The 42,703-nt window shown below is 50.1% G+C and carries 38 protein-coding genes, 2 pseudogenes and 1 riboswitch (1 of these 41 cut by a window edge); of the genes and pseudogenes, 31 read left to right on the top strand and 9 right to left on the bottom strand.

What is annotated here, in order from left to right:
• The 21 genes and pseudogenes from BLT15_RS00980 to BLT15_RS00880 form a co-directional block, all read left to right on the top strand.
• On the top strand, positions 1-364 hold a 364-nt coding region (locus BLT15_RS00980), incomplete at its 5' end, for a TRAP transporter substrate-binding protein (protein WP_200769657.1).
• A 99-nt stretch (positions 365-463) separates the two neighbouring features.
• Positions 464-985, top strand: a complete 522-nt coding sequence (locus BLT15_RS00975) for a TRAP transporter small permease (protein ID WP_089757770.1) — start codon at positions 464-466, stop codon at positions 983-985.
• Positions 982-2,268, top strand: coding sequence for a TRAP transporter large permease (locus BLT15_RS00970; protein ID WP_089757768.1), 1,287 nt, complete (start codon positions 982-984; stop codon positions 2,266-2,268). Before BLT15_RS00975 ends, BLT15_RS00970 begins: the two co-directional genes overlap by 4 nt.
• A 318-nt stretch (positions 2,269-2,586) precedes the next feature.
• Positions 2,587-3,939 carry a sodium/proline symporter PutP gene (gene putP / locus BLT15_RS00965; RefSeq protein WP_200769656.1) on the top strand — a complete coding sequence of 451 codons (1,353 nt, stop codon included), beginning with the start codon at positions 2,587-2,589 and terminating at the stop codon, positions 3,937-3,939.
• Positions 3,940-4,387: 448 nt separating this feature from the next.
• Positions 4,388-5,554 (top strand): carbohydrate kinase family protein, encoded by a 1,167-nt coding sequence (locus BLT15_RS00960; RefSeq protein ID WP_089757767.1) that lies wholly within the window; start codon positions 4,388-4,390, stop codon positions 5,552-5,554.
• Between the two features lie 61 nt (positions 5,555-5,615).
• Entirely contained in the window at positions 5,616-6,821 is a 1,206-nt protein-coding gene (locus tag BLT15_RS00955) for a M20 metallopeptidase family protein (protein ID WP_089757765.1), read from the top strand.
• 107 nt (positions 6,822-6,928) lie between these two features.
• Positions 6,929-8,242: an ABC transporter substrate-binding protein gene (locus BLT15_RS00950; RefSeq protein ID WP_089757763.1), complete on the top strand. Its 1,314-nt coding sequence runs from the start codon at positions 6,929-6,931 to the stop codon at positions 8,240-8,242.
• A 60-nt stretch (positions 8,243-8,302) separates the two neighbouring features.
• A complete protein-coding gene (locus BLT15_RS00945; protein ID WP_089757761.1) occupies positions 8,303-9,355 on the top strand; it encodes a sugar ABC transporter substrate-binding protein in 1,053 nt (350 codons plus the stop codon).
• Positions 9,336-10,919 carry a sensor histidine kinase gene (locus BLT15_RS00940; protein WP_089757759.1) on the top strand — a complete coding sequence of 528 codons (1,584 nt, stop codon included), beginning with the start codon at positions 9,336-9,338 and terminating at the stop codon, positions 10,917-10,919. Before BLT15_RS00945 ends, BLT15_RS00940 begins: the two co-directional genes overlap by 20 nt.
• Before the next feature lie 75 nt (positions 10,920-10,994).
• A complete protein-coding gene (locus BLT15_RS00935) occupies positions 10,995-12,095 on the top strand; it encodes a helix-turn-helix domain-containing protein (RefSeq protein ID WP_089757757.1) in 1,101 nt (366 codons plus the stop codon).
• A gap of 233 nt (positions 12,096-12,328) precedes the next feature.
• Positions 12,329-13,585: an ABC transporter substrate-binding protein gene (locus BLT15_RS00930; RefSeq protein ID WP_089757755.1), complete on the top strand. Its 1,257-nt coding sequence runs from the start codon at positions 12,329-12,331 to the stop codon at positions 13,583-13,585.
• 155 nt (positions 13,586-13,740) lie between these two features.
• Entirely contained in the window at positions 13,741-14,658 is a 918-nt protein-coding gene (locus BLT15_RS00925) for a carbohydrate ABC transporter permease (protein WP_234985448.1), read from the top strand.
• A 2-nt stretch (positions 14,659-14,660) separates the two neighbouring features.
• The gene (locus tag BLT15_RS00920; RefSeq protein ID WP_089757753.1) at positions 14,661-15,485 is read left to right on the top strand and encodes a carbohydrate ABC transporter permease; all 825 of its coding nucleotides are present in this window, start codon (positions 14,661-14,663) and stop codon (positions 15,483-15,485) included.
• Positions 15,486-15,749: 264 nt separating this feature from the next.
• A riboswitch (purine riboswitch) is annotated at positions 15,750-15,851 on the top strand.
• A 227-nt stretch (positions 15,852-16,078) separates the two neighbouring features.
• Positions 16,079-16,336: a phosphoribosylformylglycinamidine synthase subunit PurS gene (gene purS, locus BLT15_RS00915; RefSeq protein ID WP_089757752.1), complete on the top strand. Its 258-nt coding sequence runs from the start codon at positions 16,079-16,081 to the stop codon at positions 16,334-16,336.
• 1 nt (position 16,337) lies between these two features.
• Positions 16,338-17,024 (top strand): phosphoribosylformylglycinamidine synthase subunit PurQ, encoded by a 687-nt coding sequence (purQ, locus tag BLT15_RS00910; protein ID WP_089757751.1) that lies wholly within the window; start codon positions 16,338-16,340, stop codon positions 17,022-17,024.
• Position 17,025: 1 nt separating this feature from the next.
• Entirely contained in the window at positions 17,026-19,230 is a 2,205-nt protein-coding gene (gene purL, locus BLT15_RS00905) for a phosphoribosylformylglycinamidine synthase subunit PurL (RefSeq protein ID WP_089757749.1), read from the top strand.
• Entirely contained in the window at positions 19,200-20,603 is a 1,404-nt protein-coding gene (purF, locus tag BLT15_RS00900) for an amidophosphoribosyltransferase (protein ID WP_089757748.1), read from the top strand. The genes purL and purF overlap by 31 nt, the downstream gene beginning before the upstream one ends.
• 256 nt (positions 20,604-20,859) lie before the next feature.
• Positions 20,860-21,138 (top strand): hypothetical protein, encoded by a 279-nt coding sequence (locus tag BLT15_RS00895; protein ID WP_089757746.1) that lies wholly within the window; start codon positions 20,860-20,862, stop codon positions 21,136-21,138.
• Positions 21,139-21,169: 31 nt separating this feature from the next.
• Positions 21,170-21,244: pseudogene (locus tag BLT15_RS13740) on the top strand (polysaccharide biosynthesis protein); the annotation flags it as partial.
• Between the two features lie 113 nt (positions 21,245-21,357).
• A complete protein-coding gene (locus BLT15_RS00885) occupies positions 21,358-22,320 on the top strand; it encodes a ParB/RepB/Spo0J family partition protein (RefSeq protein WP_089757742.1) in 963 nt (320 codons plus the stop codon).
• 48 nt (positions 22,321-22,368) lie between these two features.
• A complete protein-coding gene (locus tag BLT15_RS00880; RefSeq protein WP_089757740.1) occupies positions 22,369-22,560 on the top strand; it encodes a CooT family nickel-binding protein in 192 nt (63 codons plus the stop codon).
• Positions 22,561-22,609: 49 nt separating this feature from the next.
• Here BLT15_RS00880 and BLT15_RS00875 read toward each other — a convergent pair whose 3' ends face one another.
• Complete coding sequence (locus tag BLT15_RS00875; protein WP_159429749.1) at positions 22,610-23,491, bottom strand: HAD-IIA family hydrolase; 882 nt, start codon at positions 23,489-23,491, stop codon at positions 22,610-22,612.
• 265 nt (positions 23,492-23,756) lie between these two features.
• Between BLT15_RS00875 and BLT15_RS00870 the strand changes: the two genes are divergently transcribed.
• From BLT15_RS00870 to BLT15_RS00860, 3 genes are all read left to right on the top strand, one after another.
• Positions 23,757-24,143 carry a hypothetical protein gene (locus BLT15_RS00870; protein WP_089757737.1) on the top strand — a complete coding sequence of 129 codons (387 nt, stop codon included), beginning with the start codon at positions 23,757-23,759 and terminating at the stop codon, positions 24,141-24,143.
• Between the two features lie 322 nt (positions 24,144-24,465).
• The gene (locus BLT15_RS00865) at positions 24,466-25,485 is read left to right on the top strand and encodes an Rpn family recombination-promoting nuclease/putative transposase (protein WP_159429748.1); all 1,020 of its coding nucleotides are present in this window, start codon (positions 24,466-24,468) and stop codon (positions 25,483-25,485) included.
• Positions 25,486-25,518: 33 nt separating this feature from the next.
• Complete coding sequence (locus BLT15_RS00860) at positions 25,519-25,755, top strand: RpnC/YadD family protein (RefSeq protein WP_089757733.1); 237 nt, start codon at positions 25,519-25,521, stop codon at positions 25,753-25,755.
• A gap of 208 nt (positions 25,756-25,963) precedes the next feature.
• Here BLT15_RS00860 and BLT15_RS13055 read toward each other — a convergent pair whose 3' ends face one another.
• Positions 25,964-26,215, bottom strand: coding sequence for a hypothetical protein (locus tag BLT15_RS13055; protein WP_143422984.1), 252 nt, complete (start codon positions 26,213-26,215; stop codon positions 25,964-25,966).
• Between the two features lie 238 nt (positions 26,216-26,453).
• Here BLT15_RS13055 and BLT15_RS00845 point away from each other — a divergent pair, with 238 nt between their 5' ends.
• The 5 genes from BLT15_RS00845 to BLT15_RS00825 all read left to right on the top strand — a co-directional run bounded on the left by BLT15_RS00845 (position 26,454) and on the right by BLT15_RS00825 (position 33,041).
• Positions 26,454-29,276, top strand: a complete 2,823-nt coding sequence (locus tag BLT15_RS00845) for a hypothetical protein (protein WP_089757727.1) — start codon at positions 26,454-26,456, stop codon at positions 29,274-29,276.
• A gap of 177 nt (positions 29,277-29,453) precedes the next feature.
• Complete coding sequence (locus BLT15_RS00840) at positions 29,454-29,666, top strand: hypothetical protein (RefSeq protein ID WP_089757725.1); 213 nt, start codon at positions 29,454-29,456, stop codon at positions 29,664-29,666.
• A gap of 61 nt (positions 29,667-29,727) precedes the next feature.
• On the top strand, positions 29,728-31,224 hold the full coding sequence (locus BLT15_RS00835; RefSeq protein WP_200769655.1) for a sodium:solute symporter family protein: 1,497 nt from the start codon (positions 29,728-29,730) through the stop codon (positions 31,222-31,224).
• Positions 31,225-31,279: 55 nt separating this feature from the next.
• Positions 31,280-32,188, top strand: a complete 909-nt coding sequence (locus BLT15_RS00830) for an isocitrate lyase/phosphoenolpyruvate mutase family protein (protein ID WP_089757722.1) — start codon at positions 31,280-31,282, stop codon at positions 32,186-32,188.
• Positions 32,181-33,041: an isocitrate lyase/PEP mutase family protein gene (locus tag BLT15_RS00825; RefSeq protein ID WP_089757720.1), complete on the top strand. Its 861-nt coding sequence runs from the start codon at positions 32,181-32,183 to the stop codon at positions 33,039-33,041. Before BLT15_RS00830 ends, BLT15_RS00825 begins: the two co-directional genes overlap by 8 nt.
• 198 nt (positions 33,042-33,239) lie before the next feature.
• On the opposite strand, the gene BLT15_RS00820 is transcribed toward BLT15_RS00825, so the two are convergent.
• On the bottom strand, positions 33,240-33,836 hold the full coding sequence (locus BLT15_RS00820) for an outer membrane beta-barrel protein (RefSeq protein ID WP_089757718.1): 597 nt from the start codon (positions 33,834-33,836) through the stop codon (positions 33,240-33,242).
• Positions 33,837-34,044: 208 nt separating this feature from the next.
• On the opposite strand from BLT15_RS00820, the gene BLT15_RS00815 reads away from it, so the two are divergent.
• Entirely contained in the window at positions 34,045-34,605 is a 561-nt protein-coding gene (locus BLT15_RS00815; RefSeq protein ID WP_089757716.1) for a peptide deformylase, read from the top strand.
• 45 nt (positions 34,606-34,650) lie between these two features.
• A complete protein-coding gene (locus BLT15_RS00810) occupies positions 34,651-36,960 on the top strand; it encodes a Wzz/FepE/Etk N-terminal domain-containing protein (protein ID WP_089757715.1) in 2,310 nt (769 codons plus the stop codon).
• Here the strand turns inward: BLT15_RS00810 and pylD are convergent.
• From pylD to mttB, 6 genes and pseudogenes are all read right to left on the bottom strand, one after another.
• Positions 36,935-37,810, bottom strand: coding sequence for a 3-methylornithyl-N6-L-lysine dehydrogenase PylD (gene pylD, locus BLT15_RS00805; protein ID WP_089757713.1), 876 nt, complete (start codon positions 37,808-37,810; stop codon positions 36,935-36,937). The two genes, BLT15_RS00810 and pylD, sit on opposite strands and share 26 nt — an antisense overlap.
• Complete coding sequence (gene pylC, locus BLT15_RS00800; protein ID WP_089757711.1) at positions 37,797-39,083, bottom strand: 3-methylornithine--L-lysine ligase PylC; 1,287 nt, start codon at positions 39,081-39,083, stop codon at positions 37,797-37,799. The genes pylD and pylC overlap by 14 nt, the downstream gene beginning before the upstream one ends.
• Positions 39,032-40,171 (bottom strand): methylornithine synthase PylB, encoded by a 1,140-nt coding sequence (gene pylB / locus BLT15_RS00795; protein WP_089757709.1) that lies wholly within the window; start codon positions 40,169-40,171, stop codon positions 39,032-39,034. The genes pylC and pylB overlap by 52 nt, the downstream gene beginning before the upstream one ends.
• A gap of 84 nt (positions 40,172-40,255) precedes the next feature.
• Positions 40,256-41,188, bottom strand: a complete 933-nt coding sequence (gene pylSc, locus BLT15_RS00790; RefSeq protein WP_089757707.1) for a pyrrolysine--tRNA(Pyl) ligase large subunit — start codon at positions 41,186-41,188, stop codon at positions 40,256-40,258.
• Positions 41,181-41,468, bottom strand: a complete 288-nt coding sequence (gene pylSn / locus BLT15_RS00785; protein ID WP_089757705.1) for a pyrrolysine--tRNA(Pyl) ligase small subunit — start codon at positions 41,466-41,468, stop codon at positions 41,181-41,183. Before pylSn ends, pylSc begins: the two co-directional genes overlap by 8 nt.
• A 264-nt stretch (positions 41,469-41,732) precedes the next feature.
• Positions 41,733-42,703, bottom strand: a pseudogene (mttB, locus tag BLT15_RS13475) ([trimethylamine--corrinoid protein] Co-methyltransferase); it runs 502 nt beyond the window's last position.

Genomic DNA, 42,703 nt, shown 5'->3' with positions numbered 1-42,703 from the left:
GGATTACATGACCCTCGACAGGCACTTTTTCAGCCTGACCCAGATTCTGGCCAACGACGACTGGTTTCAGGATCTGCCCGAGGAATATCAGGCCATAGTGCTGGAAGGCGGCCGCAGGATGTCCGAAGCAGCCCGCCGTCAGACCCGGATAGTCAGAGAGGAAGGCCAGAATTACCTGGAAGAGCAGGGTATGGAGATATATGACCCCACGCCGGAGGAGATAGATAAATTTCGGGAAGCCACCCAGGAGCCGGTCACAGATTACGTCAAAGATGCGGTGGATGATGAAAGCTGGGTTGATAGAATATTTGAGGAAGCAGACCAGGCGCTGGAGGAGCTCGGTTATGAGGAGATAGGGGAATAAGAGCCTGAAAATCGAGAAGGCCCGGGGGCCCGATTTTAGCTGCGGAATGCAGTTGAGAGCAGAAAAAGGGCTCCCGTGGTTTTCTTCAGGAGGATTTTGATGATACCAAAACTCAGCCGAAGATTAAACTCGCTGATCGAAAAAGCCATCACAGGCATGATAGGTCTGATGCTTGCTCTGGTGTTGATTCAGGTTGTTGCCAGATATTTTCTGGGAGCCAGCACACCCTGGACCTCGGAGCTTTCACGCTATCTTATGGTCTGGATTGCCCTGGTAGGGGCCAGTGTGTTGAGCAAGGAGGAAAAACATGCCGCAGTTAATCTTTTTAAAAACAGGCTGCCGCCGCGCCTCCGAATTATTATAGAAGTATTCATAAATATTTTGATCTTGCTTTTGCTTTTTATTCTCGTGCTCAGAGGTTTTAGATATTCCTTCGATTACTGGAACTCTATCTCACCTGCCACCGGTATAAGGAGGACCTGGGCCTACCTATCCCTGCCTGTCGGCGCTCTTCTGATGTTTTTGCAGACTTTGAGCAATACCATTATAAAAATTGATTATCTGTTCAATAGGAGATTCTCTGATGGAGAAGAAGAGAAAAAGGAGAACTATAGGATATGAATATAATTCATTTATCTCTTATGGCAGTTTTGTTTCTGCTCTTTTTAGGTCTGCCGATAGCATTTGTGCTGGGGCTGGCCAGTCTGGCCTGGCTATTTTTTGCAGGGCTATCACTTCAGGCCATACCGATGAGGATTTTCAGCGGTATCGACCGTTTTGTGCTGCTGGCCATTCCCTTTTTTATGCTGGCGGGGGAGATAATGAACGAATCGGGTATTACCACAAGGCTGGTCAGGTTTGTAGAATTGCTTATAGGAAAAATCAGGGGCGGTCTGGCCCATGTAAATATCTATGCCAGCATTCTCTTTGCCGGCATATCAGGCTCGGCCATCGCCGATGTCTCCGCGCTGGGCTCGATCTTAATCCCCTCGATGGAAAAGCAGGGTTATACGAAAGAGTTTTCCGCGATGATCACCGCCTCCTCCTCGATAGTCGGTCCGATCATTCCCCCCAGCATCACCATTGTGCTTTACGGAGGTGTGGCGGGTGAGTCAATAGCCGGACTTTTCGCCGCTGCCATAGTTCCCGGCCTGATGATAGGCGTCGGGCAGAGCGTGCTGGTGGCAGCATTCGCCAAAAAGAAAGATTTTCCCGTTCAGAAGGTTAGTTTCAGCAGAAAGGAAGCTCTTTTGATCACCAAAGATGCTCTGGCCGCGCTGATCATGCCTCTTATAATTCTGGGGGGAATTCTGGGAGGAGTTTTCACCCCGACCGAGGCGGGCGCTATAGCCTGCGCTTACGCCATGCTGGTCGGATTTTTTCTCTTCGGCGAATTGAAGCCGGGAGATATACCTCACCTTTTGAAAAATGCAGCCCGGACTTCGGCCCTGCTCTTTATCATCATCGGCATGGCGGACATTCTAGGCTGGATACTGGCCATGGAGGGAATTCCCTCTGCCCTGGCAGAGCATTTGATGGCTCTGACAGATAACAGGTATCTGCTTCTTTTAATTATTGTGGGATTTCTGCTCTTTTTGGGGACCTGGCTGGAAGCAGGAGCCAGCATTGTCATGCTCGCCCCCATCGTGCCTCCCATGATGATAGAGATCGGTTTTCATCCTCTCCAGGCCGGCGTAATAGTGGTCATGGGCATGCTGATAGGTCTGATCACCCCGCCGCTCGGCCTCTGTCTTTTCACGGCGTCTTCGGTGAGCGGAGCGGAAGTCGAGGATATTTTCCGCGAAATTTTGCCTTTCATCACCGTCCATATAGTGGTGCTGATCCTGGTGGGAATAATTCCACAAATAACACTGTTATTGCCGGGACTTCTGGGGCTGGGATGATTACATAGGCAGGTTTTGAAACTGATTTGTGGTTTAAGGGTTTATTACGGTTGATTTCGGTCGGGGGGTTGTTTTAAAGCGGTATATGGCCTAAATTTGAGAGATTGCAGGAATTTTATGTAACATACCGAAATAAATTAATTAAGATGTTAAAGCGCGAATAAAAGATCTGCAGGGATCAAAAAACTAAAGAAGGGGGAATTTAATAAGAATGGAAAGCCTGCCGACTTCTACGTGGTTCTGGATGCTCACTCCAAGTCTGCTCATCGTGCTGCTGTCCCTGATACGATTGATCTACAGTGGAAGGGGGAATAGCTGATGGATCCTGTATTAACAACATTTGCCCTCTACATAGTGGGCATGATGGTAATTGGATATTATTTTTACAAAAGAAATCAGGACACCGAGGATTATTTTCTGGGCGACCGTGGCCTCAACGCTCCTGTAACCGCCCTTAGCGCTCAGGCCAGCGATATGAGCGGCTGGCTTTTGATGGGATTTCCTGGAGCAGTTTATGCCGGAGGTTTCAGCGCCATGTGGATAGGTATAGGACTTGCTATCGGAACCTATCTTAACTGGCAGTTTACCGCCAGCCGGCTGCGCTATTACACTGAAATTGTAGACTCGATCACGCTGACTGATTTCTTCGAGAGCAGGTATAAAGATGATTCGCGAGCTCTCAGAATCGTCACCGGCCTGGTGATACTGGTATTCTTTACGATATATGTTTCTTCGGGCCTGGTAGCAGGAGGCACCCTGTTTGAAACTATTCTGGGAGTGGATTATAATATTGCAGTTTACATCTCCGTTATAATAATAGCTTTATATACTTATCTGGGCGGATATCTGGCCGTCAGCTGGTCGGACTTCGTTCAGGGCTCGCTGATGTTTATAGCTCTTGTCATCGTTCCCGTGGCCGTGATCCTAAACATGGGAGGCTTGAGCGAGCTCTGGGCTCAGGTTTCCGAAGTTAACCGTGATCTGCTCTATGCTTTTCGCCAGGTTGATTTCGATCCCGGCAACGGCGCTTCCTGGCTCAGTACCGGGGAAGGAGTTTCTTTTGTCGACTGGATATCGAATATAGGCTGGGGCCTGGGTTATTTCGGTATGCCTCATATTATAATTAGATTCATGAGCATAGATAAGGGAGAAGACCTGCCTACTTCTCAGTTTATAGGGGTGACCTGGGTGGTAGTTACCCTGATAGGTGCAGTTTTTGTTGGTATTATCGGTATCGTCACCTTTGCCGAACCGCTGGGCAATCCCGAGACGGTGTTTCTCGATCTGCTGCAGTACGTCATGAATCCCTGGATAGGCGGTATCTTTCTGGCTGCCGTGCTGGCTGCCATTATGAGCACCGTCGACTCTCAGCTTTTAGTTTCTTCCAGTGCGCTGACTGAGGACTTTTACAAAGCCTTCTTCAGCCGTGATGCTTCCGATCGCGAGCTTCTGATAGTAAGCCGTGTTTCGGTTGTATTGATTACGCTGGTGGCGCTTTATTTCGCCATGGCTGGCGGCAGAATTCTCGATATCGTCGGTTACGCCTGGGCGGGACTCGGCTCGGCCTTCGGTCCGGCTGTACTCTTTTCGCTCTACTGGAAGAAGACCAACAAATACGGTGTTCTGGCCGGAATTCTGATCGGCGGAGTCAACAGTTATAGTCTGGAATAATTTCTTCGCCTACACCGGTCTTTATGAAATTATTCCGGGCTTTTTCTTGAGCAGTCTGGTGATTTTTCTGGTCAGCCTTCTCGGTCCGGAAACCGATCCCGAGATTGAAAAAGAATTTGAAAAAGTGAAAGAGATGGCCCGCGATTGATTCCGGGAGTAAAAGATAGAGGGATTCGACTTTTTAATCAATAAATTTTGCCCCACGGCGGCAGAAACTCCTGCCTTCTGGTGGGGCTTTAATTTTTTCTGCTGTTTTCCTCCGCCTCTCTTCATATGATAAATTTTCCGCGAGAATATTTTCATTATTTTTTTTCTTGCCCGGTGAAGACAAAAAGATCCACAAATCAAATTATTTTGGGTTGAGTTTTAAATATTTTTAAGCTATCATCGAGTTATGGTATAATGCTTACAAGTATTTACAGCATTTACACGGGAGGTTAATAAATTTATGAGCATAATAGTTGCCGGGCATCTTTGTCTGGATATGATTCCCGGCTGGGAAAAAGATAATTTTGACAATCTCAAACCGGGCAGCACTCTGGAGGTAGAGGGGTTAAACATGGCCACCGGAGGAGCAGTTGCCAATACGGGTCTGGCTCTTCATCGTCTGGGTTTGCCGGTGAGAATGATCGGCAAAATCGGCGACGACCATACCGGGAAGTTGATAGAAAAAATAATTGCTGAAAAGGGTAGAGAAGAGCTGACAGGAGATCTGCTGGTAGAGCCAGATGAGGAATCCTCTTATACTGTGGTTTTGAGCCCTCCCGATACAGACCGCATATTTTTGCATTATTCCGGTCCGAACGAGAACTTTGTTCCCGAAGATATAGATTATGAATTGATCGAGCCGGACGATATTTTTCATTTTGGCTACCCCCCTCTGATGACTGAAATGATCAAAAGTAACGGAAAAAAGCTGCATCAGATGTATTCCCGGGCTAAAAAGAGAGGCGCTATCACCTCGCTGGACATGGCGATGCCAGATCCCCGGGCCGAACCCTCCGGTCTGGACTGGAACAGTCTGCTGAAGCGCGTGCTTCCCGAGGTCGATATTTTTCTGCCCGGATTGGATGAAATACTTTACATGCTCGATGAAAGTGAGTACCGCGAGGTGTTCGAAAAAGAAACAAAGGATATTTCGCTGGATATAGTCTCTGAAATTGCCAGAAAATTGCAGGAGTTGGGCTGCCCTATTGTTGCTCTCAAGCTGGGCGAGCTGGGGATTTATTTGAAAACTGCTCCCCGGCTGGAGGAAAGGTTGACTCTCTCGCCGAATCAGAAAGAGGGAGAACAGATTCATATAGACATTTCAGAATGGAGCGATAGAGAACTTTATATTCCTCCTTTTTCCGTTGATATGGCAGGAACGACGGGGGCTGGTGATGCCGCTGTCGCGGGTTTTTTGGCCCGGTTTCATCAGGGCAGCAGCCCCCAAAAAGCGTTGATTACCGCGGCCGCAGTCGGCGCCTGCAGCGTGGAAGCTCTTGATGCTACCGGCGGCGTCCCTTCGCTGGAAAAACTGGAGGAGCGGCTGGCAGGTGGTTGGCCGCTTGAGGATATGGGATTGGCAGAAAAGGGCTGGTACGAGCATAGAAACTGGTACAGTCGTGTTTGAGGGCAGATCATAAAATTTAGAGTTTCATCAGATAGAAATTGTCAGGAGGTAATAATAAATCATGCTTGCTTTTAAAGAAGAGGCTAAAAAAATAGAAGACCGGATTATCGAGTGGCGGCGGGAGCTGCATAAGATACCCGAGGTGGGTCTCGACACGCCCAAAACCCGGAAATTCATCGAATCGGAGCTGGAGAAGATGGAGATCGATTATGAGACAGGTTACGCTCAGAACGGACTGGTTGCCCTGATCAAAAAGGGGGAGGATTATGAGAATTACCGGACTTTTGCTATCAGGACGGATATAGACGGGCTGAAGGTAGAGGAGAAGACAGGGCTTGATTTTGCCTCCCGGCACGAGGGTAAAATGCATGCCTGCGGTCACGATGCTCACGCAGCCATGGCGCTCGGCGCCGCCAGAATCATATCGCAAAATATTGGGGAGTTTGACGGCAATGTTAAACTCATCTTCCAGCCAGGAGAGGAGGGCGCCGGCGGCGGCGAGAAAATGATCGAGGATGGAGCTCTCAAGGACCCTGAAGTCGATGCCGTGATCGGCCTGCATACAGGCGGGGTGATCGGCTGCATGGAAAATGGACAGATAGGCTTTAAAGCCGGCCCGATGATGGCCTGCACCGATAGAATTAAGATGACGGTGATCGGCAGAGGCGGTCACGGAGCCATGCCCAATACCGTCGTCGATCCGATAGCTATAAGCGCCTCGATTATAGAGAATATCCAGACGCTTATCAGTCGGGAGATTTCGCCGGTGCATCCGGGTGTTATCAGCATCTGTCAAATAAACGGCGGAAGTGCCTTCAATGTCGTTCCTGACGAGGTTTCAATGGAAGGGACCGCCCGCTTTATTCATGAAAAAGAGCGGAATAAAATAGCTCGCAGGATGGAAAACCTCTGCACCAAACTGGCCGAAAGCCGCGGGGCTGAGGTCGATTTCGAATATGAAAGAGGATATCCCCCGCTGGTCAATCCCGAAGAATTCACAGAGTTTTTCCGGCGGGAATGCGCGGCCGAAATTTTGGACGAAGAGGAAATAGTAAAGCTGGAAGAACCGGTCATGGGCGGCGAGGATATGGCCTATTATCTCGAGAAGGTTCCCGGAATCTTCATTTTTCTGGGAGGTAAAGGGGAGATAGACGGGAAATTTCATGGTCATCACAACTCCAAATTTGACATAGACGAAAAGGTTCTCTGGAAAGGCACAGCCCTTCTGGTCAAAACCGCCCGGCGCTGGCTGGAAAAGAACGGATAAAGACAGACGATCACAGCTTAATTTACAGCCGCTGAAATTTACTTCTGTCTGCACCGATCTTCTATCTGTGATATAATTATCAGCAAAGCTGGAAGAGGTGTAAATTAATGGTTGGTGATCTGCGCAGTAAAATTTTGATCTCGATCGCGGCGTTGCTGCTGGCACTGATGATATTTTCACCGCCGCTTTTTGGCAGTGAGACCGCCTTCATGCAGGAGTCCAGCATCGGGCAGCCGACAGGCGAAACCGATAAGCTGGAAATTTTCAGCTGGTGGACCGCCCCCGGTGAAAAAGAGGGGCTGGAGTTTTTGCAGGAATATTTTCAGGATGAATATAGAGAAATAGAAGTGGTCAATGCAGCCGTGGAGGGGGGAGCGGGAGTAAACGCCAAGGACGTGCTCAAAATGAGGCTTCTGCGTGAAGATCCGCCCGATGCTTTTCAGGTCCACGGCGGGGCCGAATTGAGCGATACTTTCGTGGCCGGCGATTACATAAAGCCGCTTACCGACCTCTGGCAGGACAAAAATTGGGAGGCTGTCTATACCGACAGTCTGCGTGAACTGGTCAGAGTTGACGGCGAATACTTTTCGCTGCCCGTGGCCGTTCACCGTTCCAATAGAATCTGGTATAATCGAGATATGCTGGCTGAGCACGGACTGAAACCTCCCCAGACCCCGACTGAGCTTATCGAGACGGCGGAGGTTATATCCGAAGCAGGTGAAAAACCGCTGGCCCTGGGATCGCGCAACCTCTGGCCGATAACTCATCTCTTCGAAAATCTGCTGGTGGCTGAAGCTGAACCAGCTGAATATCGGGATTTGATATCCGGCCGCCGTTCCTGGCAGAATCAGGAAGTTTTCCTTGCTCTGGAAAAACTGGCCGAGCTCTTTGAATACGCGGATGACGACCATGCCGGATTGACCTGGCATGAAGCATGCGAGCGGGTAGCCCGGGGTGAGGCGGCCATGACTGTGATGGGCACCTGGAGCCGCGGCTATTTTTCTGCCCGGGGCTATGAGCCGGGAAAAGATTATGGATCTGTGCCGCTGCAGGGCGAGGAGGAAATTTTCCTCAAGATCGTTGACACCTTTGCCGTGCCAGCGGCTGCAGACCACAATTACTATAACATGCGCTGGCTGGAGTTCGCAGCCCGCCCAGAAATTCAGCGCCGGTTTACAGCCATACTGGGAGCAGTCCCGCCCCGCAGCGATATAGACCCCTCCAGTCTTGAGCCGGGAATAGCCGCCGACCGCCGTCAGCTGGAAAAACAGGAACTTCTGCCCAGCCTGGCCCACGGCGCCGCAGCCCGGGAGGTCTTTGTCAGCGCTTTAAACGAAAAGCTCAACGAATTTTTATACCAGGGAGATATCGAAAATACCGCCGCTGAAATCGACGATATCGTCACCACCTATTTGCCCTGATGATTTGAGCTGGCAGTTTAGTTCCGGTTTTCAGGCTTTCAAATTCGGGAGGTTTCCTCCATGAAAACCGATCTGATCTCGACTAAAACTCTGCTGTTGATCGTGCTCTGTCTGGCAGTCGTCATAACTTTCAACTATATGATGTGGCAAAATTACGCCGAAATTCAGCGCCTTGTAGCCAGGTTTGGCGATGAAGATTTTTTTGTGCCGGGGGCGGGAACTGCCGCAGCTGATGATGAGGAAAACCTCCAGGTGGCCCTGATAACCTCCGGCGGCCAGCAGAGGGTTGAGCTCATCCGCGAGGGGGCCAGTCAGGCCGCCTCCAGCCGGGGATTGGAGTTGAAATTTTATGAGGCCGATCCAGCCGGACAGCTTTCGGCCTCCGAATATCTCGAACTGGTCGATATAGCTGATTTTGATGGGGTTTTGCTCGAGGGTGCTTCCGATGATCTGACCGAGGAGATAAATGCTCTGGATGATGGGCTGCCTGTGGTCACAATCAATGCTGATTACCCTGATTCCAGCCGCCTTTCCTACGTCGGACTCGATCATCATCAGGCCGGTTTTCAGATCGGCCGTTATCTGTTGAACAAATCCGAAGGGGGCGATATATATGCGCTGGTCGATAGTTCTCGCGCGGGCAGGGCGGTTTCGACCTCAGAACAGCTCAAAATTTTTGGTCTGCAGGAGGCCTTCGCGGCCGCCGGCAGCCAGGACAGGCTGAGAATAAGAGAAGTCGAACCCGATCTGCTCGAGCTGAGCGACGAGATGCGGGGAATTCTCTCAGAGGACGACTCTGAAGTTATCTTCAGTCCCGGCGAGGAGATAACTTTAATGCTTGCAGAAGCTGCGCTCCCGAAAAGAGCGGGAGAGGATATCTTCACGGCTGGTTACGGCAGCCGGTCCGGTCTGGCCGGAGAGGTGAGCGGCGAAGAATTCGACGCCCTCATATATCATGATTCGCGCCAGATAGGTTATCAGGCTGTGGAAGAGATGGCCGCTATTCTCACCCGCGGCAGCGTCAACCTGCACAGCCGGGTCGATATGGAGATCGTTGATCCCGAAGCCGGCGAAATATCGGAGGTGAGCTTCGATGATCCCCCGCTCAGATGAGAGCCCGAACGGCAAGGACAAAAATTCGGGAGAACTTCGTTTCACTCTGCGCAAAAAACTGCTGATTTTCTTTGCCCTTTTCTTCTGCCTTATGCTGATGATATCGGTCTATGTGGCCCTGGCCCACCGCGGCACGGCGGCGCTCACTGACCGGATGATGGCCGAAAATGAACTACTGGAAAGAACGGGGGAGAAGCTGAATCTTCTCGAACATCATACCGCCAGTTATTTGAACCGGAGGACAGAGGAGAGCCGCGAGAGTTACCAGGAGATCGAAATTGAGCTGCTCGAACTGAAGGAGGCTGAGAATTCCGAAACAGTTTCCGAATTCGATGCAGTTCTCAGCGGTCTTATCGCCGAAAGCCGCGAACTTATCGAGATGGCCGAAGCAGGCGAGGATTACCATCGGTCTTACACCCGCTTTCGAGAACGAATAGATATCACCACCCGCTATCTCACCGAAGCCATCAACTCCAATAACCGTCAGGCCAATCGCATCTATGCAGCCAGCTCAGATCTGGTCAGCCGCATCGAAAATTATGGTATCGGTATGGCCGCTTTGCTGGCCGGCTTCAGTCTCATATTTCTCTATCTCTTTTCGCGCAGCATTACCGGTCCCCTCTATCGGATAATTGCCCGTTCCCGGCGGCTGGCCGAGGGAGATTTTGCCGTCGAACCGGTCAAAGTCGAAACCAGCGATGAGCTCAGTTTTATAGCCCGGGCCTTCAACCGCATGATAACCGAGCTGGAGACGCTTTTTAACCGTCTGGAGGAAAAACTGGAGGTCGAACGGGAGCTGCAGCAGAAACAGGTTGAGAATCTGCGCATGAAAAATCTCCTCAAAGAAGCCGAGCTGAAAAAGCTGCAATCTCAGATGAACCCACATTTTCTTTTCAACACTTTAAATTCTATCTCTCAGCTGGCTGTGCTCGAAGAAGCCGACAGAACCGGCAGGATGATAACCAGATTGGCCGAGCATTTTCGCCGCAATTTAAAACGCAGCGAGAAGCTGATACCGGTGGAAGAAGAGCTGAAAAGTGTGGACCTTTACTGTGATATTCTCAGGACCAGATTCGGCGAAAATATCGAATTCAATTTCGATTATGATAAGACGGTTCTCTCAAATCTTATTCCGCCGCTGACCATCCAGCCTCTGGTGGAAAATGCCTTCGTGCATGGGGTCAAAAAGAACAGCGATAGATCCGGGCGGATCGATGTCATATTAGAGCGCCCTCAGGACAGGGCGAAAAAAAGCAAGGGAAGGGATGATGAGGACTGGCTCAGGATAACGGTCAGGGATGATGGGGCCGGCATGGGCGCCGAGCTGATCGAAAGCATCCAGCAGGAAGAGAAGATTGGGGGACTGAGCAACATCAAGGAACGGTTGAGGCTTTTTTATCAGCGCGATGATCTTCTCACCATAGCCGCTTCCCCCGGGAGCGGTACCGAGATAGTTATCGATATTCCGCCGGCAGAAAAGAGCCGGCAGGGCCCAGAAGCTGAAACGGAGAATTCTAAGACGGCGCTTGAATTTTCCCGGAGCAGTCCTGCTGAAAGACAGTGAAAAAGAGGCAGTAAAAACTGAGGCAGTGAACAATAAAAGTGAGTCAAAGAAGAGAGTCAGAGGGGGATAGAGTTCATGTGCAGAGTGATGGTCGTGGACGATGAACCGCTGGTCAGAGATGCCGTGGCCCACGTGGTTTCATCCGAATTTGAGAATATAGAGCTGGCCGCCAGCACCGGCAGCGGCGACGAGGCGGTCGAGCTGGCGTCCCGGGAAAGGCCTGACATAATTTTGATGGATATCCGTCTTGACGGCCGGGGAGGACTGAAAGCTTTAAAAGAGATAAAGGAGTTTTTGCCGGGAGCGGCCATGGTGGTCATCTCTGCCTACGATAATTTCAGCTATGCCCGGCAGGCTATCCGATTGGGCGTACTCGATTACCTGTTAAAGCCGGTCAACAAGCAGGATATTGTCGATATCATCAATAATGCCCGCCTGCAGGTGGAGTCGCGATCTGTCCCGCCGGCCGTAAAAAGCAGCGCGGATAATCCGGCAAAAAGTGAACCCCCGACCGATTACGACGGGCGTATCCCCCTGGATCGCGAGAAGGAGCTGCTCGATTACATGGAAATGGAGAATTATTTTCAGGCGGCGGAAAAGCTGGAACAGATCTGTGAGGAAGTCGATGAGCGGTTTACCGATGAAGAAAAACGCCATTACAGCCGCGAACTTTTGATAGTCATCATGAGGCAGATATTCACCAGCGCCGGACTGGAAAAGCTGGAGTTCACCGAAAGGTTTGACCGGAGCGGGTTTCTGGCCGATCTGGAAGCCGCTAAAAGCGGGAGCAAAGCTCTGCAGGTTCTGCAGGAGCATTTTCGCCGCATGCTTAATTTTCTGCTGGACGATAAATCAGATGGGGAGAAGCCGCTGGAAAGAGCCCGCCGCTATCTGGAAGAAAACTACGATGGAGCCATCTCGCTGGATGAGGTGGCCGCAGAGGCTGGTTTAAGCCCCAGTTATCTGAGCCGGTCCTTCAAGCAGCGTTACGGTCTCAGCTTCAGCGAATATCTCAACAGGCTCAGACTCGATGAAGCCCGCCGGCTCCTGCGCAGCAGCCGCAAAAATGTGGGGGAGATTGCCCGGGAAGTCGGTTTTAATGACAGCAACTATTTCAGCCGGGTCTTCAAGCAGGAGGAAGGAATACCTCCCAGTCAATATCGCCGCCAGAGCTGATTTTACCTGTATTAGCATTTTTTTGTCACAAAATTTTAAAGCCAGAACACAAAAATCTTCATAATCATCATTTTTTAATCCAGAGGAAAGCGCAAATATTAAGAGAATTTTAATAATGGAGAAGATCCGAATAAATTCATCTCTTTCAACTTATTTTTTTCACCTCATCTTTAGCAGCTTCAACAATTTTCAGGGAAATTTCAGCACATACTCAACGGGAGGGATAATCAAAAATGCGCAGAATTTTGTTGGCTTTGACGCTTTCGCTGGCTCTGCTGCTGGCTGGAGCTGTTCCTGTTATGGCTCAGGATCACGAACAGGTCGAGATTATCAACTGGTGGACCGCCGGCGGCGAAGAAGAAGCACTGATGGCGCTTTTCGATGTCTTTGAAGATCAGTATCCCGACTTTGATCCGGTTAGCTCAGCCGTTGCCGGAGGAGCGGGAACGGACGCCAAAGCTGTCATGATCACGAGATTGGTCGGCGGCAATCCGCCCGACTCCTTCCAGGTGCACGGGGGCGCGGAGCTTTTTTACAGTTATGTAGATCCTGGCTTCATGGAACCAGTCACCGATCTTATGGAGGACTGGGGAGTCAAGGACGCATTCAACCCCGAAATTCTGGATATGGTCCGCGGCGATGACGGTGAAATTTACTCTGTACCTCTGAATGTTCACCGCAGCAATGTCATGTGGTATAACAAAGGTATGCTGGAAGAACACGGCCTGGAGGCGCCTGAAACTGTTGATGAGATGTTTGAGGTCTTCGAAGCTCTCGAGCAGGAGGATATAACTCCGCTGGCTCTGGGGGATGTAAATCGCTGGCCCACCCTGCACCTTTTTGAAAATCTGATGCTGGCTACAATGGGGCCCGAAGATTATAACGCCGTCTGGGATGGCGAGATCGGCCTCGATCACGAGGGAGTAAGAGAAGCCTTAGAAATGCTCGATCAGGCGATGGATTATATCAATCCCGATCATGCCGCCCTGGAATGGCAGGGAGCAGCTGAACTCCTCATAGAAGAAGAAGCTGCCTTTACCGTCATGGGCGACTGGGCGGAAGGCTTTTTCCGGGCTCAGGACTGGGAGCCGGCCGAGGATTATGGCTGGACGACAGTGCCTGAAACAGAAGGCAATTACATGGTCATAACTGATACCTTCGGTCTGCCTGAAGGAGCGCCCAACCCCGAAGGCGCCGAAGCCTGGATGAGAACCGTCGCCTCTCAGGAAGGTCAGGACGCTTTCAATCCTGTCAAAGGTTCTATACCGGCCCGTATGGATGCCGAGGAAGATAGATACAGCCTTTATCTACAGGAAGCCATGGAAGATTTTGAATCTGATACGCTTTCACCTTCGATAGCTCACGGTTCTGCCGCACCGGAAGATATGGTGGCCGACATGGAGGACATTCTCAACGAATTCGTGGCTGATCGGGATATCGATCATACCTTCAATAGACTGCAGCAGAGCGCTATGGAACATCTCCAGTAAAAGCTCGAAATTTGGAAGAATATCAAAATTGGCAGCTGAAGCATGAGTTTTACCTGAGCTGAGCATGTCCGGCTCAAGATACAGAATCTCTAAGTTACCCCCGGGCGGTCTGATCTCCCGGGGGAACTTCATTTATACGGGAGGTGAGAACTGGTTTGAGCTACCGATTAAAAGAGAAACTCATATCTTTGGGACTTATGGCTCCCTCGATTATTGCTATCGGTGTTTTTGTTTACGGATTTATCGGCCGCACCCTGCAGGTATCATTTATGGACTGGAATAATATCGTCAGCTTTATGCAGGGAGTTCACGATTATGTAGGACTGGAAAACTTCCGCAGTCTGATGCAGGATACCCGCTTTATCACCGGACTCTGGAATAACTTTTTCTTTATGGCTTTATTCATTCTGGGAACTTTAACCGTGGGTATTCTGCTGGCCGTAATCATAAATGATAAGCCCAGGGGTCATTATTTCTTTCAAAATCTTTACCTTTTTCCCTTTGCTGTTTCCTTTGTAGTAACCGGTACCGTATGGCGCTGGATTTTTTCTCCCGGATCACCACGCTCGCCCCGCGGGATTAATATGCTCTTTCATCAGCTGGGCGTGCCGGAGCTAAGCTGGGAATGGTTCACCAGCACCGGCAGCATAGGTCCGTTTAATATCGCTCTGGTCACCATAGTTATCGCCGCCATCTGGCAGTTTTCCGGTTATACCATGGCCATGTGGCTGGCTGGACTGCGCGGGATTCCGGAACAGCTGATCGAGGCCGCCCGTATCGACGGGGCTTCCAAATGGCAGATATTCACCAAGATTTTATTTCCCATGCTCAAGCCTATCACGCTTTCTGCGATCATCATCCTAGCCCATATATCGCTGAAAGCATTCGATCTGGTCTACGTCATGACCGGCAGCGGGCCACGCAATGTCACCGACATTCCCGCCGTCTATATGTACGAGACCACTTTCCGCGGCAATAATTATTCGACCGGCGCCGGCATATCGATAATTCTGCTGATGATGGTGGGAGTATTGATCATACCCTATCTGATCAGCACTTTTAGGGAGGCATAAGCATGGAGGACTATGGCAAATTCAAATATTTGATATATGTCGTTCTCTTTCTATTTGCGCTCTTCTTTTTGCTGCCGATGTATGTGCTGCTGGCCACGAGCCTAAAAAGTTTCGAAGAGGTAAGCCGGCAGGCCATGTGGATGCTGCCCCGGGATTTTACCCTGGAGGCTTTCATCACTGCCTATCATCAGCTCATACCCCATCTCAGAAACAGTCTGATTCTGGTTATTCCCGCCACGCTCATCTCGGGATTTCTGGGTTCGCTCAACGGTTACATCCTATCCGAGTGGAAATTTAAAGGTTCGGACACAGTTTTTGCCCTGTTGCTTTTCGGCATGTTTATCCCCTATCAGAGCATTCTCATACCGCTGGTTAGAACCCTGCAGAACATCGGTCTTTATGGTTCGCTGCAGGGGTTGATATTCGTCCATGTGGTTTACGGCATTCCCATAACCACGCTGATATTCCGCAATTATTACGCTGACGTTCCCAGCAGTCTGACAGAGGCAGCCAAGGTCGACGGGGCCGGGTTATTTAAAGTATACAGCAAAGTTTTCTTTCCCATTTCCATACCGGCCTTCGTGGTGGTGATTATCTGGCAGTTCACCCAGATCTGGAACGAATTTCTCTTTGCGTTAACCATCACGCCCGAGCCCGGCCAGCAGCCGATAACGGTGGCTCTGGACAACCTGGCCGGCAGTCAGGTCGTCGAATGGAACGTGCAGATGAGCGGTGCTCTGCTGACAGCGCTGCCGACCCTGCTGGTCTATCTTTTCTTCGGACGTTACTTTATCAAGGGCATTCTGGCCGGTTCCGTCAAGGGTTAACGGTCCGGCTCTTGTACAGATGTTCAAGTTATCCACAGGGTTATGCACATTATAATAAACATTGTGGATAATCCTTTAAATCGCGGCAATTGTGCGTCTTTTAAGGCCTCTAAAATGAGAGCTATTCGGCTCAGGCAGGGCAGTTACCTGTTTTTTCCACAGAGTCTGGGGGCTCTCAGCAGGCTGTACGGAGGATGTTCGCAGCAATAGCAGACGGCTATTTTGTTTGACTTGTCGGGGGGTTTCTGATAATATAAGTCATGTAAAATAAAATTATTAGCACCTCATATAAAGGTGGGAATAAGGCCCACAGGTTTCTACCGGGTTGCCGATAACAACTCGACTATGAGGGAAAGTGTGCCCAGGGTTCCGCAGCTTTGTGCTGGCCGGTCCGAGCGGCACAGGTATTGCTTTGATCGACTCAGCTTTTTTTAGATCGATTTAGCTGTTTTACAATACCACACCGAAGGGATAAAAGCCCAGGCGGGGAGGTTTTACTCATCGGGTAGAGCCTCTTCCTGCCCGGGCTTTTTTGTATTTATCCGCGCGCTGGCATCAAAAATAATAGAACGTAAAATCATAAGGAGGTTGCCATGGACTGGCAGGCAAAGGTCAAAATTCAACTCAAGGAAAATCTGCTCGATCCTCAGGGTCAGGCAGTCGGTGAGAGTCTGGCGGCTTTAGGCTACGAGAACGTGAAGGAAACCAGGGTCGGTCGTTACATAGAACTTAAGCTGGAGGATGTCGAATCGCAGTCGCAGGCAGAAGAGCAGCTGGAGGAGATGTGCGAGAGACTTCTTGCCAATCCGGTCATAGAGGATTTTCGCTTTCAGGTAGAGGAGCTGAGCTGAGATGCGGTTTGCCGTGATAAGATTTCCGGGATCAAACTGTGATCGCGATGTCGAGCACGTCTGCCGCGAGGTGATGGAGGTGCCGACCGACATGATCTGGCACGAAAAACGTGCGGATCTCTCCCGCTATGATACGGTAATTCTGCCTGGCGGCTTTTCCTACGGCGATTATCTGCGGCCGGGAGCGATAGCCCGGTTTTCTCCGATCATGGAGGATGTGGAGAAATTCGCCGCGGCCGGCGGTCAGGTTCTGGGTATCTGCAACGGATTTCAGATCCTGATGGAGGCCGGACTGCTGCCGGGAGCGATGATGGTCAACGAATCGCTGAAATTCGTCTGCCGGACGGTGACGATAGAGGTGACCAGCACAGCCACCGCCCTGACCGGAGAGCTGGCGCCGGGCAGCGAGCTCAAGATTCCCGTGGCCCATCATGAGGGCAATTATTACATAGATGATAAAGGCCTGGCTGATCTGAAGGAGAACAACCAGATTATCTTCCGTTATCTGGAAGGGGAAAATCCCAACGGGTCGGCTGCCAATATAGCCGGAATCTGCAGTCGTGACCGCAATGTGCTCGGGCTTATGCCCCATCCCGAGCGGGCTGCCGAAGCTGTGCTCGGCAGCGAGGACGGCCGCCGACTTTTCGCTTCGTTGATAGATCAGCTCAAAAGAAGGGAGAGCAGTTAAGATGACTTCAGAAGATATCCGGGAGAAGGAAGGTTTGACCGAAGAGGAATATGAGAGAATTTGTAACGATCTAGGACGCAGCCCCAACCGCACCGAGCTGGGCATGCTGGGAGTGATGTGGTCGGAACACTGCAGCTATAAGCATTCAAAAGCGGTGCTGCGCGAATTTCCCACTGAAGGCGAGGTGGTCCTGCAGGGCCCTGGAGAGAACGCCGGAGTGATAGATATCGGGGAAGGTCAGGCCGTCGCCTTTAAAATCGAGAGTCACAACCATCCCTCAGCCATAGAACCCTATCAGGGTGCTGCCACCGGCATCGGCGGCATAGTGAGAGACATCTTCACCATGGGAGCAAGGCCGATAGCCCTGCTCGACTCGCTGCGTTTTGGCGAACTGGAGGGTGAGCGCATGAGTTATCTCTGCCGCGAGGTGGTGAGCGGCATCTCAGGTTACGGCAACAGCATCGGCGTGCCCACGGTGGGAGGTGAAACCTTTTTTGCCGACAGCTACCGTCAGAATCCTCTGGTGAACGTGATGTGCGTGGGGCTTATGGAAAAAGAAAAACTGGCCACTGCCACCGCCAGCGGAGTCGGCAATCCGGTTATGGTGGTGGGAGCGGCAACCGGGCGTGATGGAATTCAGGGGGCCAGCTTCGCCTCCGATGAGCTGGATGAAGACTCGGAGGAGGACCGGCCGGCGGTGCAGATCGGCGATCCCTTCATGGAGAAGCTGCTTTTAGAGGCCAGCCTGGAGCTCATCGAGACCGACGTGCTGGTCGGCATTCAGGATATGGGGGCGGCCGGGCTGATCAGCGCCGCGGCCGAAATGGCGAGCCGGGGCGACACAGGTATCGAGCTGGACGTGAATAAGGTACCGAAGCGGGAGAAGAACATGACCCCCTACGAGGTACTGCTCTCGGAATCACAGGAGCGCATGCTGGTCGTACCGCGCCGGGGAAAAGAAGAAGTTGTGGAGGAGATCTTCGCTGGCTGGGGACTCAAATCAGCTGTGATCGGAGAGGTGACCGATGACAGCCAGCTGCGGGTTATGGCCGGCGAGAAGGAAGCTGCCAGCCTGCCGGTCGAGCTGCTGGTCGATGATGCTCCCGTCTACCGCTCTGAATCTTCCCGGCCTGAATATCTGGATGAGCTGGTGGAGTCTGTAGAAGAGAAAAATATAAAAGGTCGATCCTGTGAAGATAAATCCTTTAACGATCAATTTGAAGAGATGATGCTCTCGGAGAATCTGGCCGGCAAGGCATCTATCTATGAGCAGTACGATCACATGGTCCAGATCAACACAGTGGTGCCGCCCGGCTCGGATGCGGCCGTGCTGCGGCTAAAGGGCAGGGACGGAGGGCTGGCTCTGACGACTGACTGCAATGGCCGCTACTGCTATCTAAATCCGCGCCGGGGGGCGGCCCTGGCCGTGGCCGAGGCGGCCCGCAATTTGAGCTGTTCCGGGGCCGAGCCGCTGGCTATCACGAATGGGCTCAATTTCGGCAGCCCGGAAAAATCCGAGGTTTACTGGCAGTTTGAAGAGGCGGCCCGCGGCATCAAAGAAGCCTGTGAGAAATTTGATACTCCGGTTACCGGCGGCAATGTCAGCTTTTACAACGAGAGTCCGGCCGGAGGGGTCTATCCCACGCCGGTGATCGGCATGGTCGGGCTGCTGGATGATATAGATCAGGCCACCTCCCGTCATTTTCAGAAAGAGGGAGCCCGGATAGTCCTGCTGGGGGAGAATAAACCCGGGCTAGGGGGCAGCGAATACCTGAGCGCGGTACACGATAGGATCGAGGGCGAGATTCCGGCCCTGGATTTTGAACGCGAGCTGGCGGTGCAGAAGCTCTGCCGCGAGGGTATTCGATCGGAAATCATCGCCTCAGCCCACGACTGTTCGCTGGGAGGCCTGGCAGCCGCCCTCTTCGAATGCTGTGCCGGCGCTGAGATCGGAGCCGGGGTGGAGATAGAGAGCGAGCTCGCTCCCGAGGAGCTGCTCTTTGGCGAGAGCCAGAGCCGGATAATTGTCAGCCTGGATCGGGATGATCTGCCCCGTCTGAAAAAACTGGCGGAGAAGGCCGGCGGAGTTACCTGTCAGGTTATCGGGCGCACCGGCGGCAGCGAATTGAAGATCAATGATCTGATCAAAATAGATATCGGGGAGCTGAAGAGCAAATGGCTGAATGCGATTCCAGAGAAGCTATAGAGGAAAAATGCGGGGTTTTCGGAGCCTTCCTGCCGGAGGACAGCAAAGCAGCGGGCGAGCACACCTATCTCGGCCTCACCGCCCTGCAGCACCGCGGGCAGGAGAGCGCCGGCATCTGTGTGGGCGGAAGCCTGGATGAGGAAGAGGGACTCGAACTCACCCGGGGTATGGGACTTGTGCGCGATGTTTTTGGTGGTGACACGCTGAATAAACTGTCAGGACGGGCGGCCATCGGCCACGTTCGCTATTCGACCAGCGGTTCCAGCCGGTCGGTCAATGCCCAGCCACTTTTGGTCAACTGCCAGAAGGGAGAGCTGGCTCTGGCTCATAACGGCGATCTGGTCAACAGCGGTGAGCTGCGCCGCAACCTGGAGAGCAGCGGTTCTATCTTCCATTCCACCCTCGATACCGAAGTGATAGCTCATCTCGTCTCCCGGGCTTTCGAGGATGATATCATCGAGGCTTTGATCTCCAGCCTGCATAATCTGCGGGGAGCCTTCAGCCTGGTGGGTCTGACGCAGAATCCGCAGCGGCTGGTGGCGATCCGCGATCCTCTCGGTTTTAGGCCGCTGGCGCTGGGAAAAATGGAGGGGGGTTATCTGGCAGCTTCCGAAAGCTGTGCTTTCGACATTCTCGGCGCCGAGTATCTGCGCGAGGTCGAACCCGGAGAGATGGTTATCATCGATGATGATGGCATCAGGTCTCAGCGCTTCAGCAGCCGCCGGGAGGAGAAATTCTGCGTCTTCGAGTATATCTACTTCGCCCGGCCGGACAGCGATATAGCCGGCCTTAATGTCCAGCAGGCCCGCAAGGCTTTGGGCCGCAGAATGGCCGAGGAGATGGAAATCGAGGCCGATATAGTCGTGCCGGTGCCTGATTCGGGGGTTGCGGCAGCACTCGGTTTTGCCGAACGCTCGGGGCTGGAGTACGGTCAGGGCATTCTCCGCAATAAATATGTAGGCCGTACCTTTATTCAGCCCACCCAGAACATTCGCGATCTCAAGGTAAGGCTCAAGCTTTCCCCGATTAAGGAGATCGTCGAGGATAAGAGGGTGATACTGATAGATGATTCTATTGTGAGGGGGACTACCAGCAACCAGATTATCAACCGGCTGCGCGAGGCCGGTGCTGCCGAAGTTCATATGGCTATCTCTTCGCCGCCGGTCGAATATCCCTGCTATTTTGGCCTCGATATCACAGGCCAGAAGGAATTGATCGCCAACGGCAAGTCCGAGGAGGAGATCGGCGATAAGATCGGGGCCGACAGCCTGCATTATTTAAGCCGGGAGGGAATGCTGGAAAAGCTGAAGGAGCGGGCAGATACCGGCTTTTGCACCTCCTGTTTTGATGGCGATTATCCTATCGAGTGCTGAAAGATGTATGCTGATTTATCCTGCCGTAAAGGAACAGGAAGGTGGCACTAACGTAGGCTGGAGAGGTTAATTTATTTAATTTCCCGGTGGTGATAGGCTTCGAGCATATCATTTCTGGTCAGAATCCCTGCCCTTTTATCCTCATCTTTTTCTTCTGCCTCACTTTTTTTCAACTGACTGCCATTATATGTTATAATATAAGAGCAGCAGATTAATGGTTTATACGGAGATATAAGCTTACGGGAGCTGGTATAGTGTGGTTGGCGTCAGCGGTCTTCTGGTCATCGGCCTGATATTTTACTTAATATTGCGCTTTGGTTTCGATGAAGATTTCGGCTATTCCTTTTTGAGTGATGAAGACGGGCAGGAGAGCAGCCCTCATCCGCTGGGCGATAAATTTAGCGGGAGCTTGAGCGATGATGAACTGATGAAGCTGGCCAGAAAGCAGCTGGAGAACGGAGACATAACTGAAAGCGAGCTGGAAAGTTTTGTGAATGAGCTGGAAGAATCCCATAACTGCGGTAAAGAGAGCTGACTCAATATTGACCGGATCTATCATAGTAAAGGGTGTGGATAAATTCATATTGATTTCTACCGATAAGGCGGTAAATCCGACTAACGTCATGGGCACCACCAAAAGAGGAGCATCTCTGAAAAGTTCAGCAAATCCCGGCCAGGGAATGCGCGAAGATAATAATGCCGATGTCAGTTATTCAGCTGCTGGAGAAGGTCTGGCCGAAGGAGGTCGAGGTTGATGAATTTTGCCGTTCTTTCGTTGAGTAATATAGAGGTGATGCCGGATCAATCACGGCAAAAGTTTGATGAAGAGGCCCTTGATGATCTGGCCCGTTCTATAGAGCAGCTGGGACAGCTGCAGCCGGTGATAGTCAGAAGAAATAAAGAGCAGGGGGCGGCAGATGACAGCCGCTATCAGCTGATAGCCGGCGAGCGGCGCTATCGGGCCATGAAACAGCAGGAAGAGAAGGGAGATATTGCCGCTCTGATAGTCGATGAGGAGATCGAGCCCGAGAAGATTAAGGAGATCAATCTGGTCGAGAATATTCAGCGTGAGGATTTGGACGAGCTGGAGAGGGCTCAGGGGATAAAAAGCTATATGGACAGGCATGATCTCACGGTCAAGGAGGCGAGTTTGCGGCTGGGAGTGCCGCGCACCACTTTAACCCAGTGGCTTAAAATTCTGGAGATCAAGCCGGAGTATCAGCAGGCCGTGCTCGATGATGACTGTTCGCTGGGGCTTTCGCATGTGAGCAGAGCGGTAAGCCTGGGCAGCAGCACCGGCAATCCGGTCCTGACCGAAAAGCTGATAAAGGCTGTTATCAAGTACAATTTGACCCGGGCTGAGGTGGAGAAGATAGGCCGTCTTTACAACCGCCATCTTCATCTGGAGATGGAAGAAGCTGTGGGCGCGGTTTTGATGGATAGAGAGCGGCAGCAGGCGGCCGCCGATCTGGGCGATCTGCTCGAGGAAGAGAAGAGAGAAAAACCGGTGAAGGAACTTATCAGGGCTTTCAGCCGGGCTTCTGAGAAACTGGAAGATTATATGGAGGAGATCGGCCATTTAGAGGAGGAGGAATCTCGGCTTTTGCTGGATGAGTTTTTATATCAGTATCAGCTGCTGCAGCTGATGCTGCCGGAGCTGGAGGAGAATGGTCTGGAAGAGATGGTTAAAAAGATTTTGCGCCGGAAAACGGGTTAGAAAAATATTGCCGATAACAGAAAAAACATCTACAGGAGGTTAAAAATTATGTGCCAGTCCACCGCCTATATCGTCAGGGATGGAGAGAAGGAGCTTTTTATGGAAGATGTGAGCGAGATCATTCCCGAAAAGGAAGGCCTTACCCTGTCCGGCCTGATGGGAGAGGAGAAGTTTATCGAGGCCGAGATACAGAAGATGGATCTGATGGACCATGAGATTTTGCTGGAGGAAAGAGAATAAAGGATAGGACAGAAGCTGCCGGTCTCCCGGCAGCTTTTTTTACAGCTTTTCACAGCATTTCCCGAACCGAGTCGAGCACCAGATCCGGCTTAATTTCTGATTTTTCAATCTCCTGGCGATCGCTGACGCCGCTCAAAACCGCCGCAGTGGTCAGGCCGGCTTTCTTTCCCATTTTTATGTCGGTGCCGATTCTATCGCCCACCATCAGGCAGTCTTCCCGGGAGATCGGATTTTCCCGCCCGGAATTCATCGCACTCAGGGCGGTTTCTATCATCTGAGCTGAAGGTTTGCCCATAATTTTCTCCACCCTGCGGCCGCTGGCAGCCTCCACCGCAGCTATTATTGAGCCGGCATCGGGGACTTCCCCGCACTTCAGCGGACAGGTTGTGTCGGGATTGGTGGCGATAAACTTCGCTCCCTTCTGCAGAATCTGCAGGGCATCGTTGAGCCTGCCGTAGTGAAGGGTGCGATCGAAGGATACCACCAGGCAGTCGATATCCTCGTAATCTTTATTTTCATGGTTTAAGCGGAAAAAGTCATATCCTTTCCCGGTAAAATCCCCCTCGACCACCTTATGCCCTTCAGCTTCTCCCTCTTTGTTGACAACCTCCAGACCGGCCTCCTCAAGCTCGGCTATCAGAGAATTTTCTCCCAGCACATAGACTGCCGCACCCGGCAAATTTTTGGCCAGAAAGTCTGCTGTGACCAGCGAAGAATTGATGACTCCTTCCGGGGAAGTTTCAATTCCCAGCCGGATGAGTTTTTCGGCGTAATTTTCGCGCCGGGCGATGGGCTTATTGGAGAGAAACACACAGCCCTTATTTAAATTTTTGATTTTCTCTATCACTTCCCGGGCGCCTGGTATCAACTCTTCACCCAGATAGATGGTACCGTCGAGATCGAAGATAAACCCCTCATAATCTGCAAGCAAGCTGGTTACCCTCCCTGATTTTTCCCTTTCTTTCCCTATCATAATTTTTTCTTTTAATCAACGTATTCATCGGGTTATGTTTATTTATGTTCATTGATATGGTATCAACCCTGGCCGCGAAAATAAAGAGCCGGTCCGGGTAAATATTTGCATCATCACAGCATTATCGCTGTTATCGCTATATCATTAACTTTTGCAGACGAATAGTTTATAATTTCAAATGAATAAAACAGACATCAAAGCCAGCAAAAAAGGGTGAAATCAGATGGATAATGATTTATCCTCGCCGGGCCCCATGGTATGCGATAAAAAGACTTTTTTGCATATATTTGAGCTAGAAAAGCGCAGAGCGGAAAGAGAATGGCACAGTTCCTATTTATCCCGCCTGAAGCTGGAACTTTCGGAGGGGAACGGGGAGGAGATAAAAGAAGCTGCCGACGAAATGATGACGGTTTTGAAGAATAGAATTCGCAGCGGTGATACAGTCTGCCGCTGGGATACAAAAGATTTTTTCCTTATCCTGCATGATATCGAAAGAGAGGATATAAAAGGGGTTGTAAAAAGGCTCAAAAATCATTATTTTAACCGATCCGGCCTGGCTGAAGAGATCGAACTGGACTGGAATTATTCCCCTTTCCCGCAAAGAAATTAGAGGGGAAAAGTCAGGCGTCATCGCAGCATCATCGACATAATTGCTCCATCATTAAAATTTGTGAGAATTGAGTTTATAATATTATTGAACATAGTAAAAAAGTACCGCGAGAAATACATAATGGTTCTTATCGAAGGTGTGGATGGGATGTAGATAAGTGTGAAGATGGGTGATAGTGAGATGAAGATGGAAGTTACAGTCAGAGGTTAGGATCAGGTTTGATAGAAACACGAGCCCTGTAACGGGGGCTTTTTCTTTTTTAGGGGATTTGGAAGGGACACAGGGGTGAAACAGGAAGTTATAAATGAGGGCAGGGCGTAAATTGCTGAAATTTTTAGACAGGTATGATATCATTAACAAGCCGCATGATGGGCTTTTCATAAGAGCTTTGGGCGACGCTGAGGCGGCGAGAGAATTCATCGAACTCAGATTGCCCGATAAGTTCCAGGAGAGGATGAAGCTGGATACTATAAAAAGCGAGGATACCAGCTATGTCGACGAGAGGTTCGACAGGTTTTCCTCCGACCGGGTGTTCAGCGTTGAGCTTGAGGGCGGCCAAAAAGCTTATGTAGCCTATCTCTTCGAGCACAAAAGCAAGATGGAGAGGGACACGATCTACCAGCTCTTGAAGTACTACATGGCGATCTGGGATGATAAGATGAATGAGGATGGGGATATCCCCTTGATCATTCCCATCCTTTTCTACCACGGCCGGGAGGACTGGACGGCTCCAACGAAGCTCTCGGAATTGATCATGGGCGAGACGGACTGGGCTGAGGAGATAATACCCGAGTTTGAGTGCTATCTTTACACGCTGGAGGATTTAGTGGAAGTGATGCCCGGGATGACAGTCCCCAAGCTCAGGTTCTACATCGAAGTATTGAGCATTGTGCGGGAAAAGGGAGAAATTTTTCTGGAACTTTTCGACGAATTTCTCAAAAACGTAAGCGAGTACGTGGAAAGGTCCGGGGAGGATGACTTCTATTACAGCGTCTATCTTTATGTACTGCAGGACAAGGACGCAGAAGAAGAGATAGATTCGGCTAAGGTCATAGACATTGCTAGAAAGTATGAGCCCGAAGGGAGGGATAGAGTGAAAACTCTTGCAGATGAGCTAAAGGAAGAAGCTAAACAGGAAGGTTTTGAAGAAGGTAAAGAGAAGGGGAGACGGGAAGAATTGATAGATACCCTTGTTACATTCCTTGAAGGTAGATTTGGGGTGCTTTCAGAGGATCTGGAAGAGAAAATAGAAGCTAGCAGCATGGAAGATTTGAAAAAGCTCAGGGAAAATTTCTTCAATATCGATAGCCTGGAAGAGGCCGAGGAAATTTTGAGTGAGTAAGAGGAAATTTGTCAGCTTGAGTGGAGGGATAGAGTGAAAACTCTTGCAGATGAACTCAAGGAAGAAGGTTTCGAGCATGGCAAAGAGAAAGGCAGAATAGAGGAACTTAGAGAAACTGTTGAGAAGCTTCTGGAAATGAGGCTGGGTGAGCTTTCTTCCGACCTGACTGATAGAATTGGTAACACTCCCAGAGAGGAACTTGTCGAGATCAGGGACAGCATTTTTGAGATAGAGAGCGAAGAGGATGTAGAGGAAATTTTGCACGAGTAACATGACCGCATAGTTGCCAAAAAACGCGCTGCTGGATCTAAACTGAGATACAACCGGATATCATAGCTACGAGCCCGCCGGGAAGTTTCGATCCTTTTCTTTTTTGCTCTCCGGCGGGCTTTTTCAGCTGGCTGAGTTTTTGAATCAGGAAAATTGCGAAAAATTAATTAACAGGACGGAAGAGGTGGTAACATGGATAAAAAAAACTTTAAAATTGGCCTTTTTTAATCTCGCGGGCGGCTTTGACGGCCGCCCTGATATTATCCGGCGGTGTATCAAAACCCAGGCTGCAGAGGTAGATGGTTAGATGGGGAAGCTTCCGGCCCAGGGGCACGTATTTTTCCAGGCGGTTTCTGATCTCCCGGCGGCTGTAGTCCGGAAATGTCACAGCGTGTTCGTGCATTTGAGCGGTCAGGGCAAAGCTTTTTTCCCGGTGCACTTTGACCTGGGGGGTTATCATAATATCCCTCATTTCTTGAATTGTAAAAAACCTATCTTTAAATTCATTCTCTTTGAAAAGCTAAATTCCTGTCTGATTATAAAATTTAGAACCCTGCAGACTCTAAAAGCCGGGCGGGCTGAGATTATTATCATTAAATAAAATGGCGATTTGTGGTATAATTTAGCCAGAGCTATTTTTGTTGATCTTCTTTCAAGATGATCGTCTTTCAAATTAAAATCGTTTTGAGGTGAGCTAATTGCTGACAGAGGGAAAGATCGCGAAAAAGAATTTACTGACTGTTTTTATCTTTTTGCTTGCGGTATTCACCGTTTTTTTGCTGGTGGGACCGGGCGGGGAAAGAGCGGCAGCTGAAAACTGGCAGACTTTCAGCACCGAAAATTTTGCCGTGCATTATCCGGCCCGCCTGGAAGCTCAGGCCCGTAAAGCAGCCGGAATAGCCGAGGAGGTTCACCGGGAGCTGACCAGCTATGAAACCTATGAACGCGATGATATTACTCATATGATCATTAGAGATGATGCTGATATGGCTTACGGCCTCAGCACTCCTTATCTCCGCGATCATATCGAGATAAATTTAAGTCATCCGCTGCAGCGACAGTTCGGCAGCAGCTATGAGAGCTGGCTTAAGATGCTGATTGCTCATGAATATGCCCATATCCTGCATCTTAACATTCGCTCGGAGGGGGCTGAAAACCTCCGCAGAATTTTCGGCGAGGTCCCTTCATATACCTATCCCAACATGATGCAGCCTTACTGGATGCTGGAAGGTTATGCAATTTTAGCCGAGACCCATCTTACAGGCGGCGGTAGGGCCGAGGATGCTGTTTATGATATGTATATTAGGACAGCTTTTCTGGAGGATGATCTTTACCGCTTTGATCAGATTCACGGTCAGTATGATCATAACGGCTGGCCACCGGGTGGACAGGCTGTTTACATTTACGGCGCTTCCATTTTTGATTATCTGGAAAGGCGCGACGGCAAGGATAAACTGCTGGAAGTCAGCGAGGTGTTCGCCCGGGATCCCGGTCAGAATATCAATGCCACTTTTTATGAAGTATATCAGCAGAGCGCTGAAGAGATTTTTGAGGAATGGCAGCAGGAGATGCGGGAAAAATACCAGCGTCAGGCTGATGAGCTGGAAGCTGAGGGCCTGGTCCGGGGAGAGCCGCTTACTGAGATAGGTTTTGAGGTTCATCAGCCGGCTCTGGATCCGGAGGGTGAGAGCATTATCTATTATCACAGCGGCGGACATTTTCCCGGGCTGAGGGAATACAATATCGAAACGGGCGAGGACGAGATGCTCAAACCGGGAATTTTCGCCCCCACCGGTCACAGTTTTACGGCTGATGGTGATTTGATTTATTCGCGGCTGGATATTTATGAACAAAAATATGAATTTTATGATCTCTATCGCTACGACAGAGAAGAGGACGAAAGCGAGCGCTTGACTGAAGGCTCCCGGGCTCACAGCCCGGCCGCGGGTGAAGACAGGGTTTATTATATCACCCGTCAGGATGGAAAATCGCGGGTGGTTGAAATGGATCTGCAGGCTGAAAACGGAGAGAGCGAGGTTGTGATCGAGGCTGAAAACGGAGAGCAGTTTCTGCATCTCTCCCTGGCTTTAGACGGAGACAGACTGGCTCTGGTCAGCTGGTCTCCGGGCGGTTTTCAGGATCTTTATATTTACGACCTGGAAAATGAGGAGCGCCGCCGGATAACCCGGGGACGGGAAGCGGTTTTATCGCCGGCCTGGACTCCGGAGGGAAATCAGGTTCTTTTTAGTTCGGATCGTAATGGTATTTATAATCTTTATAGTTATGATCTTGAAAAAGAAGAGATCCAGCAGCTCACCCGGGAACTCACCGGTGCTTTTGATCCGCTGGCGGCGGAATCCTTTACTCCTGCCGACGGTGGAGCGGAAAAATCATTCGATCTTTATTATACCGGTTATTCGGAGCGCGGTTTTGATATTTACAGATTGGATTCGGCTGCAGCAGTGAGCAGAAACGTCGATATTTATGATGATTATGCTTTTTTGGAAGAGGAAAAAAGAGATGAATTTAAAAGCGAGGCCCCGCCGGAGAGCAGAGATTACAGCCGGCTTGACTATATGGCTCCCCGCTACTTTTTCCCCAGCTTTTTTATCGGCACCGGCGGCAGCTATGCCGGAATTACGGTGGGCGGTCGTGATCCTTTGAATAAAATGCATTATCAGGGATCGGTGGAATATGACGGCGGCGATTATGATTATCCCGTAAGTTTTGACTGGAATCTTGAACTGGAGGCCGGCCGCTTCGACATTCTCCAGCAGAGTCAGCGCTGGGCCGGGCGCAGAATGGATGACAGCAAATATCATTATCGCGATCAGCATACCCTGATGGCCCAGACTCCCATTCGCAGCGCTCCTTTCAGCAGATTAAACCTGGGATTTGGAACTTCCTATCTGCGCGATAATTTGCGCGAGGACGGCCTGAACGAAGAATATCGCGGTTTCAGTCAGCTCGATTATCTAAGTCAGACCGGCCGCGATTCCATGGTCACCACCCGCAATCTTACCCTGCGGGCCGGCGATGCTTATTTTGATGATGAACACAACATTTATGGTCAATTTGACTGGCGGGAATTTTTCGAATTTCCCAATAATCATCGTATCAGGCTGCGTGGTTCGGCGGCCGGAGCTGAACTCGAGGAATTTTTCGAGCTGGGAGGAGTTTTTGGACAGTATCCCATTCGCGGCTACAGCGAGGGGGACAGAAAAGAAGGCAGTCAGCTTCTCTATTTCAGAGGGGAATACAGATTTCCTCTGACCGATATCGGCCGGGGCATGGGCACCACCCCCGTTTTCTTCGATGAGGTGAGCCTGGCTGCTTTCGCCGAAGGCGGCGATATATCCGGCGACGAAGTGGACGATTTTATGGCCGGCTATGGTCTTGAGCTCTCTCTCGATATGGAGCTTTCCTACGGTCGGGCACCGGCCAGAATCAGCATGGGAATAGCCGGCAATATCGATGAATCGGGGGTGCAGGCCTATCTGGCCCCCGGCCTGACCTTTTAAACCGCCGGACAAAAAACCCCTTTACAAATTCAGCACGTTGAATATATAATAGTGAGTAAGATTAAATATAAACCTGTTGATAATTTTCGATTCTAACGAGATTAATAGGGAAAGGGGGGAAGGAAGATTAAAAAGAACGACCGCTACAAAGAGCCTCTGGATTACTGGTGGGCCTGGTTGATCTTTTTGATCCTGATCATGATCAACGTTCCCTGGTTTTACACCGAAGGTAGCTATGAGCCTATTATACTGGGGTTTCCCTACTGGGCTTTTGTCTCGCTGCTTTCAGCCGTAGGCATATCTGCCTGGCTTGTTTACATGATGACCAGGCTCTGGGATATGGAAGATTTAGAAGAGGAATATGAGGACGAATACAATCCGGACAACTGAGCGGGTGAATTTACGGGTGATTAAATAATCAAAGTTAAATAATCAAACAGGAGGAATGACCTTGGAGGAACTCGATTTTGTCGTAGGCTGGCATGGTGTGGCAGTTTTGATCGTCTGGCCTCTGATAATTCTGGGCATGGGTATCTACATATCGCGTTTTGTCAGCAAAGATTCGAAACATAGTTTTTACGTGGCCGGCGGTGGTCTTGGTACCATTGTGCTTTTCTTTACCCTTTATGCCTCGCAGTACAGCGGCAATACGGTGATAGGTTATGCGCCTCAGGCCTATCGTATCGGTTTCACCTGGCTGCAGTCTATTCCTTTTATGATCGTTGTGCTGGCAGGATATATGCTTTACGCTCCAAGACTTCATCATATATCCAAAAAACATGATTTTATCACGCCTGTAGACTGGTTTCAGCACCGTTTTGGTTCCGAGCTGGTCAGTTTTGTGGCGGTTTTGATAATGCTTTATGGTCTTTCGAATTTCTTGCTCGAGCAGCTTGTGGCCATAGGCCATGCGGTTGCGGGTCTTACCGCCGGCGTGGTTCCCTATCAGTTCGGGGTGCTGTTTCTGGTGGTGATCATGCTCCTTTACGAATGGCTGGGCGGCATGCAGGCTGTGGCTATTGCCGATACCTTCAATGGAGTTTTGCTGCTTTTAGGGGTTTTTGGACTCTTATTTTTCTCCTTTACTGTTATCGGCGGCCTGGGCGAAGCGACTGAATTCGCCGCTCAAAACTTTCCCGACCGGGTGGGAGCTCCCGATACCACTTCGGCGGTGAACTGGCTGAGCATGCTTATGCTGACAGCCTTTGGAGCGACCATGTATCCTCACGCCATTCAGCGTATTTATGCAGCTGAAAGCGAGGCCACGCTCAAAAAGAGCTTCAAGAGGATGGCCTGGATGCCCTTTTTGACCACCGGTGTCGTTTTCGTGGTCGGCATAATCGGCCTTAAAGAATTTCCCGGTCTGGGCGAGATGGAGGCTGAAGAGCTGATCGGCATGATGGCGGCCCGAATAGCCGGTCAGTCAGGTTTTCATTACTTTCTCATGCTGCTACTTTTCTGCGGAATCATGGGAGCTATCATGTCCACCGCCGATTCGATCATTCTGGCCATTTCCTCGCTCATATCGAATGATCTTTATGCCCGACATATAAACCCTGATGCCTCGGAGAAAAAACAGGTGCTCGTCGGCAAGATAGGCGGCATCGTGCTGGTCGGTCTTTTGATACTGGTGGCCTGGTTTCCGCCCGGAACTCTTTACGAAATATTTGTGCTCAAACTGGAGATTATGACGCAGATAGCTCCGGCTTTCATGCTGGGCCTTTACTGGGAACGGTTAAATGGCAAAGCCGTGCTCGTCGGCATGCTTGTCGGCAGCATTATCGGCGGCGGCATGACAATAGCCGGCATGGGCACAATAGCCGGTGTGCATGGAGGTATTATAGGGCTGGCGGTTAATTTTGCCATCTGTGTCGTCGGCAGTCTGCTGCTTCCTCAAAGCGAGACCGAAAAGGAACTGGCCGAGGAATACACTCAGATAAGCGCCTGATTAATCCCTGACAGGCTGAATTTCACTTCAGATGCGAGAGGAGAGATAGCAGTCAATGCAGGAACCTGAGAAAGAAAAAGAGGAAAAATATACGGAGAATAAATTAACAGCCAGCGATATCAGAGAGCATATTTTAACCGGTAGCCCCGCGGCTGCAGTCGGTGTGGAAGATGCGCTTTCTGCCCGTCTGGCTGTCGGAGCAGGTTTTAATATAGCGTTTTTGTCTCTCCGCAGCGCTGCCCTGACACTGCTGGGTAGTTCCTGCAGGCATCACGTTACCATGACGGAAGTGCGGCGTCTTGTGGAGAGAATAAATTATGCGGCCGATCTCTTTTTGGTGGTGGAAGCCGGTTCCGGTTTTGGCGGGGATGTTAATGCCTGCCGCACCGCCCGGGAATTTGAGCGGGCGGGAGCTGATGCGATAATATTTGATGATACCCGCTGGCCGCGGGAAAATAAAGAGCGCGAAAGTGAAATTTTAAATTCAAAAAAGATGTGTTCCCGCCTAAAAGCAGCGCAGGAAGGGTTGAGGGAAGAAACTCTGCTGATCGCCCGGACTGCTGCCGGAAAGAAAAGCGATAATTCCCGGATTATACCGAGAATGAAAGCCTTTTATGAAGCCGGTGCCGATATTTTGGGACCGGGTGAAATCACCTCGGATAAGGAGATGATCCGGCTGAAAAATGCGGTGCCGGCTCCTTTATTCGGAGAGCTGCGGGATGATCGGGTGGAGAATTTTAACCGGGAACCTGAAAAGTATCGGAAGAGAAATTCAAAGGAATCTTTATCTCTGGAAAATAGGATGGTCGAGTCCGGTGCAGGTTTCGATCTGATGGTAATGAGGGGATTTTTGACCTCAGAACGTATTGAGGCCGAAAAAGAAATGCTGGAACGATTAAGATCGACTCGGCAGAAACTTTTTGGCCGGGCTGGGCGGCAAGAGGAGGGCGATAATCGTGATTGAAAAATTTTCCCGACTTTTGGCCGGCGATCGAGCCATACTTATGCCCGGGGCCGGAGACGCCCTGACAGCCCGGATTATTGAGGAAACCGGTTTTGAAGCTCTTTTTACCACCGGTTATGGCATAAGCGCCAGCAAGCTGGGCCGTCCCGATCTGGGTTATCTGACCATGACGGAGATGGTTGAGAGGGCGGCCGATATAATCGAAGCTGTCGATATTCCGGTGTTTGTGGACGGCGATACCGGTTATGGAGAGGATATTAATGTGAAAAGGACAGTAAAAGAATACGAACGCGTCGGGGCTGTGGGGCTTTTTATCGAAGATCAGGTCTGGCCCAAGCGCTGCGGGCATATGGAAGGCAAAAAGATAGTTGATCAGAAAATTTGGCTGCAGCGGCTGGAGGCCGCTCTTACCGCCCGCGCCAATCCTGATTTTAAAATTTTAGCCCGTACCGATGCCCGCAACATCAGCGGTCTGGCGAGTGCCATCGAGAGGGTTCAGGCTGCAATAGAACTGGGAGTTGATGCTGTCTTTGTGGAATCTCCCCAGAGCCGGGAAGAACTCAAGGAAGTGGGTCGACAGGTTAAAAAGGTGCCTCTTATGGCCAATATGATCCGTCGGGGGAAGACTCCCATTGTGGGCCGGGAGGAGCTTGAGCGGTGGGGCTATCGCCTGGTAGCCTATCCTCTAACCGGCCTTTATGCGGCAGCGCGGGCCATGAAGGATTCTCTGGCTGAGCTAAAGGAGAAGGGCCATTCTCGCGATCTGCCTCCGGAAAGAACTCTGGACTTTGATGATTTTAACCGCCTTGTCGGTCTGGAAAAAGAGCTGGAAAGATGGGAAAAGCTGCGCTGATAGAAAGTTTTGCGGGAAGAAGGGGAGAAAAATATAAATATAAAAGTTAATGCAAAAAATATTGAACAATACTGGGCTGAGAATGGAAGAATATAATTAAAACCGGGGCAGTATGCCCCGGTTTAACTGACGTAAAAGTTTTATGTTTTTTGACCTGAGGGATATGTATATCTCTGGGAGATTTGATCAGATATCTATTTAAAAAGGAATTCCCAGGCCCAGGCTGATTTCGTAACCGCCGGCATCGATGTCATCTTCATCTCCACTATTAGGATCCTCTAAATCGTCAAAGTCGACGAATCTATAGCCGGCATTTCCCCGAAGCTCTATGTCATCTTCCAGGTCATAATTGAAACCGGCGCCCAATGTGAAACCGAAATCGCTATCCGAATCATCATCACCGTTTTCCAGTTCCAGGTCGTAATAGCCGATACTTCCGTGCAGGTTGATATCCAGTCCCGCCCGATCCGGGGCCATCTCATCGGTGATATTCAGGAGTCCCTTAACTCTGAATCCGTGCAGGCGATAATCAAGTTCATCAGAATTAATATCACCTTCGCCGGTTACCCGCATGTACTCACCGGCCATGCTGATGTTATCTCTCACCTTTTGTTCGCCTCCGAGCAAAAATCCGAGGTCGCTGTCCAGATCATCGACGTCGGTGTAAAGAGCCTCGGCATAAAAGCTGGGCTCTTCCTCCTGGGTTAAAGCTTCTGCTTCCAGAGCGGGGAAGAGCAGAAAACTCAGGACAAGAACGGTGATCAGCGCTGACTTAAGTAGAATGCTTTTTTGCATATGAATACCTCCCGGGATAAGTAATTAAAAGATGAATGGATCGTTAAGAATTGATAATTACATCTATTAATAATCTTACCAGCAAAAAACGTAGCAATCAAGAAAATAATTGAAATTTAAGCCGATTTTAAAAGAATAATTCGAACTCTATAAAGTTGATTTTTTCTACCCGTAAATGGTATAATTTAGTAAATATACTGCATCTGATTTGATTTTTCAAACTGGAAAGGAGAGGAGGAGAAAGCAGATTATCAGAGAAGTTCTGCAGCTGGGAGATCCCCGGCTGCGAAAAAGGTCCGAACCGGTCAGGGATTTTGCCGGCGAACTCGTGGAGATAAAGCGCGATTTGCAGGATACCCTCATACATCTCAGAGATCGGGAGAGATTGGGGCGGGCTCTTGCTGCTCCTCAAATCGGTTATCACCGGCGGGTGGTTTTCAGCCTGGCGGGAGAACAGGAGCAGATTCTGGTCAATCCGAAAATTGTCGAAGAGAGCGAGGAGACTTTTTCGGTCTGGGACAGCTGCTTCAGTTTTGATCTGGCTTTCTTTGTGAAAGTTACTAGAAGTTTGCGAATAACTGTGGAGTACCAGGATGAGCACGGCCAGGAAAAGAAGGAAACATTCACCGAAGATAGAGCCGAGCTTTATCAGCACGAACTGGACCATCTTGAAGGAGTGCTGGCTACGGATTATCTCTGCCGGCAGGATTTAGAGCAGGGGAATGAGAATATTGTTACCAGACAGGAATGGGAGAAAAGGTATCGCTGATCAGCATTAATATCACATTTATATTAACGGGAGGAGTATTTTTTTATGGATGAAGATCCGGGAAGTTATGAAGAATTGGAGATCGATCTGCGCGAGTACATAATGCTGCTCTGGAGGGCTAAATGGTTTATAGGTGCTCTGATAATACTGGCGGCTATTGGAGCTTTTGTTTTTACCATAACCACTACAGAAGTTCAACACAAAGCAACTGCTGATGTGCTGCTGATGCCGCCGCGACATACGGAGATAGATGTTTCACGGATGGGCAGGAGTACATATGCTAATCTGGCTCAATCAGATGATATTCGGGAACGAATAATAGAAGAGCTTGATTTGCGAGATGAGGAAGAGGAACTTCTTCATCCTTCGGATATTGAAGGTAAAATGGATTTGCAAATTCTTGAAGACGAAGAGGTGCAGGAAGAGGAAGAAAGCTTTATTTTCCGTATGGAAGTAACCAGTACTGATCCAGAAGAAGCCAGTGATATTGCCAATGCCTGGGCTGAATTTTTTCAGGAGGATACTTTAGAGATTAGACGCGGTGAAATTGAAGATATATTTGAGGTGACGGAAAGAAGATTTGAAGAAACAGAAGCTAATTTGGAACAGGCCGAGGAAAGACTGGAAGAGTTGAAGAAAGAAGCCAGGCTGGATCGACTGACAGACGAGAAAGAATCCTATCGAGAAAACCTTCGTGAGATTGAAGACGAGCTGCTTTCACTGCAGGAAGAATTAGGTGCGAAAGAAAGTGAGAAGGAACATATCGCTGAAGCGCTTGCGGAGATGGAGGAAGATGAGATCTGGGAAGAGGAATTTTACAGAGCCTTAGAACAGGAAGAAATAGCTGATAAAACCGAAGATCTATTAAACGCCCAGCAGCGCCTGGCTGCTGCCCGCGAGGAATACCGAATTGACCTGCTGGAATTGCAAAGAGATCAACTGGAGGATAATCTGGAGCATTATCGGGACAGGCTGTCTGATCTGGAACAAAAAGAAGCAGATGGTCAACGTCAGGAACTGCTGGATTTAGAAGACGAGATAGCCAGGCAGGAAGCTGAATTAGAGACGATAAGAGATGAATTGACCGGCATGGAAACAGAAGACGGGATATGGCTGGGAGAGCGAAGTACAGAAGAGATGGGAGAGATGAGACCTGACATGCAGGAGGCAGTAGAGAATTACCGCCAGAAGCGAGATGAGTTGTTTGCTTTTTGGGAAGAGTACGATCTAGTTGGTAAGCAGGAACAAATGGAATTTCTGCGTGAATTAACAACTCAGAGAAGAGAGATTGTAGCTTCTCTGGAGGAAAAACTTGCGGAAACAGAGTCTGACTTTTCAGAACTGGAAGAAGTTCTGGCAGAGGAACCAGAAAAGCAGCGTCTGGAAAAAAGTCTCACAGAAGATGCTTTTTGGGAAAATATATTTTCGCCAGAAGAGCTGGAAATTATGACTGATCTTGTGATGGAGGAAGAGAGAATAAATCCTGTGTATGAAACTTTACGGCAGGAAAGGGCTAATGTAAGAGTTCAGCTGGTTTCTATACCTCAACAGATAGACCAATTTGAAAATGAAATTGAAGAAATAGGGCGGGAAAAAGAAGAACTTCGCAGCGAATTAAATAGTCTGGAACAGAAAGAAAGCGATTTGCAGGAGGACCTGGAATTATATGAGAGTATGTATACAGACTGGGAAGATACTTTTAGAGATTTAAAACGAGAAGAAATAGAACAGGAGAGAGAAATTTCAGCACTGGAGACCAGATTGCAGATGCTGGAGGAATATGAAAATCCTCGCATTCAGGCTCAGAAGTCCCATTATAAGACTTTAATTGCAGAAAAAGAATCTGAAATTAGTACTTTATCTCAAAGGATTAACACTTATCGCGATGAAGTTGCTCTGCTGGAGCAGGATGTTCAACATTATCAGGAACTTTATGACCATAAAGCTTCGGAGTATCGTCAGCTTAAAAATAGTTATTTTGATCTGGGGATAGAGATTGAGCACACAAAAAATATGATTGAATATTATTCTTCCCGGCGCAGCGAACTTTCAGAAGAGGTTGAGCATCTGGAAGAACAGGTCTGGCAGTATGAGCGTCGAATGGAAAATATTACACGGGAAGTCGATAGATATGAGAGTTCCTATGATCGTCTTTCCTCAGAAATGGAAGATGCCCGACTGGCCATGGCCGAACAGACCAGTGACGTTCGCTTTGTTTCCGCGGCGGTTCCTCCGGGCAGAACTATCGGACGGGGAACTACATTAAATGTAGCTATAGCGGTGGTTCTGGCTGGTATGCTGGGTGTTTTCATAGTGTTCTTCCGGGAGTTTATGAAAATTGATGAGAACGAATGACGGGAGGCAGCATAATATTAACAGCCATGGCGGCGGTGCCCAGCTGCAGGGGATCATGAATTATCTGTTCGGGGAATGTTCTGGCTGCTTCTTCTGTAAAGCCGGGCGGCATTCCCGGAGCAGCCAGATAGGTATCTTGATCGAAAACTTTTTTTCCGATCAGATCGGAAGCCGGTGTTGCTTCCAGTATAAGCTCAAAATCGATCAGCACCCGCTGAATTTCTGCGGGTGCTTTTTCATTTTGGGCCGGTTTTTTTATCTTTTCGGTTTTGATTTTCCATCTGGACTCGATCTTTTCCAGTCTATTTGGGGAGATGTCAAAGCCGACCGGCTCGGCCCCCTGCTTTTTAAAATATTCTATGGCTTTTTCCCCTATCTGACCGCAGCCTAAAACTGCCACCCGGCGATCTTTAAATCCGCCAGCCGCTGCTTTGAGCGCCTCTGCAAAAACCCGGGCGGTGGCAGTATCGTTGTCCATCCAGCGGCCCTTTTGCAGATCCAGGGCCAGAAAGCTATTATCATCGGCCATAAAGGCCATATCACAATTTTTTTCCAGAGCCGACTTAAGACCGGCCACATCGGTTTTTTCCGGGATGAAAGCCTCCAGTCCCAGCCGGCTGAGAACTGCTTTGATGGCCTCGCAGAACCCGGCAATCTCTCCCCGGCCGGCTGTGACGGGGATGACAGCCGCTCTTTTTTTGTCAGTTTTCGTCACTTCGTCGGGGTTGCGGCCTGCTGCCCGTACGGCCAGATCGAACAGATTCAGGCCGATTTTAGCTTCGAGCTCGCGATCATATTGATCGATAATTTTCGGTATTTCTGCAATATCGGATTCTCTAAGCCTGGTCATCGCTCGGTCCGCCCCTTTCAAAAACCAATCCGTTTTTGAGCCTGTTTCTGCTCCGGCGGCTTTTCTCTCTGGCCTCTTTTAAATCTTCTCCGGTATAGACGAGAGCTGCCCGCCAGCTCTGCTCCGCTTTTGCTTCTGATTCGGTGGATAAAATATTTTCGCCGGTGGCGATATGAGCGCGGGGCAGATCAGTAAGGGCCAGATCTGCTCCATAAAAATTGCGTTGAATGTTCAGTTCCCCTCCCTCCGTCAGCACGTGTTCTCCGACGGGGGCATAGATTTTTGTTTCTCCTTCGGATTTTTTTATCAGCATCTGTTCCAAAACGGCTGCTCCCTGCTCAAAGGATAATTCCGGCAGGTTCAAATCTTTATTCTTTTTGTTTTTGGCGCCGCTCAAAAGAAGGGAAACCATATTGAGCCCGGAGGCCTGATAGACAGCCAGCGGGGTCTGGCTGGGAAAGCGGGCGTCTATCTCCATAATTTTGCAGCCGGAATCGGTGAGGATAATCTCTATGTCCATAATGCCCTCAAGATTTAAAGCTCGGGCGATCCGCCGGGCCAGCTCATATAGTTCATTTTGCCGCCGATCTGTGATAACTTTTCCGGCCAGCACCCGACAGCAGTCAAAGCTTTCGTCAAATTCCAGCCTGGTGGGCATCAGCGGATAGAAGCTGCCGTTTAATCCCAGCACTTCCAGCGAAAAAGCCGGTCCTTCCAGATATTCCTCCACCAGGACATCATCGTCATCGGAAAGCTGATCGCGCTGATATTCCAGCTCCGCCTGATCTTCAACTTTTATCACGCCGCTGCTGCCGCTGCCGCGGGCCGGCTTGAGTATCAGGGGAAAATCGGCTGCGGGAGGCTGGCGGGCATGAGGCAGATTATGCCGGCGAAAAAATCGGCGGGAAGTCTCTTTGCAGCTGGTAATTTCGAAAGCCTGCAGATCAAATATAAAGGGCAAATTTTCCCTGCGGCAGCCGCGATCGAGAAGCTTTAAAACCTTATAATCTTCTAAAGCCGGCAGCACCGCCTCAACCTCGGGCAGCAGATCGAAAAAAACATCCAGGTTCTGCCGGTTTATTTCGAGCTGATGAAAATCATGGCATAATCCCCGGGCGGGCGGGCGTTTGCGCCGGTCAAAAAGAACAGTTTTAAAACCGGCTTCGCGGGCCAGACAGGTTATCTCTGTTCCCTGCAGGCCGCCGCCTATGACAGCTATATTCAGCCTGCTTCCCTCCCGCATCGAGCTGAGTCTTTTCTGCTTTTCATCCATTTTTTATAATCTTCTAATTCGGCCAGCTCGAGATCAAGACCGGATTCTGCCAGTTTTTGCCGGACGGCTTTAAGTCCACGGCCGCCTCCTTCGATGTCAAGCTCAGCGCTGGAAACTCCCTTAAGTCCGCTGGCCGGCGGAATTAAAGAGGTCACCACACTGGCACCGGCTTTAAGGCGCGGAATCAGGCCTTTGATCCCTTCCACATCGAGCGAGGCGGGAATCTGTATATCGGGATTGGCCAGTCTTATGGCAGCGATGGTCATGAGTTCTTCATTTCTCTCCGGTTCTGAATTTTCTGCGAGGGGGGTGCCCTTTTGCGGCACCAGACTCATGGCCCGTCCCTGATCCACTTCAAGCTTTTGCATCATGAGAATCGAGCGAGCTCTATCGGCGCATGTTTCCCCGGTGCCTAAAAGCATTCCCTCTTCGATCAAGAATCCGGTTTCGGCCGCCTGCTTTTTGACCTGCAGACGACGATCGTAATCCTGTCCTGTCCTGAGATTTTTAAAAAGTTCGCGGCTGTGAGTTTCCTGATAGCAGGCATACCAGTCAGCCCCTGCTTTAAAAAGCTTTGATAACTCCTTATCCGGAACCCGGCCGGGGGAAATCATTATTGGCAGCCCTGTCTCTGATTTCAGCTCGCTGACAAGCTCTATGAGTTCCTCAAACCCATTTTTTTCATAATAGCGGGGGTCTTCGCCCATGGTCAGATCGATCAGATGAACTCCGGCTTCAGCCAGAGAGCGGGCTATCTTCAGCACCTCGCTTTTATCCTTGCGGTAACGGGGGCTTTGCTGGTTGGAACTGCGATAAAAACAGAAGCTGCAGCTGTTGCGGCAGTGAGTGGAAAAATAGACGAAACCGTAGGCGAAAATTTTGCGGCCGAAATGACGCTTTCTCAGCCGGCGGGCGGCCCTGAAAATTTGCTTTCGGACTTCATTATCCCGGCGCGTCAGGATAAATTCCATTTCGGATTTGTTCAAAGGCTCCTGGCGCAAAGCTTTTTTGAGTATGTATTCGAGCTTTTGACCGCCGGTAGTGCCGCTTTTGGACGGTTCATGTGATCGGGAATTTTTTTCCGTCAAGATTATCACCTGCTGATATGAGCTATTTTCGTAAAAAGCTGATGTATAATGGTAATATCGGGGAATAATAGTGAACCCGGGGTGTCAAACGTTTAATCTGGCTCCATCCTGATAGATAAGACTGCGCCCGGTCCGTTTGATATTGCCCAGGCCTCTATCGGCCATTATAATTCTCTCCAGACCGAAGCCGATGCCGGCCCAGCTGTCGGAAATATTCCAGGCGCTGTCCAGCTCGTGCGGTCCGGTGGCGCCCGAAGCTACCTCCATGCCGTTTATCTCCACATCCAGAGTCTGGCCATAGACCCGGGAATTTTCAGAGCGGAGATCGCAATCGAGTTCGAGCTCTTCGACGATGTGATGGGTTATATCTTCCAGCCGAGCTTCAGCATCGCCTTCAGGTCCCAGCTCGACCAGATTGAGCATGGTAAATTCAGCCAGATGACGGCGCCCGCTGGATTCGCGGCGAAAGCAGGGGCCTACCTCAAAGATGCTGATCGGTTTTTCTACTGTTCCGGTCAGCCGTCCTAAAAGGCTGTAAAGATTGGGGGCATGCATGGGTCTCAGGCAGTTTTCTTTTCCCTCCAGCCAGTAGATCTGATTCCAGAGGGGATGATTTTCATCGATGCCCATCTTTTCCAGACGGCCTCGGGCCAGGCGGAGGGGGGTGGTTACCTCGCTAAACCCCAGAGAGGTCAAAGTATTTCTCATATCCATCTCCAGTCTGCGCAGCTCCGGAATCAATTTTTCCTGGTTGAATTCCTCCAGCTGCCGGCGATTTTTCCGGGCCAGTTCCTGCTCGGTCTGACGGTAAAATTCATCGCGAGCTGCGGAGGAAGAAAAATCTTTTTTCAAATCCTGCTGGTATTCTCCGAAAATGTCAAGCTCGCGGATTCGCTGCTGCTGAGTATCGGTAAGCTTCATTGCTGCCGGTTTCACCTGACCTTTCTGATGAAATTTAATCGGTTTTATAGGTTTGAGCAGAGGAGCATTTTCCTCATTCGATATTCGATCAACCAAAAGAAGTGCTGGCGTATTTTTCCAGCTTCCACTCCGGCACCTTACATCCGGGGCAGGCTTCGACCATCATTTTATTGCGCAGCCAGCGGGCAGCCCGGCTGTTTTTTGAGTTCTTCACACGAAAATTCTCGCCGCAGTATAATTTTAGCTCGATAAAATTGCCCTGCTTTTCCAGCTCTTTAATACCGTGCAGCCTGCCGCTGCGTGAGGGCCAGAGTTTAATTTCTTTTATGAGTTTATATAGATTTTCGCGTTTGCGAAAGCGGTATTCCGCTGCCATAATCGGCCTCCTCTCTGTTTGTTTCTAAAGCGGAATTTTTGGCCGGGGTGGGCAAAAAAATATAAATTTTTGGAGGAGGGTCCGGGAGTTACACCCGGCTGCACAGGGTTAGAGCCTGTGTGATCTTTCCGATCAACCCTCCCTGATTTAAAAATGAGATTAATAAAGCCGGCTTCGGAGACGGCTCTGCGCCCCCTCGGCCGGCTGCCAGCTTCAATCTCTGATAATTCCTTCAGTCTGACTGAGTTCGCAGGGAGGAGTTAATTAATCCTCCTCACCGGCGGCGCTTGCGACGATCTCCTCAAGCTTTTGAGCTACATCATCATCGAGAGGTTCGGGTTCGTGCGAGGAAAAGATCTCTTTAACTCTTTCCTCGGCTTTTTCTCGGGCGAGGGGAGAACCGGATTTTTCCCAGTTTTCCCGCATCTGTCTATCGAAGATGTCAGCCCGGGCCTGTTCCTCGTGCATGTAATCGATGGTGTGCTGCTGGGTCAGGAAGTTACCTCCCGGTCCGACATCCTTGATTTCTTTTACAGCCAGAGTATCGTCATTTACATCTATGCCCTGCACGACTCTTCTCACCATCTTGGCGATTTCGGCGTCCAGGACTAGTTGAGTGTGGCTGAAGGTTTGGCCCATCTCCAGCATGCCCATACCGTACAGCATGTTGGAGCCCGCCATGGCTGGCAGCATGGCAGAGATAGTCTTCTCATGACCGGCCTGAGCATCGGACTTTTTGGAGTCCGCCTAACCGCCGGCCGTGTAACTGGGCAGGTTATAATAGCGGGCAAGTCGAGCCACGCTGGCATTGATCATGCCCAGCTCGGGATTGCCTACGGGCGAGGTCGATTCTTTGACATCAAAAGCGGTGGTCGAACTGCCGTAAAGTACCGGCGCTCCCCGGTTGACAAGTTGAGCCAGGGTGATACCGGTGAGCACCTCGGCGTTGTGATCGACCAGTGTTCCTGCCAGAGTTATAGGTGAAGTCGCACCACCCATGGCCATCGATAGAACGTTGACCGGAACACCAGCTCGTGCGCATTCTATTATGATCTGAGCTGCATCTCCATGCAGTTCGTAAGGACTTTGAGGACAGACAAGAGCAGAGATTATCGGTCTATCCCGAAGCTCATCCATGCCGCCTACGATGGCTGCTCCCATCTCGAAATACTTTTTGGCATTTTCGCCGCAGGTAAGATCTATATGCATGCAGTGTTTGCTGGTGTTGTTCAAAA

It is taken from the genome of Halarsenatibacter silvermanii (genome assembly GCF_900103135.1).
Lineage (GTDB): Bacteria > Bacillota > Halanaerobiia > Halanaerobiales > Halarsenatibacteraceae > Halarsenatibacter > Halarsenatibacter silvermanii.
This window is presented reverse-complemented; position numbering and strand designations above follow the sequence as displayed.

Excerpts from the sequence above, each read along its gene's own strand:
- BLT15_RS00975 (WP_089757770.1), top strand. The coding sequence starts at position 464 with ATGATACCAAAACTCAGCCGAAGATTAAACTCGCTGATCGAAAAAGCC.
- BLT15_RS00970 (WP_089757768.1), top strand. The coding sequence starts at position 982 with ATGAATATAATTCATTTATCTCTTATGGCAGTTTTGTTTCTGCTCTTT.
- putP (WP_200769656.1), top strand. The coding sequence starts at position 2,587 with ATGGATCCTGTATTAACAACATTTGCCCTCTACATAGTGGGCATGATG.
- BLT15_RS00960 (WP_089757767.1), top strand. The coding sequence starts at position 4,388 with ATGAGCATAATAGTTGCCGGGCATCTTTGTCTGGATATGATTCCCGGC.
- BLT15_RS00955 (WP_089757765.1), top strand. The coding sequence starts at position 5,616 with ATGCTTGCTTTTAAAGAAGAGGCTAAAAAAATAGAAGACCGGATTATC.
- BLT15_RS00950 (WP_089757763.1), top strand. The coding sequence starts at position 6,929 with ATGGTTGGTGATCTGCGCAGTAAAATTTTGATCTCGATCGCGGCGTTG.
- BLT15_RS00945 (WP_089757761.1), top strand. The coding sequence starts at position 8,303 with ATGAAAACCGATCTGATCTCGACTAAAACTCTGCTGTTGATCGTGCTC.
- BLT15_RS00940 (WP_089757759.1), top strand. The coding sequence starts at position 9,336 with ATGATCCCCCGCTCAGATGAGAGCCCGAACGGCAAGGACAAAAATTCG.
- BLT15_RS00935 (WP_089757757.1), top strand. The coding sequence starts at position 10,995 with ATGTGCAGAGTGATGGTCGTGGACGATGAACCGCTGGTCAGAGATGCC.
- BLT15_RS00930 (WP_089757755.1), top strand. The coding sequence starts at position 12,329 with ATGCGCAGAATTTTGTTGGCTTTGACGCTTTCGCTGGCTCTGCTGCTG.
- BLT15_RS00920 (WP_089757753.1), top strand. The coding sequence starts at position 14,661 with ATGGAGGACTATGGCAAATTCAAATATTTGATATATGTCGTTCTCTTT.
- purS (WP_089757752.1), top strand. The coding sequence starts at position 16,079 with ATGGACTGGCAGGCAAAGGTCAAAATTCAACTCAAGGAAAATCTGCTC.
- purQ (WP_089757751.1), top strand. The coding sequence starts at position 16,338 with ATGCGGTTTGCCGTGATAAGATTTCCGGGATCAAACTGTGATCGCGAT.
- purL (WP_089757749.1), top strand. The coding sequence starts at position 17,026 with ATGACTTCAGAAGATATCCGGGAGAAGGAAGGTTTGACCGAAGAGGAA.
- purF (WP_089757748.1), top strand. The coding sequence starts at position 19,200 with ATGGCTGAATGCGATTCCAGAGAAGCTATAGAGGAAAAATGCGGGGTT.
- BLT15_RS00885 (WP_089757742.1), top strand. The coding sequence starts at position 21,358 with ATGAATTTTGCCGTTCTTTCGTTGAGTAATATAGAGGTGATGCCGGAT.
- BLT15_RS00880 (WP_089757740.1), top strand. The coding sequence starts at position 22,369 with ATGTGCCAGTCCACCGCCTATATCGTCAGGGATGGAGAGAAGGAGCTT.
- BLT15_RS00870 (WP_089757737.1), top strand. The coding sequence starts at position 23,757 with ATGGATAATGATTTATCCTCGCCGGGCCCCATGGTATGCGATAAAAAG.
- BLT15_RS13055 (WP_143422984.1), bottom strand. The coding sequence starts at position 26,215 with ATGATAACCCCCCAGGTCAAAGTGCACCGGGAAAAAAGCTTTGCCCTG.
- BLT15_RS00830 (WP_089757722.1), top strand. The coding sequence starts at position 31,280 with ATGCAGGAACCTGAGAAAGAAAAAGAGGAAAAATATACGGAGAATAAA.
- BLT15_RS00820 (WP_089757718.1), bottom strand. The coding sequence starts at position 33,836 with ATGCAAAAAAGCATTCTACTTAAGTCAGCGCTGATCACCGTTCTTGTC.
- BLT15_RS00810 (WP_089757715.1), top strand. The coding sequence starts at position 34,651 with ATGGATGAAGATCCGGGAAGTTATGAAGAATTGGAGATCGATCTGCGC.
- pylD (WP_089757713.1), bottom strand. The coding sequence starts at position 37,810 with ATGACCAGGCTTAGAGAATCCGATATTGCAGAAATACCGAAAATTATC.
- pylC (WP_089757711.1), bottom strand. The coding sequence starts at position 39,083 with ATGGATGAAAAGCAGAAAAGACTCAGCTCGATGCGGGAGGGAAGCAGG.
- pylSn (WP_089757705.1), bottom strand. The coding sequence starts at position 41,468 with ATGGCAGCGGAATACCGCTTTCGCAAACGCGAAAATCTATATAAACTC.